General features: G+C 41.3%; 58 protein-coding genes and 3 tRNA genes (2 of these 61 only partly in view). 19 read left to right on the top strand and 42 right to left on the bottom strand.

The features are described from left to right. Nucleotides 1-1,083, top strand: the 3' portion of a protein-coding gene (locus AC2A4J_RS11300; protein ID WP_484176066.1) for a sensor domain-containing diguanylate cyclase. It extends 495 nt beyond the left edge of the window; only the last 1,083 of its 1,578 coding nucleotides appear in the window; its start codon lies beyond the left edge, outside the window; the stop codon is at nt 1,081-1,083. Nucleotides 1,084-1,307: 224 nt separating this feature from the next. Here the strand turns inward: AC2A4J_RS11300 and yjjG are convergent, their stop codons facing one another. From yjjG to AC2A4J_RS11265, 7 genes are all read right to left on the bottom strand, one after another. Beyond that, nucleotides 1,308-1,988 carry a pyrimidine 5'-nucleotidase gene (yjjG, locus tag AC2A4J_RS11295; protein WP_484176065.1) on the bottom strand — a complete coding sequence of 227 codons (681 nt, stop codon included), beginning with the start codon at nt 1,986-1,988 and terminating at the stop codon, nt 1,308-1,310. A 24-nt stretch (nt 1,989-2,012) separates the two neighbouring features. Next, on the bottom strand, nt 2,013-2,579 hold the full coding sequence (yjjX, locus tag AC2A4J_RS11290; RefSeq protein ID WP_484176064.1) for an inosine/xanthosine triphosphatase: 567 nt from the start codon (nt 2,577-2,579) through the stop codon (nt 2,013-2,015). Between the two features lie 81 nt (nt 2,580-2,660). Next, the gene (gene aroC, locus AC2A4J_RS11285) at nt 2,661-3,758 is read right to left on the bottom strand and encodes a chorismate synthase (protein ID WP_114412536.1); all 1,098 of its coding nucleotides are present in this window, start codon (nt 3,756-3,758) and stop codon (nt 2,661-2,663) included. 3 nt (nt 3,759-3,761) lie between these two features. Continuing rightward, nucleotides 3,762-4,676, bottom strand: coding sequence for a 50S ribosomal protein L3 N(5)-glutamine methyltransferase (prmB, locus tag AC2A4J_RS11280; protein WP_114412537.1), 915 nt, complete (start codon nt 4,674-4,676; stop codon nt 3,762-3,764). Between the two features lie 52 nt (nt 4,677-4,728). Beyond that, on the bottom strand, nt 4,729-5,493 hold the full coding sequence (locus AC2A4J_RS11275; protein ID WP_484176063.1) for a hypothetical protein: 765 nt from the start codon (nt 5,491-5,493) through the stop codon (nt 4,729-4,731). 162 nt (nt 5,494-5,655) lie between these two features. After that, nucleotides 5,656-6,675 (bottom strand): signal peptide peptidase SppA, encoded by a 1,020-nt coding sequence (sppA, locus tag AC2A4J_RS11270; RefSeq protein ID WP_484176062.1) that lies wholly within the window; start codon nt 6,673-6,675, stop codon nt 5,656-5,658. Nucleotides 6,676-6,677: 2 nt separating this feature from the next. Then, a complete protein-coding gene (locus tag AC2A4J_RS11265; protein ID WP_255829216.1) occupies nt 6,678-7,322 on the bottom strand; it encodes an HAD-IIIA family hydrolase in 645 nt (214 codons plus the stop codon). A 67-nt stretch (nt 7,323-7,389) separates the two neighbouring features. Between AC2A4J_RS11265 and AC2A4J_RS11260 the strand changes: the two genes are divergently transcribed. Continuing rightward, nucleotides 7,390-7,806: a MaoC family dehydratase gene (locus AC2A4J_RS11260; protein ID WP_255829214.1), complete on the top strand. Its 417-nt coding sequence runs from the start codon at nt 7,390-7,392 to the stop codon at nt 7,804-7,806. A 77-nt stretch (nt 7,807-7,883) separates the two neighbouring features. Here AC2A4J_RS11260 and adhP read toward each other — a convergent pair whose 3' ends face one another. Then, complete coding sequence (gene adhP, locus AC2A4J_RS11255; protein WP_255829213.1) at nt 7,884-8,894, bottom strand: alcohol dehydrogenase AdhP; 1,011 nt, start codon at nt 8,892-8,894, stop codon at nt 7,884-7,886. 210 nt (nt 8,895-9,104) lie between these two features. Here adhP and AC2A4J_RS11250 point away from each other — a divergent pair, with 210 nt between their 5' ends. Together AC2A4J_RS11250 and AC2A4J_RS11245 are read left to right on the top strand one after the other, a co-directional pair. Continuing rightward, complete coding sequence (locus AC2A4J_RS11250) at nt 9,105-9,410, top strand: hypothetical protein (RefSeq protein ID WP_484176061.1); 306 nt, start codon at nt 9,105-9,107, stop codon at nt 9,408-9,410. A gap of 41 nt (nt 9,411-9,451) precedes the next feature. Next, nucleotides 9,452-10,045 carry a CBS domain-containing protein gene (locus AC2A4J_RS11245; RefSeq protein ID WP_484176060.1) on the top strand — a complete coding sequence of 198 codons (594 nt, stop codon included), beginning with the start codon at nt 9,452-9,454 and terminating at the stop codon, nt 10,043-10,045. 68 nt (nt 10,046-10,113) lie between these two features. Here AC2A4J_RS11245 and tusA read toward each other — a convergent pair whose 3' ends face one another. After that, nucleotides 10,114-10,347 carry a sulfurtransferase TusA gene (gene tusA, locus AC2A4J_RS11240; RefSeq protein ID WP_255829208.1) on the bottom strand — a complete coding sequence of 78 codons (234 nt, stop codon included), beginning with the start codon at nt 10,345-10,347 and terminating at the stop codon, nt 10,114-10,116. A gap of 28 nt (nt 10,348-10,375) precedes the next feature. After that, nucleotides 10,376-10,960, bottom strand: a complete 585-nt coding sequence (locus AC2A4J_RS11235; protein ID WP_484176059.1) for an alpha/beta family hydrolase — start codon at nt 10,958-10,960, stop codon at nt 10,376-10,378. 183 nt (nt 10,961-11,143) lie between these two features. Here AC2A4J_RS11235 and hemN point away from each other — a divergent pair, with 183 nt between their 5' ends. The 3 genes from hemN to AC2A4J_RS11220 are packed head-to-tail and all read left to right on the top strand — an operon-like array spanning nt 11,144 to nt 13,864. Further along, entirely contained in the window at nt 11,144-12,514 is a 1,371-nt protein-coding gene (gene hemN, locus AC2A4J_RS11230) for an oxygen-independent coproporphyrinogen III oxidase (RefSeq protein WP_484176058.1), read from the top strand. Between the two features lie 21 nt (nt 12,515-12,535). Then, entirely contained in the window at nt 12,536-13,297 is a 762-nt protein-coding gene (gene fnr, locus AC2A4J_RS11225) for a fumarate/nitrate reduction transcriptional regulator Fnr (RefSeq protein ID WP_484176057.1), read from the top strand. A gap of 24 nt (nt 13,298-13,321) precedes the next feature. Beyond that, nucleotides 13,322-13,864 (top strand): adenine phosphoribosyltransferase, encoded by a 543-nt coding sequence (locus AC2A4J_RS11220; protein ID WP_484176056.1) that lies wholly within the window; start codon nt 13,322-13,324, stop codon nt 13,862-13,864. Nucleotides 13,865-13,923: 59 nt separating this feature from the next. Here AC2A4J_RS11220 and AC2A4J_RS11215 read toward each other — a convergent pair whose 3' ends face one another. The 4 genes from AC2A4J_RS11215 to AC2A4J_RS11200 form a co-directional block, all read right to left on the bottom strand. Continuing rightward, nucleotides 13,924-14,487 (bottom strand): YfaZ family outer membrane protein, encoded by a 564-nt coding sequence (locus tag AC2A4J_RS11215; RefSeq protein ID WP_484176055.1) that lies wholly within the window; start codon nt 14,485-14,487, stop codon nt 13,924-13,926. A gap of 10 nt (nt 14,488-14,497) precedes the next feature. Further along, nucleotides 14,498-15,337: a tRNA 2-thiocytidine(32) synthetase TtcA gene (ttcA, locus tag AC2A4J_RS11210; protein ID WP_255829202.1), complete on the bottom strand. Its 840-nt coding sequence runs from the start codon at nt 15,335-15,337 to the stop codon at nt 14,498-14,500. 120 nt (nt 15,338-15,457) lie between these two features. Further along, the gene (locus AC2A4J_RS11205) at nt 15,458-15,982 is read right to left on the bottom strand and encodes a SprT family zinc-dependent metalloprotease (RefSeq protein WP_484176054.1); all 525 of its coding nucleotides are present in this window, start codon (nt 15,980-15,982) and stop codon (nt 15,458-15,460) included. Next, the gene (locus tag AC2A4J_RS11200; protein ID WP_484176053.1) at nt 15,973-17,739 is read right to left on the bottom strand and encodes a RecQ family ATP-dependent DNA helicase; all 1,767 of its coding nucleotides are present in this window, start codon (nt 17,737-17,739) and stop codon (nt 15,973-15,975) included. The genes AC2A4J_RS11205 and AC2A4J_RS11200 overlap by 10 nt, the downstream gene beginning before the upstream one ends. A 96-nt stretch (nt 17,740-17,835) precedes the next feature. On the opposite strand from AC2A4J_RS11200, the gene AC2A4J_RS11195 reads away from it, so the two are divergent. Continuing rightward, the gene (locus AC2A4J_RS11195) at nt 17,836-18,483 is read left to right on the top strand and encodes a UPF0149 family protein (protein WP_255829199.1); all 648 of its coding nucleotides are present in this window, start codon (nt 17,836-17,838) and stop codon (nt 18,481-18,483) included. A gap of 28 nt (nt 18,484-18,511) precedes the next feature. On the opposite strand, the gene AC2A4J_RS11190 is transcribed toward AC2A4J_RS11195, so the two are convergent. Genes AC2A4J_RS11190 through AC2A4J_RS11160 form a run of 7 tightly spaced genes read right to left on the bottom strand, consistent with a single transcriptional unit; the run spans nt 18,512 to nt 26,236 of the window. Continuing rightward, nucleotides 18,512-19,666, bottom strand: a complete 1,155-nt coding sequence (locus AC2A4J_RS11190; RefSeq protein WP_484176052.1) for a SpoIIE family protein phosphatase — start codon at nt 19,664-19,666, stop codon at nt 18,512-18,514. Nucleotides 19,667-19,677: 11 nt separating this feature from the next. Then, on the bottom strand, nt 19,678-19,980 hold the full coding sequence (locus AC2A4J_RS11185) for an STAS domain-containing protein (protein ID WP_255829197.1): 303 nt from the start codon (nt 19,978-19,980) through the stop codon (nt 19,678-19,680). 27 nt (nt 19,981-20,007) lie between these two features. Continuing rightward, on the bottom strand, nt 20,008-20,313 hold the full coding sequence (locus tag AC2A4J_RS11180; protein WP_484176051.1) for a BolA family protein: 306 nt from the start codon (nt 20,311-20,313) through the stop codon (nt 20,008-20,010). A gap of 11 nt (nt 20,314-20,324) precedes the next feature. Next, nucleotides 20,325-23,741 carry an SbcC/MukB-like Walker B domain-containing protein gene (locus AC2A4J_RS11175; RefSeq protein WP_484176050.1) on the bottom strand — a complete coding sequence of 1,139 codons (3,417 nt, stop codon included), beginning with the start codon at nt 23,739-23,741 and terminating at the stop codon, nt 20,325-20,327. A 9-nt stretch (nt 23,742-23,750) separates the two neighbouring features. After that, nucleotides 23,751-24,398, bottom strand: coding sequence for a DUF4194 domain-containing protein (locus AC2A4J_RS11170; protein ID WP_255829194.1), 648 nt, complete (start codon nt 24,396-24,398; stop codon nt 23,751-23,753). Continuing rightward, complete coding sequence (locus AC2A4J_RS11165; RefSeq protein WP_255829193.1) at nt 24,398-25,789, bottom strand: Wadjet anti-phage system protein JetA family protein; 1,392 nt, start codon at nt 25,787-25,789, stop codon at nt 24,398-24,400. Before AC2A4J_RS11165 ends, AC2A4J_RS11170 begins: the two co-directional genes overlap by 1 nt. A 39-nt stretch (nt 25,790-25,828) precedes the next feature. Further along, complete coding sequence (locus tag AC2A4J_RS11160) at nt 25,829-26,236, bottom strand: sirohydrochlorin chelatase (RefSeq protein ID WP_484176049.1); 408 nt, start codon at nt 26,234-26,236, stop codon at nt 25,829-25,831. 167 nt (nt 26,237-26,403) lie between these two features. Between AC2A4J_RS11160 and AC2A4J_RS11155 the strand changes: the two genes are divergently transcribed. Next, nucleotides 26,404-27,285 (top strand): TIGR01777 family oxidoreductase, encoded by an 882-nt coding sequence (locus AC2A4J_RS11155; RefSeq protein WP_484176048.1) that lies wholly within the window; start codon nt 26,404-26,406, stop codon nt 27,283-27,285. A 20-nt stretch (nt 27,286-27,305) separates the two neighbouring features. Here AC2A4J_RS11155 and AC2A4J_RS11150 read toward each other — a convergent pair whose 3' ends face one another. The 6 genes from AC2A4J_RS11150 to AC2A4J_RS11125 all read right to left on the bottom strand — a co-directional run bounded on the left by AC2A4J_RS11150 (nt 27,306) and on the right by AC2A4J_RS11125 (nt 31,929). Next, nucleotides 27,306-27,821: a DNA topoisomerase family protein gene (locus AC2A4J_RS11150; RefSeq protein ID WP_255829190.1), complete on the bottom strand. Its 516-nt coding sequence runs from the start codon at nt 27,819-27,821 to the stop codon at nt 27,306-27,308. A gap of 4 nt (nt 27,822-27,825) precedes the next feature. Then, the gene (locus tag AC2A4J_RS11145; RefSeq protein ID WP_484176047.1) at nt 27,826-28,194 is read right to left on the bottom strand and encodes a hypothetical protein; all 369 of its coding nucleotides are present in this window, start codon (nt 28,192-28,194) and stop codon (nt 27,826-27,828) included. After that, nucleotides 28,194-28,931: an HAD family hydrolase gene (locus tag AC2A4J_RS11140; protein ID WP_255829188.1), complete on the bottom strand. Its 738-nt coding sequence runs from the start codon at nt 28,929-28,931 to the stop codon at nt 28,194-28,196. Before AC2A4J_RS11140 ends, AC2A4J_RS11145 begins: the two co-directional genes overlap by 1 nt. 1 nt (nt 28,932) lies before the next feature. Further along, nucleotides 28,933-29,925 carry a ferrochelatase gene (gene hemH / locus AC2A4J_RS11135; RefSeq protein ID WP_484176046.1) on the bottom strand — a complete coding sequence of 331 codons (993 nt, stop codon included), beginning with the start codon at nt 29,923-29,925 and terminating at the stop codon, nt 28,933-28,935. Between the two features lie 160 nt (nt 29,926-30,085). Next, nucleotides 30,086-30,889, bottom strand: coding sequence for a TSUP family transporter (locus AC2A4J_RS11130; RefSeq protein ID WP_484176045.1), 804 nt, complete (start codon nt 30,887-30,889; stop codon nt 30,086-30,088). Nucleotides 30,890-30,993: 104 nt separating this feature from the next. Next, entirely contained in the window at nt 30,994-31,929 is a 936-nt protein-coding gene (locus tag AC2A4J_RS11125) for a chemotaxis protein CheV (protein WP_255829185.1), read from the bottom strand. A gap of 114 nt (nt 31,930-32,043) precedes the next feature. Between AC2A4J_RS11125 and AC2A4J_RS11120 the strand changes: the two genes are divergently transcribed. Further along, nucleotides 32,044-33,228 carry an EAL and HDOD domain-containing protein gene (locus AC2A4J_RS11120; RefSeq protein ID WP_484176044.1) on the top strand — a complete coding sequence of 395 codons (1,185 nt, stop codon included), beginning with the start codon at nt 32,044-32,046 and terminating at the stop codon, nt 33,226-33,228. Then, nucleotides 33,225-34,001, top strand: coding sequence for a TatD family hydrolase (locus AC2A4J_RS11115; protein WP_484176043.1), 777 nt, complete (start codon nt 33,225-33,227; stop codon nt 33,999-34,001). Before AC2A4J_RS11120 ends, AC2A4J_RS11115 begins: the two co-directional genes overlap by 4 nt. An 8-nt stretch (nt 34,002-34,009) precedes the next feature. Here AC2A4J_RS11115 and AC2A4J_RS11110 read toward each other — a convergent pair whose 3' ends face one another. From AC2A4J_RS11110 to AC2A4J_RS11100, 3 genes are read right to left on the bottom strand one after another with little or no spacing between them, the layout of a single operon-like run. Continuing rightward, entirely contained in the window at nt 34,010-36,361 is a 2,352-nt protein-coding gene (locus AC2A4J_RS11110; RefSeq protein WP_484176042.1) for a DNA polymerase II, read from the bottom strand. Between the two features lie 60 nt (nt 36,362-36,421). Next, the gene (locus AC2A4J_RS11105) at nt 36,422-38,881 is read right to left on the bottom strand and encodes an ABC transporter permease (RefSeq protein ID WP_484176041.1); all 2,460 of its coding nucleotides are present in this window, start codon (nt 38,879-38,881) and stop codon (nt 36,422-36,424) included. Beyond that, on the bottom strand, nt 38,878-39,561 hold the full coding sequence (locus AC2A4J_RS11100) for an ABC transporter ATP-binding protein (protein WP_255829180.1): 684 nt from the start codon (nt 39,559-39,561) through the stop codon (nt 38,878-38,880). The genes AC2A4J_RS11105 and AC2A4J_RS11100 overlap by 4 nt, the downstream gene beginning before the upstream one ends. Before the next feature lie 26 nt (nt 39,562-39,587). Here AC2A4J_RS11100 and AC2A4J_RS11095 point away from each other — a divergent pair, with 26 nt between their 5' ends. From AC2A4J_RS11095 to AC2A4J_RS11085, 3 genes are read left to right on the top strand one after another with little or no spacing between them, the layout of a single operon-like run. Beyond that, a complete protein-coding gene (locus tag AC2A4J_RS11095) occupies nt 39,588-40,217 on the top strand; it encodes an arylesterase (RefSeq protein WP_255829179.1) in 630 nt (209 codons plus the stop codon). Nucleotides 40,218-40,235: 18 nt separating this feature from the next. Then, nucleotides 40,236-41,174, top strand: coding sequence for a D-2-hydroxyacid dehydrogenase (locus AC2A4J_RS11090; protein ID WP_484176040.1), 939 nt, complete (start codon nt 40,236-40,238; stop codon nt 41,172-41,174). After that, entirely contained in the window at nt 41,171-41,899 is a 729-nt protein-coding gene (locus AC2A4J_RS11085) for a pseudouridine synthase (protein WP_484176039.1), read from the top strand. Before AC2A4J_RS11090 ends, AC2A4J_RS11085 begins: the two co-directional genes overlap by 4 nt. Here the strand turns inward: AC2A4J_RS11085 and AC2A4J_RS11080 are convergent. Beyond that, complete coding sequence (locus AC2A4J_RS11080; protein ID WP_484176038.1) at nt 41,868-42,410, bottom strand: GNAT family N-acetyltransferase; 543 nt, start codon at nt 42,408-42,410, stop codon at nt 41,868-41,870. The two genes, AC2A4J_RS11085 and AC2A4J_RS11080, sit on opposite strands and share 32 nt — an antisense overlap. Before the next feature lie 146 nt (nt 42,411-42,556). Between AC2A4J_RS11080 and yciH the strand changes: the two genes are divergently transcribed. The 4 genes from yciH (at nt 42,557) to AC2A4J_RS11060 (ending at nt 46,457) form a co-directional block, all read left to right on the top strand. Beyond that, nucleotides 42,557-42,901: a stress response translation initiation inhibitor YciH gene (yciH, locus tag AC2A4J_RS11075; RefSeq protein ID WP_484176037.1), complete on the top strand. Its 345-nt coding sequence runs from the start codon at nt 42,557-42,559 to the stop codon at nt 42,899-42,901. 160 nt (nt 42,902-43,061) lie between these two features. Then, entirely contained in the window at nt 43,062-44,090 is a 1,029-nt protein-coding gene (locus tag AC2A4J_RS11070) for a GGDEF domain-containing protein (RefSeq protein WP_484176036.1), read from the top strand. A 22-nt stretch (nt 44,091-44,112) separates the two neighbouring features. Next, nucleotides 44,113-44,517 (top strand): acyl-CoA thioesterase, encoded by a 405-nt coding sequence (locus tag AC2A4J_RS11065; protein WP_484176035.1) that lies wholly within the window; start codon nt 44,113-44,115, stop codon nt 44,515-44,517. 41 nt (nt 44,518-44,558) lie between these two features. Beyond that, complete coding sequence (locus AC2A4J_RS11060; RefSeq protein ID WP_484176034.1) at nt 44,559-46,457, top strand: alkaline phosphatase D family protein; 1,899 nt, start codon at nt 44,559-44,561, stop codon at nt 46,455-46,457. 359 nt (nt 46,458-46,816) lie between these two features. On the opposite strand, the gene zapE is transcribed toward AC2A4J_RS11060, so the two are convergent. From zapE to AC2A4J_RS11035, 5 genes are all read right to left on the bottom strand, one after another. Beyond that, on the bottom strand, nt 46,817-48,286 hold the full coding sequence (zapE, locus tag AC2A4J_RS11055) for a cell division protein ZapE (protein ID WP_484176033.1): 1,470 nt from the start codon (nt 48,284-48,286) through the stop codon (nt 46,817-46,819). 594 nt (nt 48,287-48,880) lie between these two features. After that, on the bottom strand, nt 48,881-50,212 hold the full coding sequence (locus AC2A4J_RS11050; RefSeq protein ID WP_484176032.1) for an MATE family Na+-driven efflux transporter: 1,332 nt from the start codon (nt 50,210-50,212) through the stop codon (nt 48,881-48,883). 86 nt (nt 50,213-50,298) lie between these two features. Next, a complete protein-coding gene (locus AC2A4J_RS11045) occupies nt 50,299-50,535 on the bottom strand; it encodes a hypothetical protein (protein WP_484176031.1) in 237 nt (78 codons plus the stop codon). 379 nt (nt 50,536-50,914) lie between these two features. Further along, nucleotides 50,915-51,002: transfer RNA gene (locus AC2A4J_RS11040), tRNA-Ser, on the bottom strand. Between the two features lie 92 nt (nt 51,003-51,094). Further along, complete coding sequence (locus AC2A4J_RS11035) at nt 51,095-51,637, bottom strand: nitroreductase family protein (RefSeq protein ID WP_484176030.1); 543 nt, start codon at nt 51,635-51,637, stop codon at nt 51,095-51,097. A gap of 134 nt (nt 51,638-51,771) precedes the next feature. On the opposite strand from AC2A4J_RS11035, the gene AC2A4J_RS11030 reads away from it, so the two are divergent. Further along, nucleotides 51,772-53,298 (top strand): hypothetical protein, encoded by a 1,527-nt coding sequence (locus tag AC2A4J_RS11030; protein WP_484176029.1) that lies wholly within the window; start codon nt 51,772-51,774, stop codon nt 53,296-53,298. A 30-nt stretch (nt 53,299-53,328) separates the two neighbouring features. On the opposite strand, the gene nadA is transcribed toward AC2A4J_RS11030, so the two are convergent. The 6 genes from nadA to tolB all read right to left on the bottom strand — a co-directional run. Then, a complete protein-coding gene (gene nadA, locus AC2A4J_RS11025) occupies nt 53,329-54,375 on the bottom strand; it encodes a quinolinate synthase NadA (protein ID WP_484176028.1) in 1,047 nt (348 codons plus the stop codon). Between the two features lie 41 nt (nt 54,376-54,416). After that, nucleotides 54,417-54,492 (bottom strand) — tRNA-Lys (locus AC2A4J_RS11020). A gap of 29 nt (nt 54,493-54,521) precedes the next feature. Further along, a tRNA-Lys gene (locus AC2A4J_RS11015) sits at nt 54,522-54,597 on the bottom strand. 41 nt (nt 54,598-54,638) lie between these two features. After that, entirely contained in the window at nt 54,639-55,427 is a 789-nt protein-coding gene (ybgF, locus tag AC2A4J_RS11010) for a tol-pal system protein YbgF (protein WP_484176027.1), read from the bottom strand. After that, nucleotides 55,427-56,011 (bottom strand): peptidoglycan-associated lipoprotein Pal, encoded by a 585-nt coding sequence (gene pal, locus AC2A4J_RS11005; RefSeq protein ID WP_484176026.1) that lies wholly within the window; start codon nt 56,009-56,011, stop codon nt 55,427-55,429. Before pal ends, ybgF begins: the two co-directional genes overlap by 1 nt. Nucleotides 56,012-56,030: 19 nt before the next feature. Continuing rightward, nucleotides 56,031-56,864: the 3' portion of a Tol-Pal system beta propeller repeat protein TolB gene (gene tolB, locus AC2A4J_RS11000; protein WP_484176025.1), read on the bottom strand. It continues 465 nt past the right edge of the window; only the last 834 of its 1,299 coding nucleotides appear in the window; the start codon falls outside the window, past its right edge; it ends in the stop codon at nt 56,031-56,033.

Below are 56,864 nucleotides of genomic sequence, written 5' to 3'. Positions count from 1 at the left end.
ATTGATTTTAAAGGTAATTATCTTGGGTTTCTTGGTGGCGCTATTTATCTCAAAAGCCCAAATATTCTCAGCAAAATACTGGATGAGCATTATTACAAGAATGGCTCTTACATTTATGTAATAGACCAAGATAAACAAGTCTTATATCACCCTGAAAAAGAACTTATCGGATCTTACGTCATGGATAATGATGGCATAGATGAAATTTTGGCGACAAAAGAAGGAGGGTTATTACTGAATAACAGCAATGGAATTGAAATGTTAGCGGGCTATTCGACAGTTTCTAGTACAGGATGGACAGTAATCACTCAAACGCCATTGGAGTCCACTTTAGTGCCATTAACTGGAATTATGGAAAAAGTCATTTTACGCACATTGCCTCTGGCTTTAGCTGTATTTCTATTTATTTGGTTTTTTGCACGAGCCATTTCTAAGCCACTTCAGCAACTTACCGATAAGGTTGGCTCGCTTGATAGTCCAACGGTTAGCGAGGACATTGAAAATATTCATTCCTGGTATGTGGAGAGCTTTGGGTTAAAACGAGCAATGTTAAATGGTGTAAAAGTCATTCAAAACCAGATTGGTGACCTTAAGCGTGACGCGGAAACAGATCCGCTAACAGGTGCGAATAACCGTCGAGCACTTCAGTTTAGACTAAAGCAATTATCATTACTTGAAATGCCATTTTCAATTTTGGCATTGGATATTGATTATTTTAAACGCATAAATGACAACTATGGCCACAGTGTAGGTGATGATGTCCTTAAGCAGCAAACCCAAATATTGCACAGGTTTTGTAGAGATCAGGATATGGTTGCCCGCACCGGCGGTGAAGAATTTGTACTGTTATTAAAAGAAACGTCTATCGAAGACGCATTTGCCATTGCTGAGCGATTACGCATCGCCATTTCAGAAGAAACATTTGGCGTAGTTGGTCACATTACCACATCGATTGGAATCGCGGCCTGGTCTATATCTGATGAAAGCAGCATAGAAGAAACTTTATCACTGGCGGATCAAGCTTTGTATGAAGCAAAAGGACAAGGTCGGAATCGCTGTATTATTGCGAATAGACAAACTTAATTTCGAAGAAGACGAGTAACAGCTTAAGCTTTGTATGTTGTAAGGTTGGCAACATGCAAAGCTTTAGAGCTTGTAGCTAACTAGATGATTTAATGATGAAGCTAGAGATTATAAGTAAAAAGAAGCGATATTTCTTAATATCCACTATTTCCGATAATAACATTTATCGGAAATAGTGAGCCTATATAGAGCACTCTAGTCGCTACAAACTTTGATTATTTATCTTATTGAGTTTTCAGCCAGACCAACAACTCTGTCAGTGAATTAATTTGATGCGTTGGTGTAATCTCTTGTGGATGTTGTTTGTCATGATGGTTCAACCAACAAGTATCAATTCCAAAGTTGTTCCCACCTAAAATATCTGATTCAAGTGTGTCGCCAACCATTAATACCTGATCTTTATTTGGTGAACCCATTTGCTCTAAAGCGTGTTCAAATATCTTCGAGTGTGGTTTAGCTACGCCAACGAGTTCAGAAATAACCACTGGTGAGAAATATGGCAAAAAGCCAGTTCGTTCTAATCGGATCTGTTGTAGCTGGACAAAACCATTGGTAATGATGCCCATTTTTACGTTATTTTCATATAAATGCGTTACGAGTTCTACAGCACCCGGTAACGTTTTACAGATATCCGCCATAGAATCTAAAAACTGCTTATTAAGCTCTTTAGTGCTTATGGCCAGTCTATCGCTCCATAGCTTGAAGCGCCTAGTTTGTAATTGCTCTGCATTAATCTGATTGTTTTGATATTCCACCCAGAGCTGCTTATTTACAACTTGGTATTCATCGTATTCTATTTTTTCAAAAGTAACGCCATGTTGCGCAAACATGTGTTTTAGGCCGGCGAAATTATCGAAATGAAATAGCGTTTCGTCAGCATCGAATAAGATCCATTTATATTTCATCGTATCTACTACTTTTATAGGTGTTTAAATGTAATGTTCTGGGTGTAACGCAGGAGCAAGAGCAAGCACCAAAGCTTCGGTGTATACGCTTTCTCTAGTGGCTGCATGATTGGTAAACAAGCCTATGGCGCCGCCTTTTTGTCGGATGTTATCTGTATTAAATAACTCATCCATAACGTCGCCTAATTCATCATTGTTTAGTAAACGTTGATAAACTTTATTCGGCAAAGGCAAATTAGCTGAACGTCCTGTCATTAAATGCCCTTCACTGTTTAAAATGGCGACGTAAGCAAAGGTAGCTGCGCCCTCCTCAAATTCATCGACACCACCTTCCATTGCTACAAAGAAGTTAATTCCTTGGTGACTAGCGCGGTTCTCAAAACAATAGCGGGCGCGGTTCTGTGCGCCAAGACGCGTTTCTGCTTCGGTCATTGGTTGTTCAGCAACACCAGAAGGAGAATGCATTTCTTCGCAGTGAATGATGTGATTAGGAAAGGCTTGCGAAAAAGCCTGTCTTGCAGCATTTACTTTGACTGGATTACTTGATCCAACACAAACTCGAATAACGGTGGAGCCTAGTTTGTTAGCCATTTAGTTGCCTCAATTAAAAATGTAACAATAAAAAAGCCGCTATAATTGTTATAGCGGCTTGGTATTTAGACTATTGTAAACCTACGCCTGTCCTTTAATAATTGGCGTTGGACAAACAACATCGGCATTTTGGGCTCTGTGTCTTAGCAAATGATCCATAATGGTCAAAGCTAACATAGCTTCTGCGATAGGCGTTGCTCTTATACCAACACATGGATCATGTCGACCCTTTGTAATAACATCAATTGAGTTGCCTGCACGATCGATGCTTTTACCAGGAATCGTGATGCTTGATGTTGGTTTTAGTGCCATGTGAACAACAATATCTTGCCCCGATGAAATACCGCCCAACACGCCGCCTGCATGATTGCTTAAAAAGCCTTCAGGCGTCATTTCGTCACGATGCTCACTGCCTTTTTGTTCTACAACATCAAAACCGTCACCAATTTCCACGCCTTTTACTGCGTTAATGCTCATAATAGCTTTGGCTATATCAGCATCTAAGCGATCAAAAACTGGCTCGCCTAGACCTGGCATAAGATTTTTCGCAATAACCGTAATCTTAGCACCTACGGAATCACCTTCACGACGTAATGCAGTCATGTATTCTTCAAGCTGCGGAATGGCGTCTGGGTCTGGGCTGAAAAAGCTGTTTTCATAAACTTGGCTTAAGTCTTTAACTTCCAGTTTGATTGGGCCAAGTTGCGATAAGAAGCCTTGGATTTCGATACCAAATTGTTGTTTCAAGTATTTCTTGGCAATGGCGCCTGCGGCAACACGCATCGCAGTTTCACGAGCAGATGAGCGACCGCCACCACGATAATCGCGAAAGCCGTATTTTTGATCATAGGTATAATCAGCGTGAGCAGGACGGAAAGTGTCTGCAATATTGCCGTAGTCTTTAGAGCGCTGATCGGTGTTTTCTATGATTAAGCCAATTGGTGTGCCCGTGGTTTTGCCTTCAAACACACCTGACATGATTTTAACTTCGTCCGCTTCGCGACGTTGTGTGGTGTGTTTTGATGTTCCAGGTTTACGCAGGTCTAAGTCACGCTGAAGGTCTGCTTCACAAATCTCAATGCCTGGAGGGCAACCATCTACAATGGCGCCAAGCGCAAGACCGTGACTTTCACCAAAAGTGGTGACTTTAAAAAGTGTTCCAAATGTATTACCAGACATAGTTTATTTCTGCTCTTGTAATAGTTCGCTAAGTTGTTCTTTCGTTAGGATAAAAACACCATTACCACCCTGCTCTAATTCAACCCACATAAAGGGGATGTGAGGGTAAGCAGCTTGTAACGCTACTTCGGTGTTTCCTACTTCGTATACTAATATACCGTCATCTTGCAGATAATGCGCGACTTGGGCTAAAAATTCGTGGGTAAAATTAAGTCCATCTTCACCGGATGTTAAGGCCAATTCTGGCTCGTTATGGAACTCAGCTGGCGCGCTTTCAAAGTCCTCGGCATCTACATAAGGTGGATTGCAAATAATAAGATCGTATTGTTTGCCTGCTAAGCCTTTAAACATATCTGAGTGAATGGCATGAACTCTGTCTTCCACTTGATGGCGCTGAATATTCTCATTGGCCACTAAAAGTGCCGCTTCGCTGATGTCTGAAATATCGACTTCAGCATCTTCAAACACTAGGGCTGCGGCAATGCCTAAACAGCCTGAGCCGGTGCACATATCTAAAATATTTAATGGGTAGTTTTTTAGCCAAGGGGTAAATTCGCTTTCAAGTAGCGAGATAATCGGTGAGCGCGGAATTAAGGTGTCTTTGGTGACTTTAAATGGCAACCCCATAAACCAAGCTTCGCCTAACAAGTACGGTAATGGCTCGCGCTTGGTGATACGCGTCTGAACAAGTTTAAGAATGTGCTTTTTTTCATCATAAGTCAGTGCGCAGTCCAGCATATCACGATCAAAATCGAGAGGAAGCTTTAACGCGCCCATTACGAGTTGAACCGCTTCGTCCCATGGATTATCTGTACCATGACCGTAAAACAAGTTCGTTTGTTGAAAACGGCTGAATGTCCAACGAATATAATCTTTGATGGTGGTTAAATCACGAACGGCTGTTTGTTTGTAGCTCATCTTCTCTTCTTAATTTGAATACACGGATACGGCGAATGACGCATTATAGCGGTTATTGTTTCGGGCCTCTATCTTTGCGTTGCATGGTTTTCACTGAGCTGGTTAATGCATCAAGTTTTTTTGTCATTTCTTGCCATTTTGTCATTTCATCTGCAGCCTTATTGTTTTGATGCTCTTCGAGTAATGCAGTCAATTTTACGTTTTCCTCGGTTAGCTTTATAAGCTGATTGTCTTGCTTGGCAAGATCCACTTCTTTTTGAGCAAGATTAATTCTGAACTCAGTGCTTTCTTTCTGCTCTTGTTTAAGCTGATTTGTTAGTACTGAATTTTGAGCAATGACCTCTTGGTACCTTTGTTCGCTATAAGCAAGTTTCTGCTGGAGCGATTCGGCTTCAGTACATACTTCTTTGTGTTTTGACGTTAATGCGTCGTGTGTATTTTGTAATTCAATTAGCGCTGAAGATAAAGACAGATAACCGCTTTGTGTTGCCTCTTGTTTACGTATTTGATGCTGTTCAATTTCGGACGATTTTTCATCGAGTAACAGCCCAATGTTTTGAGTCACTTCTCTTGAGAAACGCTTAAAAACAGGAAGCAACACATCATTAAGTTCGCTTAATTCATGTTGCTGCTGTTCTTTATAGGCTTCTTCCCAGTCAGTAATCGCATTTAGAAAAGTGGTGTTTGAACAGCGTCGCCCATCCTTTTGCAGAAAATACTCAGTTAAGCGAGGTATATTGGGAAAGCTATTTTTTTCGATTAGCTCCCAACAAGCTTGGTGAATTTCTTCTCTTGCTATGTTCGCTTTACGAGCCATCAGTTGTCTCCAAGTCTAAATATGATAATTTATATAAATATTTTATCTTATTTATGATTTTAATAAAACTGGTTGCTTCTATCCTTCATGAACCGACATCTGAGTGTTAATTTTAGGCAATAAAAAAACTCCCGTAGGAGCTTAGTCGCATTGCGATTGAAATTATTGAATATTGGTTGTGTTGATGACTTTTGTTGCCATTTCAACACCAAACTCTTTGGCTAGCTCTTTCCATGAGTCTTGTTTTGGCTCATAAACAACAGGTTCGGCATCTGGAAAGCGTGAGTCTAATATGCCATTTACACTAGCTAAACCATCGATAAGGCCAATTTTTACAGCCTGAGAACCGGTAAATACCATGCCAGAGAAAACATCATCTGTAATGACTAGTCTATCACCACGGCCTTCTTTAATAGCATTGATGAACTGCTGATGAGTTTCATCCAATACGGCCTGCCATTTTTGTTTTGCTTCTTCTGTCATTGGGGAGAACGGATCAAGAAAGGCCTTATTGCGTCCTGCAGTGAAAGTACGTCGCTCTACACCAATTTTTTCTAATAAGTTACTTGCATCAAAACCAGATGAAATTACGCCAATGGAGCCCACTAAGCTGGCTTTATCTGCGTAGATCTCATTTGCAGCAGACGCTATGTAATATCCGCCAGAAGCCGCCATATCCTCAACAACCACAATAACCGGTATTTCTGGATAGTTTTGCTCCTTGGCGCGAATTGCATCATAGATAATACCGGAATGCACTGGGCTACCGCCCGGACTATTCATTTCAATAACGACACCTTTTAAACGAGAGTTGCGATAGGCAGCATCAAGCAAGCCTACAAATTCGGAGGACTCAATTTCATTATCAGCACCGATGACACCACGCATGGGGATCATGGCGACAATGTCCTCTTCTAGCGTGACGTCTTGAAAGTTTGATTTTGCAATCCATGCTCCAATCACAGCCAAGAAAATAGCGAGCGTGGTAAAACGAAAGAAAATTTTCCAGCGCCTAGCGCGGCGTTTTTCAATAAGGTTTTCACTGAGTGTTTTTTCCAGTAAAGACCATATTTCTTTGTTTGGGTCTGTCTGTGATCTTTCGGTTTTTTCTTCTGTTGATGCATGCGGGCTTTCGGTATTTTTAAGTGACTGCTCGCGATCTTCGTCTTCTGTCCAGCTCATTTCTATAGCCCTAAAATATTTGATAGTTGATTGAAATCGTTAATGATAGCGTGTGGCTGGCAAGCTCTTAGGCGCTCCTCATGATGTGCGCCGTACGTTACACCAATGCTTTTCATTCCAGCATTGGTTGCCATGTTTAGATCGTATTCTGTGTCGCCAATCATGATGGCGTGTTCTGGCAGAATATTTAGCTCTGCCAATATTTGCTCTAGCATTAATGGATGTGGTTTTGAAAGTGCTTCATCCGCACAGCGAGATGCAACGAAATAGTGATTGGTATTGGTCAATGATATGACTCGCTCAAGCCCTCGGCGACTCTTACCAGTTGCCACCGCCATTTTTATGCCTGAATCTTTTAGCTTGTTCAGCACATCTATCACTCCTGGGTATGCCAAGGGTGGCGTTTGATCGGATGCAACATAAATAGTCTTGTAGTGCTCAATAATGGCATTTTGCTGAATGGCGGTTAGTTCTGGCCAAACTGTGTCGATGGCTTTATCAAGTGATAATCCAATGATATTTTTTATGTCGTCTTTCACTCTTACAGGCGCATTTGCCAAACGCCCAGCTTGCAGCATGCTATGACATATGTTGTCGATGGAATCAAATAAGGTACCGTCCCAATCAAAAATTACTAACTTAACCATAGATACCTCTTAAGAATAATCCGGCGAAAGTGTACCATAACCGAAAATGACAAAATAAGGATTGGTAATGACAACAGGCTATACACTAGAGCAACTTGCAATAGACCAAAATGTTGAATATCGCAAACTGGTTACACAAGCCGATGTGCAGGCTTTTGCAGACGTTACGGGCGATACAAACCCAGTACATTTGGATGCGGATTATGCAGCAACAACATCTTTCGGTAAGCCTATTGCTCACGGCATGCTGACGGCTGGGTTCATTTCAGCGGCTATAGGTACTCAATTACCAGGTCCTGGCTGCATTTATTTAGAACAGACATTAAAATTCCGCGCCCCCGTTTTTGTCGGTCAAGAAGTAGTGACCACGGTAACGGTTACGGATATCAATGAACGTCGTCGCCGTGCAACACTCAAAACGGTATGTGAATGTGAAGGTAAAGTGGTTGTAACTGGCGAGGCAACCATCATGCTACCAGCATAGATATTTATGCGGCACATTAAAAAGGGCGTAACCACACATATGGCTCCGCCCTTTTTTATTTCATGCTCTGTGCATTACTACATAGACATGACTATTCGACCAGTGATCTCGCCCTTTTCCATATCTGAAAATATATCATTAATATCTTCGAGCTTTTTCTCTTCTATGATTGCTTTGACTTTACCGCGTGCGGCAAACTCCAAACATTCTTGAAGATCTTTTCTAGTCCCAACAATGGAGCCAACAACACTAACGCCATTTAATACAGTATTAAAAATTGGTAATGGCATATCTTCAGGCGGTAAACCAACCAAGACGCATTTACCTCCTCTTCTCACTACATCGTAACTCTGTCTAAAACCAGCCTTGCTAACGGCTGTACAAACACTTGCATGCACACCATTCGTTTTATCTAAAATATCGTTAACAATGTCATCCGTTTTAAAGTCAAAAAAGTATTCTGCACCCAATGAGGTTGCAAGATCTCGTTTGGCTTCGCCCGTATCAACGGCAACCACTCTTAAGCCCATAGCAACCGCGTATTGAACAGCCAAATGACCTAGACCACCTATCCCAAAAATGGCCACCCAGTCGCCAGGCTTCGTTGCCGAAACTTTTAGCGCTTTATAGGTCGTGACGCCTGCACAAAATAAAGGCGCGGCTTCAATATAATTTAACCCCTCAGGCACTTTTACAACATAGTTAGCATCAGCCGCACAATATTCAGCATAGCTCCCATTAACGGAATATCCGGCATTTTGTTGTGAAAGGCATAGATTTTCGTCACCACTTAGGCAATATTCGCATTGCCCGCAGGCGCTAAATAACCATGGTATACCCACTCGATCGCCATTTTTTAAATGCGTAACAGCACTTCCGACCTCTACCACCTCGCCCACACCTTCGTGCCCAGGAATCAAGGGCAGCGTTGGCTTGACAGGCCAATCTCCATGACAGGCATGTAAATCAGTGTGACAGACTCCGCAAGCATGAATTTTTACGAGTATTTGATGAGCCTCTATTTTGGGCTTGGCTATATCTTCAATTTTCAAAATCGCACCAAACTCACTTGCAACAGCTGCTTTCATAACATTCTCCCAATAAATGAGTAACCTTGAATACAGATTAGCTGAATTTGAGGAGCAAAATAGCGACATAGATCAAACCATATTGAAATTGGTCACAATTTTTAAGTAATAGGTCTGATCGTGAAAATAGGCGGCATTTCATAAAAAATACTGGGATTTAGTCTGTGCCAAGCCTATATTTAGAAGACGGAACAAGGATTAGGTATTGCCATGAAAATTCAGTTGCTGATGATTATTGCCGTTATTGTATCGTCTTTATTGACGATATCTCAGCGCGCCAATGCTCAAGAAGCAAATCAGTTTCGTTGGTTAGAACCCTCTACTGAACAAAAATTTAATGAAGTAGTTGTTCCTGATCAAAGCAATGAGCCAGACGCCGACAGCTTTGCAGTTATTGCATTTACAACTCATGCTTCTACCTCGATGGCTGTCATTTTTCCGCATTATAGCCTTCCCGCTATCAGTAAAATTATTGATCACACCAATCCCAGAGCCCCGCCTTTTTCATTGATATAACCCACGCGCAATCTATCTTTTTTTTACATTGGGGATTTATCATGAAAACTTTAACTTATGTATCTACAAAAAGCGTTAACGATTTAACTTGGCCTGTAATGACAGAAAATATAAACCTATATTCTCCAGCTTTATCTGTTTTTACTGACTTTCAAAAGGCGGGACCTAGAGTCATTGAGTCCAATACTCGTGCGGATGAGCTTGTTCAATTAATGAGAAAAGAGCATGTACGTATGAAGATAGTAGTCGACACTGACAATCATTTTATTGGAGTTATTAGTCTCGAAGATTTGTCTGAAGATATTTTTATCAAGCAAGTTGCTAACGGTTTTCAGCGATCAGAACTCATGGTGGCGGATTTGATGAGAGCGAAAGAAACGCTACTTGCTTTATCTTACACATCTCTTAAAAATTCTGATATTGAGTCACTTCTGTTTAGTCAGCGCAACAATAAGTTGCAGCATTTACTGGTTATCGATGAAGATACTAAGGCTATACGTGGTTTGATCTCTTCTAACGATGTCGCTCGTCAGCTTCGTTTGGATATCGATGTTGGTTTTTCTAGCTTCGCACATACATATCAAAGCGCAGTACTAGGTCATAAAGAACCCTCAAGAAAACTGAGAGTAGCTTAATTTCCCCTTGGTTTTTATTTTGCTAAGAAGAAAGAGGCCAGATCTTGACAATCTGGCCTCTTTCTTCTTTAACTAGCCTTCTTTTCAATCCAATAGTAATAGATATCTCCTTCTTGCACTTGCTGCATAAGCTTGTGACCAAGGAATTGACAAAATTTTGGAATATCACGTGTTGTTGACGGATCCGTTGCAATGACTTTTAGCACTTCTTTTGGTGACAGCTTACGCATTTCAACATGAAGCATCATGACGGGCTCAGGGCAAAGTAAGTCTGTAGCATCAAGCAGAGCTTGGTGTTCCATAATATTTCTCTCAATATTAAGCTTCGGTTTAGGTGTTCTTTTCTAGCCAGCTTTTTGTTTGAACTGCTAGGTCTAAAATAATCTCGTCTATACTTCTATTGTATTTTTTTAGGGTTTTAAAGTCATGATCCGCACCCTCTATCCAAATAATATTCACATTATCTGGTAGTGATTGTTGGGTTACCCAATCATAAGACCCAAGTGCATCTCGTGTTCCCTGAATGATAAGACACGGCACTTGTAACTCTTCAAGGAAGGCTAGCCGATGTTTCTCAGGCTTTCCTGCAGGATAGAAAGGAAAGCCAAAACACACAACAGCCTTTGTCATAGGTAGGTGTGAAAGCTGCGTTGCTACTCGTCCACCCATTGATTTGCCAGCGACGATACACGCTTCTTCATTTTCGATACAACGAGCGTACTCTGGAATAAGAGTATTAAACCGTGGTGGCGGCCTCCTCTTCCCTGTAAGTTCTTGCTGTTTCATGTATGAAAAAGTCACAGGAACAACAGTTTTTTGCCTTTGTTTTGATATAGCATCGCAAAGTAGCTTTAAAAAAGTATTGTTATGTCCCGCACCAGAGCCGTGAGCAAGATAAAAAGGAAAAGATTTCATATTTATAATTTCAAAAAATTCTATTAAAACAGATTGGAACCTTAGTTAGTACCTTGCTAAAAGACTATTGGCACTAAAGCAATGCAAGGTTTTTCCTGCAGTTTGCTAAGTATTGATCTGTGTCAGCTAATACTCTGTCACTAAAGGGTAAACTCCTATTAGAAATTTTAATAGGAACGCATCATGATTTGGGATTCTTCACTTATCGCTAAGTACGATTTATCCGGGCCCCGCTATACTTCTTATCCGACAGCGCCTCAGTTTGACTCTGGCATCAGTAAAATTGCACTGATTGATAAGATGTTAATGCCTTCTGAGGCTCCCCTTAGCCTGTATTTTCATATTCCGTTTTGCGCTCACCTTTGTTACTACTGTGCATGCAATAAAATTGTCACCAAACAGTACGAAAAAGGCGCAGAGTACGTAGAACTACTAGGTGAAGAGATGAGATTACGTAGTCTCATGCTGGATCATACAAAAGAAGTAACACAGTTACATTTTGGTGGTGGCACGCCGACTTTTCTGACTGAGGCGTTAATTGATGTCTTGTTTGATAATATTCAGCAAAATTTTAATTTAATTAATGACGGGACACAAGATTACAGCATCGAAATTGACCCAAGAGAAATTAGCCGATCTAAACTAAAATTATTAACTGAAAAAGGCATTAATCGGATCAGTATTGGTGTTCAGGATTTTGATACAAAAGTTCAAGAAGCCATTCACCGCGTACAGCCTATTGAAATGGTGTCCGACCTTGTCGAATATTCTCGCGATCTGGGCATCAAATCGATTAATTTCGATCTGATTTATGGCTTACCTTATCAATCTATTGAAGGCTTTAAAGAGACATTGGCTCATGTGGTTGAACTGTCTCCAGAGCGAATTTCTCTTTTTAACTATGCCCACTTACCTGATCGATTCCGCGCCCAGCGACGAATTTCAGATGACAGTTTGCCGATATCCAGCATAAAGTTAGACCTTCTAAAAATGAGTATCGAGTACCTGATTTCAGCCGGATATGATTATATCGGCATGGATCATTTCGCCAAACCTAACGACAGCTTAGCAATTGCGCAGAAGCAAGGTAAGCTACAGCGTAACTTTCAAGGCTATACAACTCATGCAGGTACAGATTTGGTTGCGTTTGGCGTCTCTGCCATAAGCGATTTAAATGGAGTCTACATTCAAAACCATACCGATTTATCCGCTTATAGAGCAAGTATTGAAAAGGGACAATTAGCCATCGCTAAAGGGTATATTAGTAATCTTGATGATAGAATTCGACATCAGGTTATAATGACGCTAATCTCACAATTTGAACTTAACACAGCCGTCATTGAGAAAAAGTATAATATTCACTTCTTTGACTATTTTTCTGATGAGGTTGAAGCTCTTGCTCCTATACTGGAAGATGGGATGCTAGAAATTAATCTTAGTGGAATGCAGACCACTATTCAGGTTACAGAGCGTGGTAGATTATTAATTCGCTGTATTTGTATGGCTTTTGATAAATATCTTAACGGCACTATAAAATATTCAAAAGTCATATAAGTCGGGATCAGGGAGATAAACATGTCAATGACACACACACAATCACGGTTCAACAGTACGCTTACCTCACAATGTCAAAACTGTAGCTTGAGCGCTCTTTGCCTGCCAATTGCGTTGGCGGATGAGGATATCAATAGATTAGACCAGATTATTGAACGAAAAAAACCCCTTAAGAAGGGGGAGTTTTTGTTTCGACAAGGTGAAGCGTTTGATTCTGTTTACGCAGTGCGCTCAGGAACCCTAAAAACCTTTAACATTACGTCTGTTGGAGAAGAGCAAATTACTGGCTTTTACTGTCCTAGTGAATTGGTAGGTCTGAGTGGTATTGACTCCAATATTTACCCTGTCTCAGCAAAAGCATTAGAAACAACCACGGTATGCGAGATTCCATTTAGCCATCTTGAAGAGTTGTCTTCACAGATACCATCATTAAAGCATCAACTATTTAAAGTGATGAGTCGTAAAATATCGGATGATCAACAAATGATGGTTTTGTTAGGAAAAAAGAATGCAGATGAAAAAGTAGCTTCTTTCTTATTAAATCTATCTAACCGATTCAAAAAACGTGGGTACTCAGCAAGCTCTTTTCGTCTATCCATGTCTCGTGGTGAAATTGGTAATTACCTAGGCCTTGCTGTAGAAACGGTCAGCCGTGTTATTACTCGTTTCCAGAAAAATGAGCTTATACATGTTGAGGGTAAGGAAATTGAGATAATTGATTTCCCAGAAATTCAAAAACTCGTTGGGGTTGCTAGTGATTGTGGTAAAATCGCGCGCATTTGAATCATAAAATGAGGCTATACTGTAATGCTCTACGACGATTTTTACGTTAAATCACTAATTCAAACAATAGAAGACTGGCCAAAAGAAGGCATTAGCTTTAGGGATATCACCCCTATTTTTAGCGATCCTAAAGGCATGAGAATGGTTGTAGATGCTTACGTGCATCGTTATATTGCAACTGATATCACTCATATAGCCTGTATTGATGCTCGCGGTTTTTTGATCGCAGCCGTACTTGCTTACGAGCTACAAAAACCACTGATTTTAGTACGCAAAAAAGGCAAACTTCCTGGTAAGACTATTTCGCAGAAATACGCTCTAGAATATGGTGAAGCTGAGTTAGAAATTCAAGAAGGCGCAGTGAAAGCTGGTGATGAAGTGCTATTGTTTGATGACTTGATCGCTACTGGCGGCACTCTATTAGCCGCTATCAAGCTATTAACGAGCCAAGGTGCAAATATTAAAGAAGTGGCAGCCATTATAGATTTACCTGATCTAGGTGGAAGCCAGAAGTTGAGAGACAGTGATGTACCTGTATTCAGCTTATGCGCTTATGATGGCGAATGATTTTTGTCAGTTAAATAAAAAAAGGTGGCAAAGCCACCTTTTTTTATTTATCAAATAGATTAAAAATCTACAGTGGCACCTACGGAAAGGCCTTTGCTACTTTCTTTACGGAACCCATCATCATATACAGTGACATTTCTGCCGTAGCTAATATAAGCTCGAGCATTTCGCATGGTCATATATTCTGCTCGGAATTCGTAAGTGTACATGTGGTCTAGGTTTGTAAAAGACAGCACTTCAGGTGAATAATATACTGAGCCGTAAATACTAACTCGGTTCGCTTGAGGTATTGTGTAACGGTACCAGCCACCTAATGCAAGCGCTATAGATAAGTCATCCTCTTCATCCAAGTTCGCATCAATCGCATATAATCGAGCACCAATACCAACCTGTAAAGGACCACTAGTATCTGAATCTTGCACACTTAAACCCAAATGAGCCGTAGAGGTACTTTCATCTTTATCATGGGTGATACCAGCATCTACACCAAAACTGCCCATCTCTAAGTTCACATCACCTTTTACAGTGTCATTTGTTAAGCTAACACCAGCAGTAGAGGCGCTAACGACAGACGAGCCAAAAATGCAGGCGGTTAGTAGTAACGTTTTATGTGTAAGATTCATTTCTATTACCCTATAGTGAAATAATATTTAATCGGTCAAAAGCCGCAGGTTCCTGCTTTAAGCCTTTAAAGTCAAATAAGTTTGTGTCTGCTAAGTGTGAGGGAACAATGTTTTGCATAGCAGAGAACATGGTTTCTGTTCTCCCAGGAAACTCCTTCTCCCACTTTTGCAACATGTCTTTCACGACTTGTCTTTGTAAATTTTCTTGTGAACCACAAAGATTGCATGGAATGATTGGATATTCCTTCATTGTCGCAAACGCTTCAATATCTTCTTCTTTGCAGTAAGCCAATGGTCGAATAACAACGTGCTTTCCGTCGTCACTCAACAATTTAGGCGGCATGGATTTTAGTTTCCCACCAAAAAACATGTTTAAAAATAACGTCTCCAAAATGTCATCTCGGTGGTGACCAAGGGCAATTTTGGTGGCCCCAATTTCTTCAGCAAAACCATATAAAGAACCACGGCGTAGGCGTGAACACAACCCACATGTCGTTTTCCCTTCAGGAACGATTTCTTTTACAATGCTGTAAGTATCTCGTTCTAGAATGTGAAAATCCACACCAAGCTCTTCTAGGTATGCAGGTAAAATATGCTCCGGAAAGCCAGGTTGCTTTTGGTCTAGATTCACAGCAATAATACTGAAGCTTATCGGTGCACTTGCCTGCAGATTTCGCAAAATCTCAAGCATAGTATAAGAATCTTTACCTCCTGATAAACACACCATAACTTTATCGCCATCCTCAATCATATTGAAATCAGCAATAGCTTGGCCCGTTAATCTGCGAAGGCGTTTTTGGAGCTTATTAAGCTCTAATTTTTCTTTAGGTCGATTAGATAAATCCATCATATACACGCTGTAAACAAAACGCGTCTATATTACTATAAGGATGCATCTATCGCATCAAAAATGGATGTTATAAGGCAAAAGTGCATAAAAAATCATTTTTTAGCGTTGCTTTAAAGGGCGTTACTTATTTTTGCTAACAAATTGTAATGTGGAACGACAATCTTTGCAGATGTACTCAACGCCTCTTTGGGCTCTTGTATGACGTTGTTTAGTAAATTGATGTTTTTGACAGGCGCAATGGTATTCATAAGATTGCTTTTGAGGGGGCACCTCAAAAGAATGGGTTCTGCTAGGTGAAATTCCGTATACTTTAAGCATAACCGCTTTCCACTCCTTGCCATGAGGTTTTACCGTATTGCCATAGATCTGAAAAACGATGATGTGTGCAACTTCATGAGGGACAACAGTATCTAAGAACTCAACAGGGTTTTGATGGTACATAAAATGATTAAAACGCAGTTCATTTTTTTGCAAGTGGGCGGTACCTGCTGCCCGACCTCTTTGCTTCAAATTACACGTTGAGCGTTTAAATTTATTGCCAAAAAAAGCATCCGCTTTATCAAAACACTCATTTGCCTTTTGAATAACGAGGCTCAACACATCTTCTTCATGACTTACGTTTGTCTGCTGCGAACTTAAGGGCATAGAGTGTCAGCCTCTTCGGGATCAACATCATGGATGAGTTTAATGAGTGTATCAGCAAAATCTGCCACTTTATCTTTTGATAAGCCAGTTAGACGGCTTAATGAAGCGACAGATTTTGGTTTATGTAAACAAATTAACCTAAGCTGAGTTTCACTAAGATCTGTTTTGTCATGACTGTACTTCCAAGCCAAAACCTTATGCCAATTAAGACTGTCTACTGCAAGCTGCTCTTCTTGAAGAGTCGGGTAATAGTGTTCACTAGGGATAATAATTTGGTTTTTCCCTTGCAGTACGCTTCGTGATTTCTCGTTGATTTGTACAGTAAAAATACTTGAAGGACCAAGTGTAATGTAATCATAAGCAATTAAATGCCTAATAACCGATTTCCACTGAACTTCACTCAGCTCTTTTCCTTTACCAAATAAAGCCAGCGATTGAGCGCTAATAGCAGAAACAGATTTGGTTTTTTTACCTAGCAAAACTTGAATAAGCAGTGAAAAAGGTTGTAGCCCTTTAGTGTGGTAAATCAAAGACAAAAGCTTTTGGCTAGCCGTCGTCATATTTTGTTCAGACTTGCTTGATAGACACCTATCACAATGCTGGCAAGCTGGAATACTTTCATCAAAATGCGCTAGCAAATTTTGCCTTCTACAGCCTCGTCCTTCTAAAATACGAAATAAACTGCTCAAATGCTGTAGCTCGCTTTCTGCAGATAAAGGCTGCAGAGCTGCCAATTGTTGCGCTTGCAGCATATCTTGTAAGCCGTAGAGTAAAAGAGATTTAGCCGGTTTTCCATCACGCCCTGCACGTCCCACTTCCTGAAAATAGGACTCTGGACTGCTAGGCAAATCTAAATGAACCACAAACCTGACATGGGCAACATCAATCCCCATTCCATATGCGGTGGTCGCCACCATAATCGTGCCTTGTTGTTCAGAAAAAATCTTATGATTCTTCTGTTTGTCTTCTTCTAACATGGCGGCATGGTAGCTCAAACTTGGCAAGCCAAGATCGCTTAACCAAAAGGAAAGCTCTTCGGTTTTTTTTCGTGAGCGACAATAAATTATGCCAGTTTCACCGGGGACCTCATGATGCAAAAAATACAAAATTTGTTGCTTGGCTTTTCTTTTTTGCGCAATTTGAATTTTAATATTGGTGCGGTCGAAGCTATTACGTAATACCAAGCAATTGTTAAGTTGCAATGACCCTTGAATCGTTGTCATGGTTTTTTGATCAACGGTGCCAGTTAAAGCAATAATAGGAACGTCAGGAAATGAAGATTTTAGTTGCCCAAGTTGACTGTACTCTGGTCGAAAAAAACTCCCCCACTGTGAAATGCAATGGGCTTCATCAATAGCGAATAGTGAAATATCAAAGCTGTGAAGAAAACCTATAACCGATGGTTGAACCAGTTTTTCTGGAGATAAATACAGTAAGTCAATATGCTGATGTCGCAAAGCCCAAACCAAGTCATCTTGTTCTCCAGGGTTCAAAGTAGAGTTCAGGAACTTGGCTCTAATGCCTTTTTTGTTCAACTCTTGTACCTGCTGGGACATAAGAGACAGCAACGGACTGACAATGACGGCAACACCATTTCGCATCAATCCAGCGGCTTGATAGGCCAAAGACTTACCGCCGCCAGTAGGTGCAGCAAGTAAAACGTCCTGTCCTGCGCATAAGGCATCGATCGCCTCCTCTTGCAAAGGGCGATATTCAGAGTAGCCTAAACGTGAAAGTGTGAGCGTCTTTAAATTCATTTGCGAATTATCCCTTAACACAGCACTTTCTGCATCGATTTTTCGCCTTCTTTTAGCTAGAATCACTCACTTAATTTGTATTAGGGAAACATTTGCATGGCACACCAACCTCTTGATGATCTTGAGTTAGAGACGTTAGAAAATTTTTTGGAGTCGGATCAAGTTCATGAAGAATGCCAGAACTTCGTTATGGCTCATGGCTTCTTGACCGCACTATCTATTTGCCCTGCTTTGACAGCGGAAGATAAATGGCTACCCGTTATTTTTGAAGAAACACCGCAATTCGAGAATGAAAAACAAGAAAAGCAAATTCTTCAGTACCTATCTCGTCTTTTTGTTGATATTCAAAAAGAGTTAGAATCCGAAGATGGCTTTATGGTGCCTTGTGAGCTTGAAATGGGTTCATCACCGGAAGAACTCAGTGAACTGCAAGAATGGGCCACCGGTTTTATGGAAGGCGTATTTATGACAGAAAGTCACTGGTTTGAGGCTGAAAAAGAAGAAGTTGTTGCTGAGCTGCTTCTGCCTATTATGGTTGCTTCAGATTTGTTTGATGATGAAGAAGTTGTGCAAATCCGCCAAAGTGAAAAACTAACCGCTTCATGCATTGCGCAAATTCCAGAAGTAGTAACTGATTTATTCTTGGTGCTCCGCACAGAGCCTGAAAAGCGCCCATTCCCAAAAGCTCAACCTAAAACGAAGTCAAAGAGCAATAACAAGAAAAAAAGCGGTAAAAAATCTTAGCCTGAAGCCTGAATACCTTGCTTGCATATCATGATGGCAAGCAAGAACTTCTTAGGGCAACAAGAGTTATATCATCTAGTTGCTCTGATTCTCCCTGATAATCAGCGAGTTTTATTTCTATATTTTGTTGTGCAACTATTAAATTTTCTTCGCCGTATACACATGAGATGAGCGTTTTAACTTGATCTTCACCAAGCATCTCATCACGGCAGTTCTTTAGTTCCAAAACCCCATCAGACACAATAACTAACGTATCCCCCTTAGCTAAGTGATTACTCTGCAGATCGGCCTCAAACTCCCTCACCGAAAGGATACCTAACGGCATATGGCTAGATTGTAAGTAATCAAGCTCCCCACTGACCCGTCTAATAAGAGCATTAGGCATACCTCCGCCCCAATAAGTGATGTCACCTCGTTGTGTCATTAAGATTAGATAACCCGCACAAAACATATAATCAGGTAAAATGCTAACAAGAATTTTATTAATACGCGCAGCTAATTCATTCACACTGATAACATCATCTGCAGCATCAAAAAAAGTTTGCATAACAGGCAAAGCACCAATTGAAGCGGGCAAGCCATGACCCGTAAAATCCCCTACAAATACAAGACGTGCGCCGTCAGAGCGTGTTTTTACCAAGGCTAGATCGCCATTAAAACTGGCAGCAGATAATCTAGTGATTGCGACTTGTTCAGAGTTCTTTTCACTACGTGTTTGAATGTGATCAAGAACATGATGAGCCATCTCATGCTCACGCTCTATCATGGTTTGATAGTAGGTTAGTGCTTTATTTTTTCGATACATTTCTTTCATTAACTCGACATGCCGCATATGCGTTTTAAGTCGGATATTGAAAAGTACCTCATTAAATGGCTTAGGAATGAAGTCGTCAGCACCCGCCTTAAAGCACTTATCCATAATTGAATCTGCGGTATGGGACGCGAGAAAAATCATTGGAACAAAACGGCTACCCGATAAAGTTTTGAGTTTTTGAACCAAATCATAACCACTGCCACCCTTAACAATAACATCAAGCGTGACAATGTCTGGAGTGTCGTTTTCGAAAGCAAGAATGGCCTCATCAAAGGTAGCCACACTGTTGACGGTTACGCCTTCTTTTTCAGCGCATAAAGAAATAATTTCGCGATAAACGGGTTCACTGTCTACGCATAATAACTTCATTTATTTAGCCTTTATCGGATATCAAAACGTTTATCAAAACGCGAGATCATGAGGATATTTTTAATAAAAGCATTGGCACCAGTTAATTGAATATTACTGCCCTCATCAACACCATTGCGCATACTTAATAGCATACCAAGAGCGGCACTATCTAAATACTCAACCATGCTCATATCAACCACATACGTTTTATAACACTTAGTGAGATCTGAATAAGCAGCTCGAAACTCATTAAACAAAGAGAAGTCAAAGCTACCAACAATAGTGATTGTAGCGGTATCTTTTGGATCATTAACGGTGATAGAAATACTCATATGCTAATCGAGTTAGGGTTGTTGCCCCTACTCGCCTCCATGGCATTTTGGCGATGAAGGGGCAAGCGCGTTGCGCTCACTCCATTCTTTTATTGAGTATAGATGCATAGCAAGAGCATGTATCTTTGTCATCTCATCTTGCAAAACGCCGTAAACAAGCTGATGACGCTGGACCAACCTCTTACCTTCGAACGCATCACTCACTAGAACGAGTTTAAAATGCGACTCACTTCCTTTCGGTACATTATGCATATAACTCTCATTTTCGAGAGTCATATGATGCACATCCAATTCTTCATTTATGCGTTGATCTATTTGATTTTGTACGATCATATTATTCTCAGTTACGCTGGAGTTGCTAGGCTATCAGATTGACCATTCAGTAGTACCTGACCTTTTTCTTTCGGATAAGCCACGTCGATAGACACCGCACCACCTTCTCGCCATACACTGATAACCGTATCCATATTCGCGGCCATAACGGCACGTTTATCATCTGGCGCTGCCGCAATAACTTGCAGACCAATGTCTTTCATAAAGCCCATACAAGTTGACGTTTTTACCATGTCTATTTTGTTGAAAGCCTCATCGAACATTGCCAATGAGAAGCCACCAACGATCTCGCCTTCCATGGTTTCATGTAAGCGATAAGTTGTAGACAAGGCTGCAGCAATGGCCAAATAGAACGGAATCTGGTGCTCACCACCTGAACCAGTCTGAATACGTTGACTGAGGGTCGTCTTCTTATTCCCTTCAGCATCTAAGATATCAACTTCAAAGTTATAAAACTTACGATAATCTGCCAGATCCTGCTGCTTTTCATCATCAGAAATTAGCTCTTGAATCGATGCAATTGCACGAATGTGATCAGGATCATCGCTTAAATGCGGATCAAATAGACCACCTACGTTAGCTTGGTCCTGAGCACTGAAACGCTCAACAAGATCTAATATATCTTTCATATCACCATTTGGGTAATAGCGGAACTGATAGATTTCTTGGTTAAATGGACGGCGTTTCAAGCTATGGTTGAGTTCACGAATAATGTGTGCGACTTGATCAAGAGAGTCCTTCAATTTAGAAACATAGTCCGAACGGAACGTTTCCTCGGCTTCTTTTCGAGCTAACTCAGCACGTTTAGCGTATTTCGCCAATTCCGTTTCACTCAAAACATCTATTTGATAAGTCACATAGTGCTCAAACTCTTCAAACTTAGATTCTAAATAATCTAACTGAACATCATTATCTAAATTCGCATGATGATATTTGCCATAATGATCGGCTACTTCTTTACGAACCTTCTGATCAAAACTACGTGCTTTTTCACTGGCTTTGTCCGCTCGGCTAATGGCCTCTTTATAAATAGCAGCACCGTTTACCATACTGCTTTCTAATAACGCATATCGCTCGCTAGCAAATTCAGCGTCGTACTTTGGATTCGATGTTAGGCGATTACGCTCTTCATCAAGCGCAGACAATGCTGAGCTTAATTGACTCTTTTGCGTATTCAGTGCGCCAAACTGTTCCGCAATTTGTTGACGTTCGCGATCCAATTTTTTCTGATCTAACTCGACGTTGGCGATGCGAGATTTAAGTTCTTCGATACGCTCTTGCAGCTCAGTATCATCATGTTTTTGTAGCTGAGAAATTTCTGCTTCAACTGACTCTAACTCTTGCGTTAAACGGGTGATGGTATGGCTAGCATTACCGATGCTTTCAGCATCAAATTGGTTATTAGCCATCACTCGACCAAGTAAGGAGTCTGCCTGCTCAAGACGTTGGTCCGCCTTGAGGAAATTCATTAGCTCACCACTTAAGTTGGCAAGTTGTTTCTCGCGCGACTCTCGCATACCTTCAGTATTAATACCCACCATCATGTGTGGTACAAAGCGAATAGTAGAAATCGTACCAGCAAGCTTTAACATGCCATCGGCTGTCATTGCGCTGTCTTCGCGAAGCAACTCACGTTCTGTGTCTACCGGTTTAATTCCACCCAAACGACGGTTTAGGTAAGCTTGAGCGTGATCATTATTACAACGAATAAAACGCAAGGCAGAATTATGATCGCCACGATTTAACCATAGTCGAGTCTGTGTGGTATCGATAACACGACAGCCCATTAACTGGCGTCTATGAGCACGGAAGATTCGAATTGCTTCTTCAGCATCTTCAGGCTCAACAATCAGAGCTTCGCGTTGAGCACCAAGGTAGCCTTCAATGGCATCTTGCCATTTTCTGTCTGTTACTTCAGCAAGATGGCTAAGTGGTGTCGCGGTAATACTGGCGTCTTTTAATAACGCAATCAGGCGTTTTGTATTCTGTGAAAGAGGGCTAACACCTCCTTTCAGGGAGGAGACATCTGATTCAAGCTGTTTACATTCGTCTTTTAAATTTAGAATCGTACGGTTCAATTCCGAACGCTGACCAAATACCTGTGACTTTTCTTTGTCTAAAATGTCATTTAAGGCCGCTAATTTCTGCGTCAAAGGTTTAAGGTTGCCTTCTACTCGCCCTTCTTCCGTGATCAAACCATGGAGAGCCGAGAACTCATTTATTAAGGCAATAGTTTCTTTCGACAGCAGATCTTCAAAGGAATTGAGCGCAGACAATAACAAGGTTAACTGACGGACTTGCAGAATGGCCTTTTGGTCTTGCTGGCCTTGCAGAGTAAGTAGCTTTTTATTTTGCTCAAGCTGCTGTAGCTTTAAACCAACATCCGAATGTTCGTACTGTTGTTCAAAGCGCAGCAACTGTCCTTGCAGTTGTTTTAATAAGCTGGCTTGAGTTGCGAGTTGTTCTTCAATTTCCTCTTCACGTTCTTTTTGCAGCTCGTATTGATCTTGAATGTCATCTTGTTTGCTGCCTAACTCGTCGAAACGTGCTTCTGTCGCTATCCAGTGATAGTTAATAGCGCTTTGCTCTTGTTGATGCTTTTTCTCACAGTCTTGCTGAATGAGTTTTAAATCATCAATACGCTTGGATACTTCAAGCGTTTTGGCTTCTAGGTGACGATATTCATTGAGAGATTTTTGATAAGCGCCCACTTGTAAAGGTGCTTCTGCCAAAACAAAATCTTGCACAAAGCGAGTTGGTGATGCGATAGGTACAAACTTCAACGCATTTTTGAAGTTTTTAAGGAAGCTGTCCAAAGTGATTAAATGATCTGGACTTGGACTTAATTCTTCAAGATAGCGATTAATGTATTGAGTTGCAGAGGCACTGCCCGACTTGATGTAAGGGTCTAGGCACACTTTCTTCATTGTTTCGCGAACTTCAATCCAAGGCTTAGCCTTATAGCTACTGCCTTCCATTGCATCGATGAAGTCGGACTTTCTGGCACCAAAGTTTGATAACACAAACCGTCCAAGTACATCTTCTTCCGGGGAGGCTAAGGATGCACTTAATGATAAGCCTACAGTTGATTCCTTGCCTGTGATGGTGTCCTCGAACACCAATGCAAGATAGCTTGTTGCATCTTGTCTGGGTTGCGTGCCAAACGTTTTTGTATTTGCTTGGCCAGAATCTATCATCCCCAGTATGTAAGAACGAATACTACGACCGCTGGCTTTACCGTCGTTTGCACTCGCGTTGTAATTCAAATGACGTTTGCTAGCCCCTGTCAATACGGTTTGAATCGCATCTAGCAAAGAGGATTTACCAGAACCTGTTGGTCCGATAATGGCAGTGTTGCCGCGTATATTAATTTCTTCTGCACCAAGCAGGTACCAATTTACTAATACGATTCGATTTAACTTTTTCATATTTTGGTCCTAGTCTTGATTAGTTTCTTGCGTTGTTTCTGTTTCAACATCTGAGTCAGCAATTTCATCTTCATCTGGGTCTGTGCCATTGAATGACTCTAATTGTCTTAGATAGGCTTCGGTTACGATCAATCTCACAACAGGAGTGATATTAATCATTTGGTTCTTACTGTCTTCTTCATAGGTTTTGCCGCGAATAACAATCCCATGACGACTAAACAAGGCCAAGATGTCTTTAAAACGTGTTTCATTGGGGATTTCACGTTTAACCAACTGAACGAATCTGTCTAGTATGGTGTGGGTATTGGTAGCCACAAAGCCATTATCCACTTCGAAGTTTTCAATTTTTTCTTCGTAAATTTGGCGTAGAACCAATAAGAATAATGTCTCGTCTGTTTTTAAACGCACAAAGGCTTCTTTTTGAACGGGTAAAACCCCCGCTAAACGCTCATTTTCGTTTATGTAGAGAGTCATACCCAACGCATCAAAAAGGTTAGCGAAGTAGTCCTGATAGGATTCTAAAAGAAGGTAATGCTTACGTTGGCCATGTTTGTAGGCGCTGGCAAATTGGTTTGCAATCACAAAGTTTGCGGTCTGTTGGAATTCTTGAGCGTCTTTGCCGGACTCTTCAACGACTTTTTTTAATTCTCTAAGCATTACGCTTTGCTCCTACGCACTACAGTAAATTCGCGACATTCAACGAAGTTGTGCACATCCAAATATTGATTAGTAAACTGTACTTCAAATGAATCTTCTATTTTCTTCGCACTTACACCAAGAGATCCGACATAACGTAAATGATCAAAGCAAACAAAGTCTTCTACTGATTCGATGGTAAAATCCAGAATATGCTTACTCTCACCTAAAGCAATCTGAGTATCTAAATAATGTTGCATCTTAGGAATTGTCACTTGGCGAGCTTCATGGAAGCGACGTTGCTGATCACGAAGTTTAATGGCATCAGCCGACACTTCTGATGGTGTCATGACACGAGGCGGTGGTGGCTCACGACGTTTTGTTGGTTGCGCAGCTGAGGCCATACCAACAAAACGAGAACCAATAACTTGTTTTAAGATAGGCAGCTTGTCGTATTTCGCCACATCAGTAATGATGCCGGCCACTTTATTGGCCATGCCCGGCCGTGAACTGTCCATGTAACGCGCCGTATCGGCCGCTCGTTTTTCCAAACGATAGCGGTATTCATCAATGCGCTCTAAGCGTTGCTCTATGTTACTGAAGGTCTGAATGATATCTCGACAGTCTTTTTCAACCATAGCTTGAGCTTCTGCCATGGTAATCAATTGTTGATCAACATAACATTGAGCAACCTGCCCCATGGTCTCAGGATTACTCAAAAATTCCTGAGTTAACTCAAGAATCTGGCGTCTAAATCGAAATGGGTTGTTACTGGTTTTGATCGTTTTGTAGTCGGCAATTAAAATACCTTCGACAAACAAATCAAAGAATCCTGCCACGATTGCTTTCGGGTCGCGGCTAGCAAATAATTCTCGCTGCAAGCTGCGAATACCAAGCAAAATCTGATTTAAATGCGCAGAGAAATCTCTAGAAGCTTCAGCAGACTGACGTAAAGTTACACCGCGTTCTTTTGGGTGCTTGGCTACCGATTCTAGGTTACTAAGTATACTTAATACAGTAGCACCATAGTTACGTTTACCATGACGGCTGATTTCGACTAAGGAGCGCAGCAACATAGAAATCTGCGGAGTCATTAACACGCTAACACGATACAGTTCTTGCTCTTCGACCAGCCACCCAGTATTGACTAAGCGGTGGTATATTCTTAGCGCATAGTCATGAATGGTTTTTGGTGAATCGAAGGATTCTTTTTGATCATCATGCCAAGCAAGCGTATCCAATTTGTGTAAGGTGTCTTCAATCGACTCAATGATTGTCGATTTATCTTTTATTGGGTCTTCTGCATGATCATAAAAAACATCGGCAAGGTCATTTAATACCGCCTCAATTAATGCTCTATTGGAGCCGCTTAAAGCCTGAAATATTTCATCAGGTAAGTGTCTAAATAGCATTCATCCGGCTCCATGAATTAACGAAAACTAATGGCATTTTTAAACCTTACCTAAATGATTGGCAACGACCGCCTGCATAGCCTGTTTTACTAATGCATCGTCTCCAATTGGCGGTAGCAATTCTATTTGAAGCTCATCAGTTTGCAATGACTCTATTTGGGCTGGTACATCATGTCTTAGATGACGGCCAACCGCTAAAAATAGTGGCAACACAGCTAGGGTACGAACTTCTTTGTCCAATTTAGCGACAACATCTTCCAAAGAAGGAGATGTAAGTTCCATATAAGCCAAACTCACATTGTTTTTACCATACGTTTGAGACACTTGATTATAAAGTGATTCGAATGGCTCTTTCCAAAGGGGGTCAGGGCTTCCATGTGCAAGAAGTATGATGTGATCGTATTCTTTGCGTAGCATTTTGATACCTAATGTTTCTCGATTCCCCATTTTAGCCATCCTATGTCAGAAAAAGAAGGTGCAGAGTAAAAAAGCTTCAAATCTTCTGATGAAACAGGACAAATTTTAGATTATTCACTAGATTTAGGAAGTTATTGATCCTATTTCCTTTTTTATACGTAATACTGTAGCTATCGCAACACATGGAGCATTTTAAAGTGAAGATTTTGTTATCAGGAGCCACCGGCTTTATTGGCCAACATTTGCTTAAAACGTTACTAAAAGGTAACCATCAAGTTTACGCCCTTGTTAGACAAGTGGACAAACGTCTAGATAGTAAAGTTAAGCAACTGACTTTGGAATCACTCGTTGAATTAGATGAACAGTTAGATATTTTCATCAACCTCGCGGGTGAAAACATTGCGAGCCAACCATGGACCAATAAACGTAAGCAGACCTTATTTGAAAGCCGAGTGTCCTTAACAAATAACATAAAACAGTCCTTGAAGTACTCACCTAGAACGGTCATATCTATGTCTGCGGTTGGTTACTACGGTGTAGCAAGGCATGATGTTTTTTATGAGAATACGCCACCCAAAACAGGCTTCGCTCATGATTTGTGTGCGGCTTGGGAAGACGCTGCGAATGCATTTTCAACGGATAACACACGAGTCGTTATATTCCGATTAGGGGTTGTGTTAGGGACAGGTGGAGCACTTGGTAAAATGCGATTGCCTTTTTTGTGCGGACTAGGTGGGCCAATTGCAGGTGGCAAGCAATGGTTTTCATGGATTCATATTGACGATGTAGTGAAGGCAATTAACCACGCCATTTCCGATCCATCTTATGTAGGAACCTTTAATTTAGTGGCTCCGCAATTGATTGAGCAAAAACGTTTTGCGCAATCTTACGCTGCAGTATTAAATCGCCCAGCGATTCTTCCGACACCGAAATGGATGCTAAATCTTATTTTTGGCGAGATGGCTTCTTTATTAACTGAGGGAGCAAAAATTGTACCGCAGAGGTTAGAGAAGCAAGGTTTTGAATTCCAGTATAGCAACATAGATAAAGCCCTGTTAGATATTGAAAAGCGTCGTTAATTGAAGACGGAAAATCAGTTTCAACGCTTCTTTTTTAACACCGGCAAGCCTTTTTCATCATTTAGAGTGTTGGTGCAGACAGGGTAAGTTATACAGCCCCAAAAGTAGCCGTTTTTGCTTTTCTTTCTAACTAAATAGTGACCGCAAGCGCGACAAGGATATTTTTTCGTGCTTGAGGGAATGCCATTATCGTCTTCCACGGTGACTTTGCATTCAGGGTAATTAGAGCACCCCCAAAAAACATTATCTTTAAACGTCTTTCTTCTAAGTGGGGACTGACAAGCAGGACAAAGGTAGCGCTTAGCCCTTACGGGCTTGCCGTTTTCATTATTCGCAGTATAGCTGCATACAGGATAAGACTCGCAGCCCCAGAAAGCACCATTCGCGCCTTCTTTTAAAATCAGCAGGCTTTCGCATTTTGGGCAGCGATACCGAACCTTAGCCGATTTAATGTGAGCATCATCACCCTGTTCCAAGAACTCTTGTTCCCAGTTGCTAGAAGGTGATGCTAGTTTCTTACTGTCTTTTTCCTGCACAGACTTACTCTTTCGGGTTATTACAAGACGAACTGTCTTCTTTACAATCTTCCTGACCTACAAGACTGCGTATTTTTGATGCGCCTTTTCTCGCACTATCCGCAGTAGCTGTTCCGGCTTCTTTCATTTTATCCCATACCACTGCACCAGTGTCTTTGGCATTTTTGGCGACTTTACTGCCTAAATCAGAAGCTTTCTCGCCATACTCGGATGCTTTTTCCGATGCGCTATCCGCTATTTGTATAGTCGTATCTTTGGTCTTCCCCCACAATTCTTCAGCACCATTCTTAGCTTTATCAAGAGAGCTTTCTTCGGCCTGTACTATGGTCGACAGAAGGATAAAAGAGTAAATAATCGCTTTTATATATTTCATTATACGGCCTGTCTATTTTCACGAGTCGAAGAATTTAACCAACTAATTAGCTGATCGATATCACTAAGAGCTTCAAGCTGTGGGTAACGTAGCAATGTGTCATCTGTTACTTTTTCATGATCCCAAGTGCTATGGTAAGGAACATGTAGAGCCTGAGCCCCGAGGTCCAATACAGGCAACACATCTGATTTTAATGAGTTACCTATCATCAAAAAATTTTCTGCAGAAATTTGGTGGCGCTGCAATATTTGCAGGTAGGCGTCCGACGTTTTATCACTAACAATCTCAATGTCATCAAAATAATCCGCAATACCTGACCTAGACAACTTACTTTCTTGATCAAGTAGATCGCCTTTCGTAATAACCAGTAAACGATATTTCCCTTTCAACTGGGATAACACCCTTTCTATATTTGGTAACAAATCTACGGGAGATGCCAACATGCATTTAGCAAGCTGAATAATTTCATGTATTTCGTTACCAGAAATACGACCTTCCGTTAGTTCAATAGCCGTTTCGATCATGGATAAAGTAAAACCCTTAATGCCATAGCCAAAATGCTCTAGGTTTTTAATTTGCACCTCACCAAGGTGGGCGCGAATATAAGCTTCATCATGATACGGCAGAAGCAAATTAATAAACTCATCTTGGGCATGAATGAAAATGTCTTCATTCCGCCACAGTGTATCGTCTGCATCGAAAGCGATTGCTTTAATGTTTGAATTACTTAAATGCATTTTAGGTCCATTGCTTAGTATTTTGTTCAATCAAGTTAACATACAGAGCTACTTGATCTGCTGTGTCATTAAGCGCGGGAATGTAATCAAAGCCTAAGCCACCATTGTTTTTGAACTCATCACCCAGCTCCAATGTTACTTCTTCAAGCGTCTCTATACAGTCAATTGAAAAAGCAGGGCTAATAATATTGATCTTTTTTATTCCCATCGAAGGCATCGCTTTTAATGTGGCATCAGCATAGGGTTTAAGCCACTCTTCACGCCCAAATCTAGACTGATAAACGTGAGTCCACTCGTGATCACCGAGGTCTAGCTCTTCTGCAACTAAACGACTGGTTGTTTCACATCGTCTTGCATAAGGGTCGCCATTGGTCACGTAGCGTTTAGGAATACCGTGATATGACAAAACCAAATGACGCCTTTCGCCCTGTTTATCCCATTGAGATCGCACAGAATTAGCTAGTGCCTTAATGTATAAAGGATGGTCCGCGTAATCATGCAATAGCTGTAATGATGGCCAATGAGGGCAATTCTTTAAGGATTTCATTAATCTATCGTAAGCCGCTGCGGTCGTTGTAGCTGAAAATTGCGGGTACATAGGCATTACAAGGATGTTTTTTACGCCCTGCTCTCTCAATTTTTGAGCTGCCGTTTCAACACTGGGGTTGCCATAAGTCATTGCTAGTTCAACTGGAACACTATGACCCAATTTATCGGATAGCGATTTTTTTACATTGGCTTTTAAGCGATCACTTAACACTAACAGGGGGGAGCCTTCATCCATCCAAACTTGCTGATAAATTTTTGCCACTTTTGGCGGACGTAGAGTCAGAACAATCAGATTTAGAATAGGCTTCCAAATCAAAGGGTTTAAATCGACAACACGAGAATCAGACAAAAACTCTCTAAGGTAGCGGCGAACTGCAGGTGTTTGCGGGGCGTCTGGCGTCCCCAAGTTCATCATCAATACGCCATAGTCGCTCTTGTTTTTCATGCTATACCTTTTGGATTGGATTTATTGTCTATTATAAGCTAATAAAATGGGGACAATAATGAAAATACCAAGCTAATTCAGGCTTGATAATGTTTCGTTTAGTATCTGAAAAGAAGAATAGTGTCAGTTTTGCTTTATTGCCTTCTCAGCTAAAAGCACTTCAAGAAATCAATAAGCGAATGACTGAAAACACTATAAAGACGACGAAGCTAATGGAAAGGACATTTCTATCAAGCTCATTACCGCGATTACGACACAACCAATAAAAGAACATGTGACTACATGATAAAACGATCATTGAAGGCAGATGCACCGCTCCAGCAAAACCAGATACTCCCATATCATTGAATGTTTTGGCTGGATAAATAAAGCCTACCATTGCGGCGATAGAGGCAAAAACAACAAAACCATCTAATGTGCCTTGCCGTTGTATTTGACCAACTTTTCTTAGATGGCACAGACTATCGCCTAACACGCGTCCGCAGTTACCGGCCAGAAGAGACAAAACACCAACAATGAGTCCTACAATCATATTCCAAGACGTTGCAAATGGCATCACATGCGATCTTTCTAGCTTAGAAGAAAAAACAATATTAATTATCGCCATTAGAGATATTAATAAAAACGCAACTTTGAAGGTTAGTAGGCTACTAAGAGACAGAAGTTGAGCACCTATTACACCACCCATTGCAATGCCTGGAGCGAAGTTAATAAGCTGCTGGGAGTCAACCGCCCCCTTCTTCATTGCAATAACCCAAGCATAAAGATGAGCTGGAATAAATGCGGTAATACAGGTTGCAACTACTGGAAGCATGAGTGCTTGAAAAGACAAACCAAACACCGGCATAAAAAAATATAAGGCAGGGATAGCGATCAAGGTAGGTGCTATCTTTATAACAGAAGCAACTGAGCCAGTTGCGGCACCAATAAAAAGTAATAGTATAATCATTTCAATGGTGGGCATAAAAACAAGACACCTTCTTTAGCCATAACTCTCTAGTTATGAGTAAGACAACAAAAAGCAGGCCTTCGCCTGCTCTTTTAATAAACTAAAATTACGCGAAATAGCTATTCTTGCTCAACAACAGTACGCATGCGATCCTGAATCAATGTTGCTAATTTATCTGGCTGAAATTTTGATAAGAAATCATCACAACCTACTTTTTGCACCATTGCTTTGTTAAAACTACCGCTTAGTGATGTATGTAAAACGATATAAAGATCTTTAAGTCTTGGATCTTCACGAACTTCACGCGTTAAACGATATCCATCCATTTCAGGCATTTCGGCGTCAGTGATCATCATCAGCAGTTTTTCTGGAACAATCTCGCCTTCGTCAGCCCACTTCTTAAGCGCCTCCAAGCCACGTTTACCGTTAGTCGCCTCATGAACTTTTATACCCAAAAAGTCTAATGTGGAGCGGCACTGGGCTAGAGCTACCGATGAATCATCCACGATTAAAACCTCTAAACCTTTTGCTAGGGATAATAAATCTTTATCAATTACATGATCACTGATGCTACCGTCATAAGGAGAAATTTCGGCTAAGACTTTTTCAACATCAATAATTTCAACAATACGGTCATTAACGCGAGTTATTGCAGTTAAATAATGCTGGCGACCAGTGCCATCTGGTGGCGGTAAGATCTCATTCCAATTCATATTGATAATGCGATCTACCTCACCAACCATAAAACCTTGAACAGTATTGTTATACTCTGTCACAATTAAATTACATGGCTGAGTACGGTCGATTGGTCTCATACCAATTGACTCAGATAAATCGATAACTGGGACGGTTCTACCACGGAAATGTGTTACGCCAGCCACAGATGGGTGTCTATGTGGCATTAAGTTCAACTTAGGAAGCATGACGACTTCTTGAACTTTAAAAACGTTTATTGCAAACATTTGCATTCCGCCAAGGCGAAACATTAGAAGTTCTAAGCGGTTCTCACCCACCAGCTTAGTTCTTTGGTCTACAGCGTCTAGCATGCTTGCCATATATTTACTCCAAACATTTTAAATTAAGGCATTATTCCATTATAACCATGATATTCTATAAGGCTAAATCTTACAGTGTTTTTTTGTGTTAACTCTTTCTAGCAAGGACTCTTAATGAAAGACGCCGATGTACTTTTTTGTCGTAAAGCCGTTGTAAATCGACTATCAGAAACAATCGCGTATTACATACTGCACCCAAACAGTGATGCACAGGGTCAGGACACTTCCTTTTTAAGCTCCCTGTTTGTTGATGTTAATCTTACCGAAATTACACAGCAAAAAACCATTTATTTTCAAACAAGTCTACATGAACTCCCTGCTCTACCGCTACAAAGCAATATTCACATGGTCATTTTCTTAAGTGGCACAGAACTATCACTAACGGATATGGATTCATTGTCAGAGTTTCGTCTTCAAGGATATCAATTCGGCATTATAAACCCTGATCTAGCATTATTCCCTGCCAGTTTTTTCAGTGTTTTTTCTCACGTACTTTTTACTCTAAACTGCCTATCAATTGAAGACGTAATTGAAACAGTTAAACACCCTTCACTGTCTGCAAAGAGTATTTGGGTAAACAAAATCGATAATATAGAGCAATTTCATCAGCTTCAAAAGGTCATTCCTGAAGGTCAATTTAGTGGTAATGCCATACATAAGGTAAAACCAGTCAAAGGAAAGCGCATCTTAGCCTACAAAGCCATTCTGATGGATTTATTAGTCGCTTTACATAACCAAGAATCCTCTCCAATTGTTTTAGCAGAATGCATTGAACGCGACCCCACGTTAACGTACCGGATTATCAAGCTTACTCATACAGTAATGTATCGAAGTCAATTTAATGTCTCCAACGCTCAGCGAGCAATCGAGATTATTGGTATTAGAGAACTAATAAAATGGGTCGGACTTGTTATGTTTGGCAGTGTGCCAGGTAGGCCAGATTGCCTTTTTCCTATGGCAGTATCTAGGGCCTGTTTTTGTCAAAGTCTCTCGGCAGCATTATTTCCAAAATTAGAAGGCGCATTTTTGGTGGGTTTGTTCTCATATCTTCCTAGCTTCCTAGACGAAGAAATGCCATCGCTGTTAAAAGATTTACCATTAGATGAGAATATAAAAACAGCTCTATTAGAATACAAAGGCAATTTAGGTGGTGTATTAAAAATAGTCGTTGCCTATGAAGCGGGTCGATGGGAGAAAATTCCTTTTGATCTACTTAAGAGTCAAAACATATCAAAACAATCATTAAAACAGCTGTACTTAGAAAGTTTAAAAGAAGCTCGTGAGATGGGGCGCTTATGATAGACATCGGAGTTAATATCAATCACCGTTTTTTTCTAGATGATTTAGACAGTACTTTTGCAGATATGCAGGATGCAGGTGTCAGAGGCATGATTTGCATCGCTTCTGACCTAGAAGAAAGCCATCAAATTCAGGTATTAAGCCAGAACCACCCAGCAATGTGGCACACATTAGGCTGTCATCCCCACCAGGCAAAAACGTGGAATGCAAACAGTAAATCTCAAATAACGGATCTAATTAATGCAGCAAGACCTGTTGCAATAGGTGAAACCGGACTTGATTTCAATCGCAACTACTCAACACCAAACGAACAATTACATGCATTTAATGAGCAAATTGAGTTAGCCATTGAGCACCAGCTACCCTTGTATCTGCATGAAAGAGATGCACACAAAGAGATGATAGAGATACTTAAGCAACATCCAGATCTGGCTAAAAAATCCGTTATTCATTGTTTTACTGGCAGTCGAATTGAGTTAGAAGGATATTTAGAGTTAGGTTTATTTATAGGTATCACGGGGTGGGTATGTGATGAACGCCGAGGTGAAGACTTGCAAGCTTCTATACCTCATATTCCTTTGAATAAGCTGTTAATAGAAACCGACGCGCCGTTTCTATTGCCACGCAATATTCGACCACGCCCTAAGAAAAATCACCCTAAATATTTGCCCTGGGTAGCACAAGAAGTTGCCAGACTAAAAAACATTACTGTCGAAGAGCTCGCAAGAATAACAATCGATAACACAGAAACCGCCTTCGGAATTCGTGCCTAACAAAGCAACTAAAGCAAAGATATTTGTTGCGATAGCAAACTTGCCATGTTGGTTTTGAAAAATGGCAGGATACTATCTGCAATAGGCTCTATCTGCTTTTCGATATAATGCTCATAATCTAAATCGATTAAATCATCAGCGCTTTCGTAAGGCACCACGCCTGAACGTTGATATAGGTAATAAACGCGTTTCCTACCTTTATTGTATTCTAGCGGTAGCCCTTGCTCTTCTCTTTTTTGATCAATTATTGCCGCCGCCCTAACATGTGGTGGCTTATTTTTTGTGTAGGAAGACAAAGGGCGACTTAACTGCTTGCTGTAAATCAGCTGATCATCAAAGCCACCAGCTCTTAATTTTTCTATAGTCTGCTGAATATAAACAACCGGGCTCTCATCATTAAACACTTTTTCAAACAGGGTTCGCTGAAACTGCCTTGCCAAAGGTGTCCAATCGGTTCGCGCAGCTTCCAAGCCTTTAAAAACAAGTTCTCCCTTTGATTTACCTGCGTAGCGTTTTTTACTGCCTTCTTCTTGCCCTCGTATTGTCGGCATAAAGAACCTTTCGTAAACCCTCTCAAACTCAAGCTCTAAATGGGAATCAAGCTGAGCATATTCCTTACACCAGTTTGAAAGGCAAGCGTTAATATCATCACGCAATTGCTCACCTTGTGTCTGAGGATCTGCTAGATCATTGCCCAACGTGACAAATAAAGAATCCGTATCACCATATATTACTTTTGCGCCACGCCCCTCCATCCAAGCTTGCGTTTTACCTAATAATTCATGGCCACGCATAGTAATTGAGCTTGCTAATTCAGCATGATAAAAACGGCAAACATTTGATCCCAGAACACCATAAAACGAATTCATGATGATTTTTATGGCGTAGCTCAAAATGCTATTCCCCACTCTTTTTGCTTCTTCCCGAGCTTGAGCGAGCTCACCAACTAATGACGGTAAAATCGCCTTTTGCCTATCAAAGTGCGCCCCCAAAAAACCAGGAACCAACTGAATTTCAGCCGCTTCATCTTGTGTCGAATCACTACTTATGTGCTTAGCAATTATTCGAGCTAACGGGTCTACATGGAAGGTGCGAATAATACTTGGATACAAGCTTTTAAAATCAAATACCAATACATTCTTATACAGCCCAGGTATGGACGACATGACGAAACCGCCAGGGCTAGCAACAAAGTCATCATCACTCCAAGCCGGCGCAACCCAACCCGAAGTATGCAACCTAGGCAAATATAAGTTTTCAAAGGCGGCAACCGATCCACCAGTTTGTTCAAACGGAATACCGGTTAAGTCGACACGAGTTTGCTGTAATTCGATGAGTTTTAACTTTTCAAAAATACGCATGACAAGATCGCAGTCTTGAAGGTTATAGGCAACAAACGCGTCTAAATCTTCTCTATGTAACCTCTCTATTTCTTGCCAACGCTCGCTGCCATGTAATAGCTTGCCATCATCAAGGATCTCGTTGCTGACATTGTTTAAACTGTAGGATTCGAAGTGATAACCACCTACTTTCAATAAAGTAATACCGTCTAACGCAACACGCCCAGGAATACTCGCAAAGTATTTCCCTTGGTTATCTGAAGAACGAATATTCCAATTTTCCCCATTCACGCCAAACGCCGGACGAATACCTAAAACCTGACAGCGCTGATCAATAAACTGCAAATCAAAACCAATTAAATTCCAACCAATAAAAATGTCTGGTGAGTGCTTTTTTACATAACGAATAAACGCCAATAACAAGCTTTTTTCATCACTGAAGCGATGAATGATCGGTGAGGTATTTTCTTGATCGGTAACCACAAAAGCAACACGCTGATCTCGCGATGTGACGCCAATAGAGAGTAAGGTATTGGTTGAGACTGAAGTTTCGATATCCAGTGACCACACATTCCAATCGGGTTGCCAATTTCCCGCAATGACTCGGGCTTGATGAAATGTTTGATTACTAGAATCCGGAATGCCGATAAATCGCACGGCACCACGTATGTTGCGTTCCATCAAATATCGGTTGTGGGCTTTTATATCTTCCTCGAAAACAGAGAAGCCATTGCTCTTTACCCACTTAATCATTTGCTGGTGGAGCGTCAGGCTATTACTCTGAACTAGGACAACAGGTTCATTATTGAATGATTTCAAAGCGGATGCAGAACATTGAACGCCCACCACATCCTTGGGAAGGCTTTGTAACGGTGCATCGGTGAAAAATACGCTAAGCTGTCTATCCGGAAGGACCTTAACGGTTCCTTCCGGTGTTTTAATAAAAAGGCTCATTTCAATGTGGCCATTAACCTCTTTCGTATGGCGACTCACAATATAGCCAGTTTTTTCTACAAACATCTAAACAGCCCAGTATATTAAAAAGCACATAATCCAAAAACGCATAGGATACGTTTTTAATTATAACCCACGCAGTAAAAGCATGGGCGGCACTTTTAGCACAGTCCTACTGGCAAATATACCAATGGTTGAAATGACAACCACACCAATCGTCGGCCCCAACACCCACAATAAAGGATGGAAACTCGCTTCAGCATTAAAAACAAACACCTGCAAGCCTAACAAGCAGGTTTCAGCGCCTATGGCAGCAATCAGACCAGCAAAGAATCCAAGGGCGCCAAATTCAACTAATAAAGCCTGTCGCACTAACGCTCCTCGTGCTCCTAGCACTCGCAATAAAGCCCCTTCCTCTAAACGCTCTTCTAATGTCGAGCGTACGCTGGCCAACAACACCAAAGCGCCGGCACTTAAGATACAAAACAACACCAACTGAATTGCCTGAGACAACTGCCCTATGATGGTTTGAATTTGTTTCAAGATATCGCCTACATTCAAAATCGACACGGTAGGAAACTTCGCCATGGATCGATAAAAGTCTTGCGCCTCAGTATCACTAACAAACAAGCTACTCACAAAGTTGGCTGGGTAATCTTCCAAAGCACTTTTAGGTAAAATTAGATAAAAATTAGGCTGCATTGAGCCCCAGTCCACAGTACGAACAGAGGTAATTGGCAAAGTCACAATGTTGCCACCAATATTAATGGTTAGCTCATCGCCTATTTCTAGATTGGCTTCTTTCGCTGCTTCCTGCTCAACAGAAAGACCTTCAGCGGAAAAATCACCTTCAATAAGTTCATTGCCTTTCCCTAGTGTTTCTGACCAAGTGAGATTTAACTCTCGCTCATAGAGCTCTGGCTCACCTCTACCTTCAGGATAAAGGGACTGAATTGTCGTGTTATTCACTGCGGTAACGCGACCTCGCACCATTGGATACCAGTCGGATTTTTTGAGGCCCAATTGAGTGGTATCACTATTTATCTGATCAATCTGGTTTGCTTGCACATTGAACAAATAATGATTAGGCGCATCTTCTGGAAGTTGCTGTTGCCAGTCAGCAATCAAGCTCGATTTCACCCCAATCAAGATCAAAGTCAGCATAATAATTAAGGTGAAGACCAAAAGTTGAAATAAGTTAGGGATCAATCTTCTGTATAAGGAAGCAAGACCTATCTGCCAACCACTGGTTGCTCCAGATGTTAATGAACGCCCCAATTTAAAGGCAACCCACCCAATAGCGGCGACAAACAGCGCGATCCCTAAAATGGCCGCCGTCATAATACTTGGAAGCAAAAAGCCATTGGTATACAAGCACATCAAAGCAAACATACCAATAAAGCCGATTACATAAATCGCCACACCATTGAGCTCAACTTTGGCATTAGGTTGAAGCACTGACATTGGTGATATTTTGGTAAGGCGCGACATCAAAGGCAGACAAAAAACCACCATAGAAATTAGGCCAGTGGCTGCCCCTAACCACAAACGACTAACAGATGGCTCTGGTAAAGTCGTCGACATTAGACCAGACAGCAAAGAGGCGATGATTTCTTGCAACCCCCAGCCGATTGCCAAGCCTATAGCAGCGCCCACAATAAATAGTATGAACAACTGTAGGAAGAATAATTTCCCTAATAACTTAGGCGTTGCACCAATGGTTTTTAAAATAGCAACTTGCATCAAATGACGCTTTACAAACCGAGCTGAGGCCAGCGCCATGGCAACACCAGACATGACCACAGCTAAAGTACCAGCCAACAGTAAAAAAGACTCTGCACGGCCAATGGTATCGCCTATACGCTCTCCTCGTTGCGTTGGTGTTTGCCAGCGTTGCCCCTCATCCAATTGTGGCGTTATCCATTCTTCATACTCATCAAGAGATGCTTTGTTACCTGCAAACAATAGTGAGTAACGCACTCGACTACCAGGTATGATGACGTTTGTCGCAGCAAGATCGGCCATATTCATCACGGCACGAGGTGAAATGGCAAACGCAGAGGTAGTTGATCCTGGATCTCGGACTAAATATTGGCTAACTTTAAGAGAGGCGTCGCCCACTTCCACCTGATCGCCAAGCTTAAGTTTGAGTAAACTGGCCAACCGGGACGATACCCAGATTTCCCCTTGCTTAGGCGTGTCAGTGGAACGCTTTCCGGTACCGAACAAAACGTCATCAACCAGATAAGCCCCTTTCAATGGATATTCGTCCGTAACTGCACTTAATTGAGACAGCTGAAGTGAATCGCCTGCAAACATCATGGTTGTGAAAGACGTTCTTTGTGCGGTTTGCAAAGAAAGCTCATTAGCTTTGGCTTCCCAAGACTCAGGAATCACGTCATCTGAACGAATTAAGCGATCAGCGGCTAATAAATTCGCGGATTCCTGCTCAAAGGATAATTGTAAGCGATCAATAAACAGGCCTATCGATGTGACTGTGCTTACCGAAATAACCAAAGCCAATAGAAGCGTGATTAAGTCACCACTACGAATGTCTCGAAACATTAAGCGAAAGGCAAAACTCATAAGGATTTTTCCGTTAGCTGACCGGCAGACATGACCAATTGACGGTCGCATAGTTTGGCAAGTTCATTATCATGCGTCACCATTACCAATGTCGTGCCTTGAGATTGGTTAAGATCAAATAGCAATTTAATAATCAGTTTGCCATTTTCTTCATCAAGATTACCTGTCGGCTCGTCAGCGAAAAGTATTTTGGGGTTCGATGCAAAGGCACGTGCAATGGCAACACGTTGCTGTTCACCACCTGATAGCTGATTTGGATAATGGGTCAAGCGGTGCGACAGCCCTACTTTTTCAAGTAATGCTTCCGCTTTATTACGTGCATCTTTATCACCTTTTAATTCAGCCGGTAACATAACGTTTTCGATGGCTTGAAGACTTGGCAAAAGATGAAAAGATTGAAAGACAAAACCCACATATTGGCCACGAGCCAATGCCCTTTGCTCTTCAGATTGGCTAGAAAACTCTTGCTCGTACAAGAAAATATCGCCAGACGTATTGACATCCAAACCAGCTAATAGACCCAATAACGTGGACTTACCTGAACCAGATGAACCAACGATAGCAACCGACTCGCTTTCCTTGATTTCCATATTAATTCCTTTCAATATGGTTAAATTCCCTGTATTCGATGTCACGGTATGAGTTAAATTAGATACTTTAATCGCGGTGTTTCTAGCCATGGTGATTCACTCTAAAAAGGTTTGGTATGTTTTTAAAAAAGCAATTAAGGCAACTATGTACAATAATCACACTGCTATTTATTAGTTCGTTTGCATCGGCTTCTACTTTACTTGTCATGGGAGACAGCCTCAGCGCGGCATATAACTTAAGACAACAAGATGGCTGGGTTAGTTTACTCGAAAATCAACTTTCTCAATCACATCCAGAAATAAACGTTGTAAATGCCAGTGTTAGCGGCGAAACAACACAAGGTGGTTTGTCTCGCTTCAATGATCTATTAGCCACCCACAAGCCCAATTGGGTCATTTTAGAACTCGGTGCTAATGATGCTTTACGTGGTTACCCTCTTACTCAGACCACAATGAATTTAGAAAAAATGGTTGAGCAAGCTCACGATGTGAATGCCACAGTATTATTGGTTGGCAACCAGATCCCGCAAAACTATGGCAAGCGCTATACGCAAATGTTCTTTAATTTGTACAAGGATATTGCCACTAAGTACAATATCGCTTACCTACCCTTTATGCTTGAAAATGTAGCGTTAAACAAAGATCTGATGCAGAACGATGGCTTACATCCAAATAAAACAGGCCAACCTATCGTACTGCAAAATATACTCCCATATTTGCTACCATTATTAGATAACACGAAGTAAAAAAATAAGGAAAGTTAAATGAAGGCGGTTTTTTTGGACAGAGGCTCATTTCCAAAGCAAATAAACATTCAACTACCAACACAAATCAAAGAGGTTGTTGAATACGAGAACTCTTCTCTTGAACAGGTAGCCGAACGTATAAAAGACGCCGCTATTGTCCTCACTAATAAGTCTATGGTGGATGCTGACGCCATGAATGGTGAGGCCAATTTAAAACTGATACAAGTCATGGCAACTGGCACCAACAATGTAGATTTGGAGGCTTGCAAAAACAAACACATCACCGTTCAAAATGTCTCCGATTATTCTACAATCAGTGTTCCTGAACATACTTTCGCCATGCTTCTAACACTCAGAAGAAATCTCACATCGTATTTAGATGACGTAAAGGCTGGAAGGTGGTCTACCTCGGAATTTTTTTGTTTTCTTGACTACCCTATTAAGGATTTATCAGGCTCCACAATGGCCATTATCGGTGGCGGGACCTTGGGTAAAAAGGTTGCCGCCATTGCTCTAGCTTTTGGAATGCATGTGATCTTTGCTGACAGAAAAGGAGCAAAAAGTACTCGAGCGGGTTATATCAATTTTGAAGAAGCGTTAACATCGGCCGATGTCATCAGCATCAATTGCCCAATAACGGTAGACACAAAAGATTTGATTAGTGATACTGAATTTTTATTAATGAAACCAAGCTGTTTATTACTCAATATTAGCCGAGGTGGCATTGTTGATGAGTATGCATTAGTTCGAGCGTTTCAACATAATAGCATCGCTGGTGCCGCTTTCGATGTATCAAGCCAAGAACCTATGCCGCTAGACCATCCACTTCAAGAGCTTTCTAAAACCCCCAATTTTTTATTGACACCTCACATTGCTTGGGCCAGTGATGAAGCCATGCAAACGTTAGTCGACATGGCGATGGAAAAAATAAACTCTTTTATAGAAAAGCCAGAATGACGTTAGAGATTTTATATCAAGATGAATACCTAGTTGCTGTCAATAAGCCTGCAGGCTTACTTGTCCATCGCACACATTTAGCCAAAGATGAAGAAGATGCCGTTGTTCAGAGGCTAAGAGATCAAACAGGAAAATGGGTTTTCCCTGTGCACCGTCTTGACCGAGGCACATCTGGTGTTCTGGTTATGGCATTTACACCTGAAGTTGCAAGGCACCTTGCCTCTCAGTTTTCTGAGTCTAAGACTCAAAAAACCTATCATTGCTTGGTTCGTGGTTATTGTGATGACGCTGGCGTTATTGATTACCCATTAGCTAAGCTGAATGAACAAAAAGGCCGCTCTCGCTTTAAAATTGAAGGCACAGAAAGAGACGCTGAGACAAGTTTTGTTAGATTAAAACAGTTTCAGCTGCCGGTTCCGGTAAGCCGTTATGACAGTATGCGTCTAAGCTGGCTCGAAGTGACGCCAAAGCAAGGTCGGAAACATCAAATACGTCGACATTTCAAACACCATTTGACCCCTCTTGTTGGCGACTCTTGCTATGGTTGTCGCCATATTAATAAAGTGGCCAAAGAGATTTGGGAAGATGACTTTAGATTGATGCTCCACGCATCAAGCCTCGAGTTCACCCACCCAATTACAAACCTGCCCATGACCCTATCAGCAGGTTTTAGTGACAAAATTGTCAACATCCTTAACAAACTGGAAGGTTATCGAACTTGGTAGCGCTTAGCGGCAAGTCTTCTGCTATCGACCAACGGAAGACTAAACTGTCGTGAATTTCTGGGTTTAAATTAATCGCGTTTTTTTGCACTTCTTTAATTTCAAAGCCGCATGACAGAAGCACTTTTATTGAGGCTTTATTGTGATCTGCAACTGTCGCATACACTTCTGTTATCCCAGTGCTTGCCCAAATAATAAGTACATGCTTCAGCACATGTTTGGCAATACCTTGGTTCGTAAAATTCTTGGCAATACGGTAAGACACTTCTACCGATTTTTCATCCAATATTTGCCCATTAAAGCGGCCAATAAGCACATCATTTGGTAAGTACACTAGATATTGCAAATGCTTTAAGTTACTTCTAAGTAAACGTCTGAAATACATTTCTGTTTGCTGCTGTAGTGCTTGGTTGGGTAAAAACTGAGAAAACCAACCCCTATTGCGGAACTCAAACAGCAATATATTTCTTAGGTCGGCTTCTGTGGCTTGTCGAATTTTTACTAATGTTTTCATATCCAACACGCTTTCTAAAACTGGTATTATTATCAGCTTAGCTCAGATTTAAGTTAAATGCTGAATATTGCAATTTTTATCTGATTCGCTTTTATTGAGATGATAAAATACTGAGCATGAAAGGATGTTAAAGGTTGTCAAAATCCATGAAAAATCGAAATTTAGTCTATTCAACAGATCAAGGTCGTCTCTGCCCAGGCTGTGAGTACCCAGCTTCTGAGTGCCAGTGTAAAAAAGAAGATCCCATTGGTAGTGGTAAAGTGTTAATTGCGCTGGAAACAAAAGGACGAAAAGGCAAAGGGGTTACTGTTATTAGCGGCCTCCCTCTAACGGAAGCGGCGCTCAAAGTGTTAGGTAAAAAACTAAAAACTCAATGTGGCACCGGTGGCGCAGTGAAAGATGGACTCATCGAAGTGCAAGGAGACAACCGACAGAAAGTGAAAGAGTTACTTGAAAAAGAAGGTTTTTCTAGTAAATTTACTGGTGGTTAATGGCTATTATGCTTTTTTAGAATTACTATATTCGTGTTTTCAAGAATACGAAAACATGACAAAGCCGTTACAATATCGAAGCCGTAATGTTACCGAGTTTTCGCGCTCTTTTATAAACATAAGTTATCGCCAACGAAATGGGACGTCTTGGAGGTAAATCATGGCAACAGAGGTTCCGATGTTCCAACATAATATTAAGCAGGCTAACCAGCTAATGCGATCAGCTATACCTCTTATGGTAAAGCTGGATATTCCACCAACTCCCTATAATTATGGGATATGGTACGAATATGCTTCTAATAGAAACCCCAAATTTAATCAGGTTGTAGATCGTGCTTTGCGCCGATTCGGTGGCTTACCTGCTTTTGTTTCACAAGAACTATTTAACGAATTCTTAGTAACAGAAGATATTCAATATGCTCATCACCAAGGGCCTATATTGAAAGACCTAACCACTAAATTAGAATCTGGAACCACAAATATTTCTAGTGATCTAGAAACGTTTAACAACACGCTACGTACGACAAAAGCAGCGTTAGCGAATGCCAAAGAAGCATCTCAAGTTGAACAAATAGCTCAGCTTCTAGAAAAAGGAGCGTTTAAAGCTAGCCAAGCAATTGATTCGTTCAGTAGTGCTTTACACTCTGCTCAAGAAGAGTTAGCGACGCTACGTTCAGAATTATTAGACGCAAAGAAAAATACTGAACTTGACCCCATGACATTATTAGCTAATGAAAAGGGGTTTGAGCGGTCATTATTTTCAATGATGCCCTATGCAGAAGATGACTTAACATTATTGCTAATAGACATTGATAATCTTGGCCAAATTAATCAAGAGTATGGCAACAAAGCTGGCACATCACTTATTCGATACATTGCAAAACTATTGGTGGGCCTATTGCCGGATAATGGCTTTATTGCACGTTTAAATGGTGGCCGATTCGCTATGTTGCTGAGTGAAACAGAGCTGAGTATCGCCTCTCAACTTGCAGAATCTATTCGGAATGAAGTGTCCATCCAAAAAATTCGCTATAAAAACACCAAGGTTTTATTGCGTCAAGTCACGGTATCCATCGGCGTTGCAACCTTGTTCGGAGATGAAAGTCCTAATGAACTAGTGCAACGTTCACAGCATTATCTAATGTATGCAAAACGGTCCGGCAAAAATCAAATTGCTCACCATGAATAAATAACTACGTTAAGGCAAAACAATGCAGGACAACTTGAATCAAAAAGATCGCGTTTATTTTGAGGTCCGCGATTACGAGTGTGATATACAAGGAATTGTTAACAATGCTGTTTATCAGAATTATCTAGAGCATGCTAGACATCAATTTATAAAATCAAGAGGATTAGACTTTGCCGAAATCACGGCGCAAGGGATTTACCTTGTCTTGATTAAAGCAGAATTAGACTACATACAATCTATGCACAGTGGTGATGCATTTTATATCCAGTCATCGATAGAGCGCGTATCTAAACTCAAGCTTAACTTTCTTCAGAAAGTGCATCGTACTGACAATGACCAATTGATACTTAGCGCAAAAATGACTGTCACTTCAACCACTAAGGAAGGCAAACCTATTGTAGACCATTTGGTTGCAATAACTTGTTGAATGCTGTTAAGCCGTATTCAACAAGTTAATATGAGGAATTTATGCAGGTATTAGCTGGACCGCTACTACGAAGAATGACAGTGGATAGACTAACGTTTTGGTTGATGACCACAGAAGCTGTAACGTTTGATATCACTCTGCTTCAAGACAACACTGTTTTATCAACGCTCAATACTAACCAAACAGCCAAATACCACACACAACTCAAAGCTGGTACCGGACTTTTCATCCAGCTAATTGATATTAAGCTAGACAAAGCCTTACCAACTAATCAACCTATTCATTATGATCTTCGACTGAATGGGCTGGACTGGACGCATTGGGCTGAAGATCTTGTCTATCCAAATCACCCCTTCCCATTTTTTATCATCCAACCGAATATAGATAAAATATTGCATGGTTCTTGCCGAAAACCGCACCATCCTAGCAAAGATGGATTATTACGGGTGGATGAGCTGCTGGAAAATACGTCTCCTAGCGATTGGCCTAGCATCTTGATGATGAGCGGAGATCAAATATATGCAGATGATGTCGCGGCTCCAATGTTATGGGCGATTCATCAGCTAGTCCCACGCCTTGGAATGCCTGACGAAACACTCCCATGCACAGAGATTAACAGTGCCCATCAGCTGCATAAAGAAACCGCTTACTACTACGCGCGAGAAACCCTGCTACCAGAAAATAAACTGAGCCGAGGCGTGATAGATCAGGTTTTTGGAGGTGTAAGAAAGCCTGTATTTACAACAGATACAGCTCAAAATCATTTAATTTCATTGGCAGAAGTACTCGCCATGTATGCCCTTGTTTGGTCTCCTAAAGGCTGGGATTTGATATTTGAGAATGGAGGTATATCTACACCCTCAGACTTGTCAGATGAGCATGCAGCCATTTTCACAAAGCAAATTCCTATTATCGAAAACTTTGCCAAAGGTCTGCCTAAAGTCCGTCGTGCACTTGCCCATCTCCCCGTGGCAATGATTTTTGATGATCATGATATTACGGATGACTGGAACCTGACCGCAGCTTGGGAGGAAACAGCCTATAATCATGATTTTTCTGCTCGAATTATTGGCAACGCCCTTCTCGGTTATCTTATGTGCCAAGGATGGGGGAATGCACCCGAACATTTTTCTAGTGAATTGATTCACGAAGTGCAAAAGGTGCTCATTAACCCTGGCAAAAAACACCATGATGAATTACTGCACGAGCTATTCCGATTCTCTAAGTGGAACTATACTTGGCAGACAACACCACCTCTTGTTGTACTAGATACCCGCACTCATCGTTGGCGCTCTGAGAAATCACTGGAAAAACCGTCAGGACTAATGGACTGGGAGGCGCTAACCGACCTACAACATCAGCTAAAAGGCTTACAAGCCGTTATTCTGGTATCACCAGCGCCCATTTTTGGAGTCAAACTAATTGAAAGCATTCAAAGAGTGTTTACTTGGTTTGGGCAACCTCTGATGGTGGATGCAGAAAATTGGATGGCGCATCCGGGTTCTGCGTATGCCCTAATGAATATGTTTAGGCATAATAAAACACCACAAAATTTTGTTATTCTATCAGGGGATGTTCATTACTCTTTTGTTTACGACATCCAGCTACGCGGCAATAAACAAGGATCAGACTTATGGCAAATCACCAGCAGTGGCATTAAAAACGAATTCCCAGCACGATTATTGGATATTTTTGATCGCCTAAATCGTTGGCTCTATTCACCAAGATCACCACTAAATTGGTTTACTAGACGGCGCAGCATGAAAGTCATTCCCCATAAACCAGAAACTACAGCTCATGGAAAGCGCCTCTTAAACGCGTCAGGAGTAAGCTTGGTATCATTAAATGAAGATGGCTCGCCATCTAAGGTTGTCCAACTGTGTTCGGACGGGCGTGATATACATTTCAGACTTTCTGAACAAGATGCGACTTGGGAATAAATACCATAGAAGCGATAAATTGCAGACGAAAAAAAAGACATCATGCGATGTCTTTTTTTTCAAATAATAGCGGTGAGCAAGGTTGCAATGCTGTTGGTGATGTTAGTGTTGAGCATGCCCTAGCCCATAAACTCAAAGACCAGGCTGAGGCAGCTTATCAAAGGGGGATTTACTACAGAAAAGAAGACTGCTGATGGAAAATTGGTAACTGAATACCCTTTAAACGAGGCATAGCAAATCCACTTTGGTTAGGAAAGCTGCGATTAAGAGCTCACAGCGCACCAAAATTCTTTCATTTAAGCGAAAAAACATGAGGTGTCACTCATTTTAGTGTTTTTTTGCAAGGTAAAGACCTTTCGTCATTGCCGTCCCCATTCCTTTCCACCCATTTCTTCCAACCGAGATGCGGCTCGTCGAAAGGAAAAGGCGAGATCATTTGCGGCCGAAAATTGTGCTAGTGACACACCAACTCGACCCGTCGCTGACCACTCAAAATATTTCCCATCTTTGGTGCGAATCATGGTCGTCGCAAAAGAACTCGAGTTTCCCCCCTTCTCATTGACAAACAATTCTTCATCTCCATCACTGCTTTCGACTTGCGCTTCAAAATCGACAAACAATTCGTCGAGCGGGACTTGTGCCGCCAACACCAAGCGGGTGTGAGATTCATAACACGCGTCAATGAGGGTCACAAATCGTCGCGCTTCGTTGAGGTGCTTGGCGTCCAGTTGGGGAACGCGGTCTATGATGAGGACCGGAAATCGGCAGCAGAGGGAAAGATAATCGGCCGCCCCGAGCGGTTGGTAGCACAACTCGGAAAAATCAAACCAGGCGCACCGGTCATTCAATCGGGCGACCTGGACAGTGCGACCAAAGAGGACGGGAATGATCTCGGCCTCAGTTCCGGATGCAGTGCAACCAAATATTTCTTCCAACTTCGCCCACATGTTGTTACTAGTATTATTATCGCCATGAACATCCTTGTTTGACCAAAAATAGGATTGACCACACGCTCGATTTTCGCGTCGATAATCCTTGCGGGAATCCTCCATGGAAATAATGTCGGACGTGTGTTTCAACATGTCGATGAATGGCAAAAAAAGGGATCGGTTAATGCCTCCCTCATACAAGGCATCGGGGGATCTATTCGAGGTGGCCACCACCACGACATTCCAATCCAGTAATAGTAAAAATAGTCGCTTCAAAATCATGGCATCGGCAATGTCTGTTACTTGAAATTCATCTAAACAGAGGAGTTGGGCTTCTTGTGCCAATTGCTGCGCAATGATGGGAAGCGCATCACCTCGTGGGTGCTTCTGTTTGTAGACAAAGATTCGATGATGGACGTCTAGCATGAATTCATGAAAGTGGACGCGGCGTTTGGTAATCTTTGCGTGTTTGTGGCTGTCATTGTTACAGCAAGAATCATCAGGAACAGTAACCGACGCGTAAAAGAGATCCATTAGAAAACTCTTGCCGACCCCGACCGTTCCATGAATGTACATGCCTCGCGGCGGTGGACCAAAAAACCACAAATGGAACTTCTTTCGAAGAAAGGACTGGGCTGATGCCAGGGATCGCGCCAGTAACAGTAAAAGTGGATTTCTGCTTGTACGGCTGTTCTCACTAGGATCGTCGGTGCGCACGGGTATTGGTGGGAGCGAGGCAAGAGACTCGTGCAGGGCATCGAATTTTGCCGCCAGAGCGACTTGAGCGCCATCTCGTCGCACCTCCCCCGCGTCCACCTTGAGTTCATAAGCCGCTGAAACGGGGCCTGTAGAGAAGCACCGCCGAGCGACGCGATGTTGTGCTATTAACGTCTTCTTCATTTTCTTCATCATCATCGAACTAACGAGTTTATCAACATGATGGTATGGTACCCTAGATTTTTGTATGGGTATCAAATGGATTTGTATTAGATACTCAAGTTTTTGCGTTCAAGTTGAATATGAACTAATTGATCCCCTAGATAGATACCAGCACCGCCATTGTCCTGCGTCCGTTAGCAGCCCTTTCATCATGATGGCGTGTGCTTCAAGCAAATCATCACCGCTTGTTTCATGCCATTTGTCCATCGATTCGTAAACAGCGAAGGCATTATGAACTTCTTGAATCTCTTTTGGTGAACCTAGTACCGTCTTCCCATCTACTAACGCTGTGACCTGCTCTATAGATAATGTATTTTGCTCAACGGCAAGTGAAGCCTGGATAGTACGTATGCGGTTTTCTTTTCTTAGCTTATCTTAGGAACAAGCTTATCTTTGTTCGTTGCTGTCCATTCACCGACTTACTGAGAAACCTCAGCAACCAAGCGCATCATTGTGTGGGTCAGTTCAAATGGTGGCGAGTACGGCATACAAAGGCAGCTCCTAAATTTAAAATTGTAAAAATATTTGTGACTAATAAGATTAAGTATATCTTGCTTAAGATAACGACAGCTTCGGTTCGTCCCCCATGCCTTTGGTCTGTTTTCTTAGCATGCGATATAGAAACCAAGTTATGGCCGCATCTAGAGTGATGCCAAGTCCAAACATAATCGCTATTTTATTCAACGATGGAATAAACCAGCCTTGTTGATAGCTAACAAATGCAGCGCCATAAAACAGGGTGTTAACGATCAATGATTGATAGAGCATTAAATCCGTTCGACCGATACCATAGAAATAGCTATCGATGACATTGTTGAAGGCAAAGACAACATAGAAGCCAATCATAACCATTACTAAATGTGTTACTTCAGAAGCATTGTTTATTCCCATAACATTGTGAATAAAGCTTTCCCAAAACGGTAGTGTCAGTAACCATAGTGAAACTACGCCTAATGTGATAATTAAATAGCTATTAACACGCTCTTCACTAAGCCCGTTACCCGTTGCTGCATCTCTCTTAACCACTTGTCCTAGAGTCAATATAGGTAATAGTAACCACCCCCAAATAAATCCATTTGCAACCCAAAATGTCCCTGCCTGCTGAAGCTGATTCATCAACTGTAGAATCATAACCACAAATGCGGTGTTTCTAACAAAAGACTCTAAGCCTGACTTGCTGCCTACGTTGAACCATAACCTTAACCAGGCTTGTTTTTTAAAACGTATTTCTTTGTAAGACAGCTTAATTTTATTGCCTTTAAGCAACTGAAGAGCAACAACAATCAATAATGAATTCACCAAAATATTTGTCACTGCAATGCCATTTACACCCAGCCTATAGGAGAACGGTAGCTGGCTGACCAGAACACTATCGCAGGCCACGGTCAGGACTGTTTGGATGATTAAAAGCGCATAAAGTGCTTTGTACTTACTATGCAGCACAAGAAGCAAATTCATAAACGTATACCCACTAGAAATAAAAATAGCGAGCGCTTCTAAGCGGATATAAACAATAGTGTTCTGCAATAGCTCGCTGCTTTGCTGCATAGCTGTGACAAGCTGAGGAGTAAATTGAATGACAAACGCAGTCATGATGGCATAAACCAGAACAATGATAGTAAAAGATGACATGGCCCTTTTTCTAAACTCTACGGGGTTTAGGAAAACCTGCCCGAGTATAAAGGCCAATGGGAGCATCAGAGCCTCACCAACAACCTCATAACCTATGTTTAACCAGGCAACTTGGGCCGCAATGCTAAGGGACCAACTATCCGGCATACTGCCAATAAAATTAATACGAGTGGTCGAGTAAATAAGCGGGATGAAGCTGCTGACAATTAACGCTAACCAAAGCTTATAATCTATTTGCTTAAAATCCGTTTTCAATATAAAAATCCTTTCTTGTTAGCTAAGCAGTACTCAATGTCATGGTTAAGCCACCCACTTTTTACCATTCGCTGCAAAGTCGACAATCATGTCGTAAACCCTGTCGCATTTTTCTTTAAACTCGACTCGTCCGTAGCTGTCGGCAAATCTTTATCTAGCACGTCTTCAATGGCAGCCCTTACTTGGCGTTGTGTTTGGCCGTCTTTCCACCAATCCTGAACTAAGACTTTAGGGTGACTTTGTAGAAGTCGAACAATGAGGTCTTTCGCTGCGAGCTTCAAATAAGCAGCAACCTCTCGCAATGTAAGGGTTTGATCGTCCATACAGAATGCCATCTTCTGTGGATTACGTTACTTAGATTTGAAACTGAGAGAATACGAGAAAATTGGGGAATGGACAATAAATCAAATTAAATGCATGGGATAGCGTGATAGAGGTAACAAGTGAAAACTGTGTAACTAACGCTCATTTCTTGTACATTTTGATATCCACGTTTTAACTTGGTCTTTGAAATTAATAATGTCGAAAAATTCACAGAGCGACAATTTTTCTAAATGAATAATTGTGTAAAGTATCGAATTATTTCAAAGCTAGAAGTACTTGAATTTCCGAACAAGATGCCACTTGGGAATGAATACCATAGAATCGATAAAGTGCAGGCGAAAAAAAAAAGACATCATACGATGTCTTTTTTTCAAATAATGGCGGTGAGCAAGAGATTCGAACTCTTGATGCCTTTCGACATACACGCTTTCCAGGCGTGCTCCTTCGGCCACTCGGACAGCTCACCAAAACTTTATATACGCAGTGCGTAATTTGTGCGCGTATTCTAGTGATGGAGAAAAAAGATTGCAACTAGTTTTTTAAAATTAGTCTTCAAAATTAATCTCTTACCCATTCTAAATGATCTCCAAGGTTCACTTCTGGGATAGAAGCCACTTTATCCTTAGGAGTTCCTACGTAGATTAGACCGATAATTTGATCATTGTCTTGTAATGACAAAAGCTCTTTTGTTTTTTGAGTAAAGCAGGCTGGACCACTTCGCCACATACCACCATAGCCAAGAGCATTTAGGCCCAATAGAACCTGCTGAGCCGCCGCTGAGGCCGCCATAATCTGCTCTATAGCAGGAACTTTAGGGTGATCTTGGATTCGAGCGTACACCATTAGGACTGCGGGAGCTCGGTACGCCTTTTTAATAAAAGCTTCCTCTTTGCTTTCAGGCATAGAATCTACTTCAGATAAGGCATGGTGCCAATAAATCTGCCCAAGCTTTGCTCGCCCTTCACCTTCAAAAATACAAAAACGCCAAGGCTTAAGATTGCCATGATCTGCAGCTCGGCTAGCCGCTTCGAGAATAGAACACCACTCTGTTTCGCTCGGTGCGGGTAAGTCGAGCGCTGGTTGCGATACACGATTACGCATAAATGTTATAAATTCTTTACTCATAAAATATTTAATTCCGCTAACATAAGAAAAATAGCAAGCTAAAATGATCGCTTGCTATAGTTTAATGATAATGAATATCATATCTATTGCTTTAGGGTCTAGGAGTTTTTATGTCAAAGTGGTTGATCTGGGCGCTACTTGAACTCAGTACATTTCTTTTGTTGGCCAATGCTGCCTTCTTGTGGATGATACATTCACTTGCGAAAAAAAAACAACAGGCATCAAAGAAAGGAGAAGAATCTGCTGAGATTTTAGATGCTCCTTTAAGTAGTGGAGAATTAGAGGAGACTAAAACCTATAAAGGTCTCGCTCATTATATGGACCTACAGATCAATTTTGCCGCCGCTTCAATCACCTCCAATAAATTAGACCAACATGAAGTGAATAGATTAAAAATCTGGGGAACGGTACTCAAAGCCGAAAGAGCTATTTTACTAAATCAGGCGAATGAAAAGCCTAAACCTATCTTAAATCGATTCCTATCCAGTCTATTATATGCACTCTCTGCCCCAAAACTACAAACAACCAATATTGATGAACTGCATCAGAATCTAAAAGAGATGGAAAATGAATTTTATCAAGCATCAGAGATACTGATTACTAAAGAATCACTTTCAAAAAACCAATCTCTACTTAATCAAGACTTACAAGATAATATCGATCGAGCTAGATTACGTATCAATCGATTAGCCATTAAACAAGCAGAACAGCAGCGCCTAGAAGTAGAAATCAATGATCTTCAAGAGAAGATCAAAAAACTCGAGCAAAAACAGTCTGAGAACACGGGGAATTTTGCCTCATTTAACCTGAAAGCGCCAAAAGCTCAAAAACAAGATAAACAGAGTCGCAATGCTTCTTTCAAGCAGATATCAAGCTTAAGCAGCTTATCTGATCGCCAAAGAATGGTCATTGAGCAACTAAAAAACGAAATTGATAAAGCTAACAACAGCAACAACTCACAGGCAGCGATTGAAGCACAAAAAGTAGCCATCTCTAAAATGGAACGGATGTCCAAAGAGTCACAAACACTTATAATGCAACTAGAAGCAGAATTAGAAACATCAAATTTATCAATAACATCGTTAAGGCAAGATATTAGTCATAAGGATACCAAGCTAGCTGAGTTGGAAAGACAGCTCAACCAGAGTAATGAAACGGCTATTGGCAATCTACAAGCATTAAGCGCCAACAAAAAAGAAACCTTTGGCTCCTTTCGTGATGACCTAAACACTGCACTTGAAAACCAGTCATCAGATAACCTTATTGAACAAGATAAGGATGCTCGAGTACTTGAACGCTTACTACAAGAATCGGAGACCTGCGTTACTCTTTTAGCACAAGAATTAGACACAGCAGAAAACACCAATAACAAATTAAAAGAAGAAATAAATACCATTGCAGAAAGTGCTCACCCTGACTTGGCAGCTCAATCAAAACCACTGATGCAGGAAAGAGAAAAAAATCGACAATTAGTTCAAGCAACAACGGAGCTAAAAAACAAGCTCTTGGATACCGTAACAGGCAAGGACTTTCAAACAATCAGGGTGGCATATAACAAGAAAAACCTTGAATACGATCGATTGCAATTGGCTTTTTCGGATTTGGAAATGAAATACTTAGGGACTCTAAATAATTAGTCGTCCCTAAATACTAAATAAAGCTATGAATTATTTCACTTGAAAATCAAGCATTCGCTGCAATGGAATCAGAGCTTGGATCCTAGTTTCTTCAGTCACGTGTATCTCGCCTGTACTATCTCTTAGCGAATTTCGTAACATCTCCAGACTATTCAGCGCCATCCAAGGGCAATGCGCACAACTGCGGCAGTTTGCACCTGAGCCAGCTGTTGGGGCTTCTATAAAACGTTTATTTGGTGATGCCTGCTTCATCTTGTAAAAAATACCTCTGTCGGTAGCGACAATAAAGGTATCGTTTGACATATTTTTCGAGGCATTTAGCAGCTGCGATGTTGAGCCAACAACATCAGCAACCTCAACCACAGGCTCAGGTGATTCTGGATGAACCAGTACAGCGGCGTCAGGATAGATAGCTTTTAAATCTAAAATACCTTTGGCCTTAAACTCTTCATGAACAATGCAAGCTCCATCCCAAAGAATCATATCAGCGCCAGTTTCCCGCTGAATATAACCACCTAGATGCTGATCTGGAGCCCAAATAATTTTCTCACCCTGATCTACAAGATGATTAACAACGTCCAATGCAATACTGGAAGTGACAACCCAATCCGCTCTGGCTTTCACTGCGGCTGATGTATTGGCATACACAACGACCTTCCGATCTGGATACTGATCACAAAAAGCAGAAAATTCTTCAATTGGGCAGCCAATATCAAGTGAGCAAGTTGCTTCTAACGTTGGCATTAAGATTGTTTTTTCAGGGCTAAGTATTTTTGCTGTTTCACCCATGAATTTAACGCCTGCAACCACTAATGTCTTCGCTTCATGGTTTGCGCCAAAACGAGCCATTTCTAGTGAGTCGGCAATAATTCCGCCCGTCTCTTCTGCAAGCTCTTGAATGGCATCTTCAGTGTAATAATGAGCAACCAAAACGGCATTTTTTTGCTTAAGCAAAGATTTAATTTCGTCACGAATTTGAGCGTCGTCAACAGACTTTATTTCAAGGCTTTTTTCAGCTTCAGACAAATATTTTTGGACGGTATCGCGAAGTGCTGCTTTATTGAAAAGTTCGGACATATCATTACCCCTTAAGAAACTGGGAGCGGAATGAGTGTTTTTGGTGGGTCGTACTGGATTCGAACCAGTGACCAATTGATTAAAAGTCAACTGCTCTACCAACTGAGCTAACGACCCAAAAATCACAAAAGGAATACAAAATATGTTGGTGGGTCGTACTGGATTCGAACCAGTGACCAATTGATTAAAAGTCAACTGCTCTACCAACTGAGCTAACGACCCAACGGGTTGCGTATAATACAGAGCCCGCTGAGGATTGCAAGCTATTTAATTTTACTTAAATACCCTGCCGCTAGTTTAGCTGCTTTACTATCGGGAAAACGTCTAATTACATCCTGTAAATAAGACTTAGCTTTTGCTGTATCCCCTAGTTGATCAGTCACTGTACCTAACTTATACAATGAGTCTTGCTCTTTACTATGCCCAGGAAAGTTCTTAATCACTGTAGAAAATGCATCTATAGCTTCTTGAGATTTGCCTTGTACCAATTTAACCTCACCTAACCAATAATAACCATTACCAGTTAACGTGTTATTTGGATAATCCTTTACAAACTTAGTTAATGCAATTTCTGCCTCATCAAACTTTCTTTGAGGAATTAAATTATAAGCATCATTATAAGCTTGCTGGGACTGGGCTGTTGGTGGCTGAAGATTAACAGGTGCTAGCGGTGAAGAAATCAAAGAACTCGTTGAGGGAACGGCTCTAGTAGCCGCTACTTGGGAGGATGACTGCCCTGCACTTTGCACTTGAGAAGATGTGTACTTTGGCTCATTAGCTGAAGCAGACATAAGTATAGAAATGCGCTTATCAAGATCGATATAACGATCTCGCTGGCTCTCTTTCATTAACTTTAATTCGTGACCCTGACTTTCTAATTGTCCACGAAGGCTTTGAACCTCCTGTTGCAGTGTTTCCAATTGAAAAAGCAGATCGGCAGCAGCACTTGGAGAAAGGCCACCACTCGCTTGTGGAACCTCAGCTAATGCAAATGGTGCTGATAAACACAGCACCATTGCAAAAGAGCGAACTTTTAAATCTTTATAGATCATTATTCGTAACGAACTTCAACTCGACGGTTTAACTGCCAAGCATTGCTGTCATGACCGAAGGCAACAGGAACTTCTTCACCAAAGCTTACTGTTTCGATTTGAGAAGCAGCAACACCCTGAATGGTCAAATAACGGCTAATAGCCTTTGCACGACGCTCACCTAGAGCCATGTTATATTCGCGAGTACCACGCTCATCAGCATGACCTTCTAGAACTACACGTGCATCTGGGTGCGATACCAAATATTCAGCATGTTTAGCTAGAGCTTCACGAGACTCTGGACGTACAATTGATTTGTCAAAATCAAAGTAAAATACAGTTTCTACGCCAGCTAGTGAATCCATGCCGTTGTCATCATTAGCCGCAACGTCTTCTTCAACAATAACGCTAGTCATTGCATCATCTTGACCTGCACCAAATGCTTGGTCAGTGTTTTCAGCAGCAGTTTGATTTGCTTGCTCAGTTGAAGCGGCATCTTCAGCAACAGTTGAAGAATCAGTATCTGTTGCTGTTGTGCTACAACCTGCAATCCAAGCTGCAGACAAACCAATTACAGCAAACTTACCTAGTTTTGTTACACTCATTATTCACTCCTCAATGTCTTTATTTGAAATACGGGGACCAAGATGGTTCTCGTACATCTCCGTCTGCTGATGGTAACCTATATTTTACAAGGCCATCAACGGATACTACGGCTAAGATACCCTTTCCTTGATAGGTTGTGGCATATATCACCATGCTACCATTTGGCGCAATGCTTGGCGATTCATCTAAGTAAGTCTCTGTGAGAACTTGAACTCGACCTGTTTTCATATCCTGGAGTGCAATATGATAATTACCATCGTTCTTTTGAACGGTAACTAGGTAACGTCCATCGGGCGTCATTCTAGCTCTGGTATTCAGCTCTCCTTCAAAGGTAACTCTCTCTACACGCTTACTTTTCACATCTAATCGATATATTTGCGGATTACCGCCTCGATCAGACGTAAATACAATTCCCTTACCATCTGGTTCCCAGCTTGGTTCGGTATCAATTGCATAATGGTTTGTCATACGCTCCAGTTTCTGTGTCGCGATGTCTAAAGTATAAATTTCTGGGTTGTTATCTTTAGAAAGTACCAATGCTAATTTTTTTCCGTCTGGCGACCATGAAGGCGCACCATTCAACCCTCTAAATTGGGCTATTTGCTGACGCTTGCCGGTTGCCAATTCCTGAATGAAAATATTTGGACGTCGATTCCGAAACATTACATAAGCAATTTTTCGACCATCCATACTCCAAGAGGGAGACAATATAGGCTCTTTAGATTCAACAACAACTTGAGGGCGATGTCCATCAGCATCAGCAACTTGCAATTTAAATAATGGCGCCTTTTTGTCACCTTCTGCAGTAACATATAATATTCTGGTGCTAAATGCCCCCCTAGTTCCAGTCAA

It is taken from the genome of Marinomonas sp. ATLA20 (assembly GCF_057180105.1).
This window is presented reverse-complemented; position numbering and strand designations above follow the sequence as displayed.

Bases quoted from the DNA above. Each gene is read 5' to 3' on its own strand.
- yjjG (WP_484176065.1), bottom strand. From the start codon at position 1,988: ATGAAATATAAATGGATCTTATTCGATGCTGACGAAACGCTATTTCAT.
- yjjX (WP_484176064.1), bottom strand. From the start codon at position 2,579: ATGGCTAACAAACTAGGCTCCACCGTTATTCGAGTTTGTGTTGGATCA.
- aroC (WP_114412536.1), bottom strand. From the start codon at position 3,758: ATGTCTGGTAATACATTTGGAACACTTTTTAAAGTCACCACTTTTGGT.
- prmB (WP_114412537.1), bottom strand. From the start codon at position 4,676: ATGAGCTACAAACAAACAGCCGTTCGTGATTTAACCACCATCAAAGAT.
- AC2A4J_RS11275 (WP_484176063.1), bottom strand. From the start codon at position 5,493: ATGGCTCGTAAAGCGAACATAGCAAGAGAAGAAATTCACCAAGCTTGT.
- sppA (WP_484176062.1), bottom strand. From the start codon at position 6,675: ATGAGCTGGACAGAAGACGAAGATCGCGAGCAGTCACTTAAAAATACC.
- AC2A4J_RS11265 (WP_255829216.1), bottom strand. From the start codon at position 7,322: ATGGTTAAGTTAGTAATTTTTGATTGGGACGGTACCTTATTTGATTCC.
- AC2A4J_RS11260 (WP_255829214.1), top strand. From the start codon at position 7,390: ATGACAACAGGCTATACACTAGAGCAACTTGCAATAGACCAAAATGTT.
- adhP (WP_255829213.1), bottom strand. From the start codon at position 8,894: ATGAAAGCAGCTGTTGCAAGTGAGTTTGGTGCGATTTTGAAAATTGAA.
- AC2A4J_RS11250 (WP_484176061.1), top strand. From the start codon at position 9,105: ATGAAAATTCAGTTGCTGATGATTATTGCCGTTATTGTATCGTCTTTA.
- AC2A4J_RS11245 (WP_484176060.1), top strand. From the start codon at position 9,452: ATGAAAACTTTAACTTATGTATCTACAAAAAGCGTTAACGATTTAACT.
- tusA (WP_255829208.1), bottom strand. From the start codon at position 10,347: ATGGAACACCAAGCTCTGCTTGATGCTACAGACTTACTTTGCCCTGAG.
- AC2A4J_RS11235 (WP_484176059.1), bottom strand. From the start codon at position 10,960: ATGAAATCTTTTCCTTTTTATCTTGCTCACGGCTCTGGTGCGGGACAT.
- hemN (WP_484176058.1), top strand. From the start codon at position 11,144: ATGATTTGGGATTCTTCACTTATCGCTAAGTACGATTTATCCGGGCCC.
- fnr (WP_484176057.1), top strand. From the start codon at position 12,536: ATGTCAATGACACACACACAATCACGGTTCAACAGTACGCTTACCTCA.
- AC2A4J_RS11220 (WP_484176056.1), top strand. From the start codon at position 13,322: ATGCTCTACGACGATTTTTACGTTAAATCACTAATTCAAACAATAGAA.
- AC2A4J_RS11215 (WP_484176055.1), bottom strand. From the start codon at position 14,487: ATGAATCTTACACATAAAACGTTACTACTAACCGCCTGCATTTTTGGC.
- ttcA (WP_255829202.1), bottom strand. From the start codon at position 15,337: ATGATGGATTTATCTAATCGACCTAAAGAAAAATTAGAGCTTAATAAG.
- AC2A4J_RS11205 (WP_484176054.1), bottom strand. From the start codon at position 15,982: ATGCCCTTAAGTTCGCAGCAGACAAACGTAAGTCATGAAGAAGATGTG.
- AC2A4J_RS11200 (WP_484176053.1), bottom strand. From the start codon at position 17,739: ATGAATTTAAAGACGCTCACACTTTCACGTTTAGGCTACTCTGAATAT.
- AC2A4J_RS11195 (WP_255829199.1), top strand. From the start codon at position 17,836: ATGGCACACCAACCTCTTGATGATCTTGAGTTAGAGACGTTAGAAAAT.
- AC2A4J_RS11190 (WP_484176052.1), bottom strand. From the start codon at position 19,666: ATGAAGTTATTATGCGTAGACAGTGAACCCGTTTATCGCGAAATTATT.
- AC2A4J_RS11185 (WP_255829197.1), bottom strand. From the start codon at position 19,980: ATGAGTATTTCTATCACCGTTAATGATCCAAAAGATACCGCTACAATC.
- AC2A4J_RS11180 (WP_484176051.1), bottom strand. From the start codon at position 20,313: ATGATCGTACAAAATCAAATAGATCAACGCATAAATGAAGAATTGGAT.
- AC2A4J_RS11175 (WP_484176050.1), bottom strand. From the start codon at position 23,741: ATGAAAAAGTTAAATCGAATCGTATTAGTAAATTGGTACCTGCTTGGT.
- AC2A4J_RS11170 (WP_255829194.1), bottom strand. From the start codon at position 24,398: ATGCTTAGAGAATTAAAAAAAGTCGTTGAAGAGTCCGGCAAAGACGCT.
- AC2A4J_RS11165 (WP_255829193.1), bottom strand. From the start codon at position 25,789: ATGCTATTTAGACACTTACCTGATGAAATATTTCAGGCTTTAAGCGGC.
- AC2A4J_RS11160 (WP_484176049.1), bottom strand. From the start codon at position 26,236: ATGGGGAATCGAGAAACATTAGGTATCAAAATGCTACGCAAAGAATAC.
- AC2A4J_RS11145 (WP_484176047.1), bottom strand. From the start codon at position 28,194: ATGAAATATATAAAAGCGATTATTTACTCTTTTATCCTTCTGTCGACC.
- AC2A4J_RS11140 (WP_255829188.1), bottom strand. From the start codon at position 28,931: ATGCATTTAAGTAATTCAAACATTAAAGCAATCGCTTTCGATGCAGAC.
- hemH (WP_484176046.1), bottom strand. From the start codon at position 29,925: ATGAAAAACAAGAGCGACTATGGCGTATTGATGATGAACTTGGGGACG.
- AC2A4J_RS11130 (WP_484176045.1), bottom strand. From the start codon at position 30,889: ATGCCCACCATTGAAATGATTATACTATTACTTTTTATTGGTGCCGCA.
- AC2A4J_RS11125 (WP_255829185.1), bottom strand. From the start codon at position 31,929: ATGGCAAGCATGCTAGACGCTGTAGACCAAAGAACTAAGCTGGTGGGT.
- AC2A4J_RS11120 (WP_484176044.1), top strand. From the start codon at position 32,044: ATGAAAGACGCCGATGTACTTTTTTGTCGTAAAGCCGTTGTAAATCGA.
- AC2A4J_RS11115 (WP_484176043.1), top strand. From the start codon at position 33,225: ATGATAGACATCGGAGTTAATATCAATCACCGTTTTTTTCTAGATGAT.
- AC2A4J_RS11110 (WP_484176042.1), bottom strand. From the start codon at position 36,361: ATGTTTGTAGAAAAAACTGGCTATATTGTGAGTCGCCATACGAAAGAG.
- AC2A4J_RS11105 (WP_484176041.1), bottom strand. From the start codon at position 38,881: ATGAGTTTTGCCTTTCGCTTAATGTTTCGAGACATTCGTAGTGGTGAC.
- AC2A4J_RS11100 (WP_255829180.1), bottom strand. From the start codon at position 39,561: ATGGCTAGAAACACCGCGATTAAAGTATCTAATTTAACTCATACCGTG.
- AC2A4J_RS11095 (WP_255829179.1), top strand. From the start codon at position 39,588: ATGTTTTTAAAAAAGCAATTAAGGCAACTATGTACAATAATCACACTG.
- AC2A4J_RS11090 (WP_484176040.1), top strand. From the start codon at position 40,236: ATGAAGGCGGTTTTTTTGGACAGAGGCTCATTTCCAAAGCAAATAAAC.
- AC2A4J_RS11085 (WP_484176039.1), top strand. From the start codon at position 41,171: ATGACGTTAGAGATTTTATATCAAGATGAATACCTAGTTGCTGTCAAT.
- AC2A4J_RS11080 (WP_484176038.1), bottom strand. From the start codon at position 42,410: ATGAAAACATTAGTAAAAATTCGACAAGCCACAGAAGCCGACCTAAGA.
- yciH (WP_484176037.1), top strand. From the start codon at position 42,557: ATGAAAAATCGAAATTTAGTCTATTCAACAGATCAAGGTCGTCTCTGC.
- AC2A4J_RS11070 (WP_484176036.1), top strand. From the start codon at position 43,062: ATGGCAACAGAGGTTCCGATGTTCCAACATAATATTAAGCAGGCTAAC.
- AC2A4J_RS11065 (WP_484176035.1), top strand. From the start codon at position 44,113: ATGCAGGACAACTTGAATCAAAAAGATCGCGTTTATTTTGAGGTCCGC.
- AC2A4J_RS11060 (WP_484176034.1), top strand. From the start codon at position 44,559: ATGCAGGTATTAGCTGGACCGCTACTACGAAGAATGACAGTGGATAGA.
- zapE (WP_484176033.1), bottom strand. From the start codon at position 48,286: ATGAAGAAGACGTTAATAGCACAACATCGCGTCGCTCGGCGGTGCTTC.
- AC2A4J_RS11045 (WP_484176031.1), bottom strand. From the start codon at position 50,535: ATGGACGATCAAACCCTTACATTGCGAGAGGTTGCTGCTTATTTGAAG.
- AC2A4J_RS11035 (WP_484176030.1), bottom strand. From the start codon at position 51,637: ATGCGTAATCGTGTATCGCAACCAGCGCTCGACTTACCCGCACCGAGC.
- AC2A4J_RS11030 (WP_484176029.1), top strand. From the start codon at position 51,772: ATGTCAAAGTGGTTGATCTGGGCGCTACTTGAACTCAGTACATTTCTT.
- nadA (WP_484176028.1), bottom strand. From the start codon at position 54,375: ATGTCCGAACTTTTCAATAAAGCAGCACTTCGCGATACCGTCCAAAAA.
- ybgF (WP_484176027.1), bottom strand. From the start codon at position 55,427: ATGATCTATAAAGATTTAAAAGTTCGCTCTTTTGCAATGGTGCTGTGT.
- pal (WP_484176026.1), bottom strand. From the start codon at position 56,011: ATGAGTGTAACAAAACTAGGTAAGTTTGCTGTAATTGGTTTGTCTGCA.